The sequence below is a fragment of the Paenibacillus taichungensis genome (assembly GCF_003287275.1).
Taxonomy (GTDB): domain Bacteria; phylum Bacillota; class Bacilli; order Paenibacillales; family Paenibacillaceae; genus Paenibacillus; species Paenibacillus taichungensis_A.
This window is the reverse complement of sequence record NZ_QEVW01000004.1, coordinates 1-51,918: the sequence shown is the minus strand read 5'-3', so window position 1 is coordinate 51,918 and position 51,918 is coordinate 1. Positions and strand designations below refer to the sequence as shown.

General features: G+C 48.1%; 48 protein-coding genes, 1 pseudogene and 1 riboswitch. Of the genes and pseudogenes, 11 read left to right on the top strand and 38 right to left on the bottom strand.

Features of this window, described 5'->3' with window-relative positions:
• Positions 1 to 36: 36 nt before the first annotated feature.
• The 13 genes from DC345_RS05300 to DC345_RS05235 form a co-directional block, all read right to left on the bottom strand.
• Entirely contained in the window at positions 37 to 1,149 is a 1,113-nt protein-coding gene (locus DC345_RS05300; RefSeq protein ID WP_113052218.1) for a rhamnogalacturonan acetylesterase, read from the bottom strand.
• A gap of 185 nt (positions 1,150 to 1,334) precedes the next feature.
• A complete protein-coding gene (locus DC345_RS05295) occupies positions 1,335 to 2,174 on the bottom strand; it encodes a carbohydrate ABC transporter permease (protein ID WP_113052216.1) in 840 nt (279 codons plus the stop codon).
• Between the two features lie 2 nt (positions 2,175 to 2,176).
• Positions 2,177 to 3,079 carry a carbohydrate ABC transporter permease gene (locus DC345_RS05290; protein WP_024633027.1) on the bottom strand — a complete coding sequence of 301 codons (903 nt, stop codon included), beginning with the start codon at positions 3,077 to 3,079 and terminating at the stop codon, positions 2,177 to 2,179.
• Positions 3,080 to 3,220: 141 nt separating this feature from the next.
• Positions 3,221 to 4,504 (bottom strand): ABC transporter substrate-binding protein, encoded by a 1,284-nt coding sequence (locus DC345_RS05285; RefSeq protein ID WP_113052215.1) that lies wholly within the window; start codon positions 4,502 to 4,504, stop codon positions 3,221 to 3,223.
• 221 nt (positions 4,505 to 4,725) lie between these two features.
• Positions 4,726 to 6,279: a response regulator transcription factor gene (locus DC345_RS05275; RefSeq protein WP_113052214.1), complete on the bottom strand. Its 1,554-nt coding sequence runs from the start codon at positions 6,277 to 6,279 to the stop codon at positions 4,726 to 4,728.
• Positions 6,254 to 8,041 (bottom strand): sensor histidine kinase, encoded by a 1,788-nt coding sequence (locus tag DC345_RS05270; protein ID WP_113052213.1) that lies wholly within the window; start codon positions 8,039 to 8,041, stop codon positions 6,254 to 6,256. Before DC345_RS05270 ends, DC345_RS05275 begins: the two co-directional genes overlap by 26 nt.
• A gap of 261 nt (positions 8,042 to 8,302) precedes the next feature.
• On the bottom strand, positions 8,303 to 9,619 hold the full coding sequence (locus tag DC345_RS05265) for an SGNH/GDSL hydrolase family protein (RefSeq protein ID WP_113052212.1): 1,317 nt from the start codon (positions 9,617 to 9,619) through the stop codon (positions 8,303 to 8,305).
• Between the two features lie 207 nt (positions 9,620 to 9,826).
• On the bottom strand, positions 9,827 to 10,117 hold the full coding sequence (locus DC345_RS05260; RefSeq protein WP_113052211.1) for a hypothetical protein: 291 nt from the start codon (positions 10,115 to 10,117) through the stop codon (positions 9,827 to 9,829).
• Positions 10,118 to 10,142: 25 nt separating this feature from the next.
• Positions 10,143 to 11,006, bottom strand: a complete 864-nt coding sequence (locus tag DC345_RS05255; protein WP_397333632.1) for an inositol monophosphatase family protein — start codon at positions 11,004 to 11,006, stop codon at positions 10,143 to 10,145.
• Between the two features lie 107 nt (positions 11,007 to 11,113).
• Positions 11,114 to 12,115 (bottom strand): UV DNA damage repair endonuclease UvsE, encoded by a 1,002-nt coding sequence (uvsE, locus tag DC345_RS05250; protein ID WP_113052209.1) that lies wholly within the window; start codon positions 12,113 to 12,115, stop codon positions 11,114 to 11,116.
• 158 nt (positions 12,116 to 12,273) lie between these two features.
• The gene (locus DC345_RS05245) at positions 12,274 to 12,597 is read right to left on the bottom strand and encodes a hypothetical protein (RefSeq protein ID WP_053779624.1); all 324 of its coding nucleotides are present in this window, start codon (positions 12,595 to 12,597) and stop codon (positions 12,274 to 12,276) included.
• 31 nt (positions 12,598 to 12,628) lie between these two features.
• Positions 12,629 to 13,729, bottom strand: a complete 1,101-nt coding sequence (locus DC345_RS05240) for a D-alanine--D-alanine ligase (protein WP_113052208.1) — start codon at positions 13,727 to 13,729, stop codon at positions 12,629 to 12,631.
• A gap of 133 nt (positions 13,730 to 13,862) precedes the next feature.
• Positions 13,863 to 14,882 carry an amidase domain-containing protein gene (locus tag DC345_RS05235; RefSeq protein ID WP_113052207.1) on the bottom strand — a complete coding sequence of 340 codons (1,020 nt, stop codon included), beginning with the start codon at positions 14,880 to 14,882 and terminating at the stop codon, positions 13,863 to 13,865.
• A 360-nt stretch (positions 14,883 to 15,242) separates the two neighbouring features.
• Here DC345_RS05235 and acnA point away from each other — a divergent pair, with 360 nt between their 5' ends.
• Positions 15,243 to 17,957, top strand: coding sequence for an aconitate hydratase AcnA (acnA, locus tag DC345_RS05230; protein WP_113052206.1), 2,715 nt, complete (start codon positions 15,243 to 15,245; stop codon positions 17,955 to 17,957).
• A gap of 112 nt (positions 17,958 to 18,069) precedes the next feature.
• Here the strand turns inward: acnA and DC345_RS05225 are convergent, their stop codons facing one another.
• The 6 genes and pseudogenes from DC345_RS05225 to DC345_RS05200 all read right to left on the bottom strand — a co-directional run bounded on the left by DC345_RS05225 (position 18,070) and on the right by DC345_RS05200 (position 22,404).
• A complete protein-coding gene (locus DC345_RS05225; RefSeq protein WP_113052205.1) occupies positions 18,070 to 18,384 on the bottom strand; it encodes a hypothetical protein in 315 nt (104 codons plus the stop codon).
• 34 nt (positions 18,385 to 18,418) lie between these two features.
• On the bottom strand, positions 18,419 to 18,817 hold the full coding sequence (locus DC345_RS05220) for a hypothetical protein (protein WP_113052204.1): 399 nt from the start codon (positions 18,815 to 18,817) through the stop codon (positions 18,419 to 18,421).
• A gap of 268 nt (positions 18,818 to 19,085) precedes the next feature.
• Entirely contained in the window at positions 19,086 to 19,637 is a 552-nt protein-coding gene (locus DC345_RS05215) for a VanZ family protein (protein ID WP_113052203.1), read from the bottom strand.
• Positions 19,638 to 19,868: 231 nt separating this feature from the next.
• A pseudogene (locus tag DC345_RS32410) lies at positions 19,869 to 20,196 on the bottom strand (M15 family metallopeptidase); the annotation flags it as partial.
• Between the two features lie 431 nt (positions 20,197 to 20,627).
• Positions 20,628 to 21,716, bottom strand: coding sequence for a HAMP domain-containing sensor histidine kinase (locus DC345_RS05205; protein WP_113052201.1), 1,089 nt, complete (start codon positions 21,714 to 21,716; stop codon positions 20,628 to 20,630).
• The gene (locus tag DC345_RS05200; protein ID WP_113052200.1) at positions 21,709 to 22,404 is read right to left on the bottom strand and encodes a response regulator transcription factor; all 696 of its coding nucleotides are present in this window, start codon (positions 22,402 to 22,404) and stop codon (positions 21,709 to 21,711) included. The genes DC345_RS05205 and DC345_RS05200 overlap by 8 nt, the downstream gene beginning before the upstream one ends.
• An 83-nt stretch (positions 22,405 to 22,487) precedes the next feature.
• On the opposite strand from DC345_RS05200, the gene DC345_RS05195 reads away from it, so the two are divergent.
• The 5 genes from DC345_RS05195 to DC345_RS31655 all read left to right on the top strand — a co-directional run bounded on the left by DC345_RS05195 (position 22,488) and on the right by DC345_RS31655 (position 26,157).
• The gene (locus tag DC345_RS05195; protein ID WP_113052199.1) at positions 22,488 to 23,438 is read left to right on the top strand and encodes a helix-turn-helix transcriptional regulator; all 951 of its coding nucleotides are present in this window, start codon (positions 22,488 to 22,490) and stop codon (positions 23,436 to 23,438) included.
• Between the two features lie 72 nt (positions 23,439 to 23,510).
• A complete protein-coding gene (locus DC345_RS05190; RefSeq protein ID WP_181586491.1) occupies positions 23,511 to 24,329 on the top strand; it encodes a zinc ribbon domain-containing protein in 819 nt (272 codons plus the stop codon).
• A gap of 533 nt (positions 24,330 to 24,862) precedes the next feature.
• Positions 24,863 to 25,030, top strand: a complete 168-nt coding sequence (locus DC345_RS31660) for a hypothetical protein (RefSeq protein ID WP_161490662.1) — start codon at positions 24,863 to 24,865, stop codon at positions 25,028 to 25,030.
• Positions 25,031 to 25,235: 205 nt separating this feature from the next.
• A complete protein-coding gene (locus DC345_RS05185) occupies positions 25,236 to 25,925 on the top strand; it encodes a hypothetical protein (protein WP_113052197.1) in 690 nt (229 codons plus the stop codon).
• A gap of 64 nt (positions 25,926 to 25,989) precedes the next feature.
• Positions 25,990 to 26,157: a hypothetical protein gene (locus DC345_RS31655; protein ID WP_181586490.1), complete on the top strand. Its 168-nt coding sequence runs from the start codon at positions 25,990 to 25,992 to the stop codon at positions 26,155 to 26,157.
• Positions 26,158 to 26,276: 119 nt separating this feature from the next.
• On the opposite strand, the gene thiC is transcribed toward DC345_RS31655, so the two are convergent.
• Together thiC and DC345_RS05175 are read right to left on the bottom strand one after the other, a co-directional pair.
• Positions 26,277 to 28,064 (bottom strand): phosphomethylpyrimidine synthase ThiC, encoded by a 1,788-nt coding sequence (gene thiC, locus DC345_RS05180; RefSeq protein WP_113052217.1) that lies wholly within the window; start codon positions 28,062 to 28,064, stop codon positions 26,277 to 26,279.
• A 359-nt stretch (positions 28,065 to 28,423) separates the two neighbouring features.
• Positions 28,424 to 28,537, bottom strand: a riboswitch (TPP riboswitch).
• 119 nt (positions 28,538 to 28,656) lie between these two features.
• A complete protein-coding gene (locus DC345_RS05175) occupies positions 28,657 to 29,400 on the bottom strand; it encodes an IclR family transcriptional regulator (RefSeq protein WP_063568040.1) in 744 nt (247 codons plus the stop codon).
• A gap of 358 nt (positions 29,401 to 29,758) precedes the next feature.
• Between DC345_RS05175 and DC345_RS05170 the strand changes: the two genes are divergently transcribed.
• Both DC345_RS05170 and DC345_RS05165 read left to right on the top strand, forming a co-directional pair.
• Positions 29,759 to 30,787 (top strand): alpha/beta hydrolase, encoded by a 1,029-nt coding sequence (locus DC345_RS05170; RefSeq protein WP_113052196.1) that lies wholly within the window; start codon positions 29,759 to 29,761, stop codon positions 30,785 to 30,787.
• Between the two features lie 200 nt (positions 30,788 to 30,987).
• The gene (locus DC345_RS05165; RefSeq protein WP_113052195.1) at positions 30,988 to 32,307 is read left to right on the top strand and encodes a Fe-Mn family superoxide dismutase; all 1,320 of its coding nucleotides are present in this window, start codon (positions 30,988 to 30,990) and stop codon (positions 32,305 to 32,307) included.
• 137 nt (positions 32,308 to 32,444) lie between these two features.
• On the opposite strand, the gene DC345_RS05160 is transcribed toward DC345_RS05165, so the two are convergent.
• From DC345_RS05160 to DC345_RS05125, 8 genes are all read right to left on the bottom strand, one after another.
• Positions 32,445 to 32,669, bottom strand: coding sequence for a hypothetical protein (locus DC345_RS05160; protein ID WP_053779639.1), 225 nt, complete (start codon positions 32,667 to 32,669; stop codon positions 32,445 to 32,447).
• A gap of 70 nt (positions 32,670 to 32,739) precedes the next feature.
• Positions 32,740 to 33,594: a lipoate--protein ligase family protein gene (locus DC345_RS05155; protein ID WP_113052194.1), complete on the bottom strand. Its 855-nt coding sequence runs from the start codon at positions 33,592 to 33,594 to the stop codon at positions 32,740 to 32,742.
• 229 nt (positions 33,595 to 33,823) lie between these two features.
• Complete coding sequence (gene folE / locus DC345_RS05150; RefSeq protein WP_079695742.1) at positions 33,824 to 34,417, bottom strand: GTP cyclohydrolase I FolE; 594 nt, start codon at positions 34,415 to 34,417, stop codon at positions 33,824 to 33,826.
• A gap of 79 nt (positions 34,418 to 34,496) precedes the next feature.
• Complete coding sequence (locus DC345_RS05145) at positions 34,497 to 34,760, bottom strand: YneF family protein (protein WP_113052193.1); 264 nt, start codon at positions 34,758 to 34,760, stop codon at positions 34,497 to 34,499.
• 222 nt (positions 34,761 to 34,982) lie between these two features.
• Positions 34,983 to 36,014 carry an HD-GYP domain-containing protein gene (locus tag DC345_RS05140; RefSeq protein ID WP_113052192.1) on the bottom strand — a complete coding sequence of 344 codons (1,032 nt, stop codon included), beginning with the start codon at positions 36,012 to 36,014 and terminating at the stop codon, positions 34,983 to 34,985.
• 15 nt (positions 36,015 to 36,029) lie between these two features.
• Positions 36,030 to 37,871, bottom strand: a complete 1,842-nt coding sequence (queG, locus tag DC345_RS05135; RefSeq protein ID WP_113052191.1) for a tRNA epoxyqueuosine(34) reductase QueG — start codon at positions 37,869 to 37,871, stop codon at positions 36,030 to 36,032.
• Positions 37,872 to 38,048: 177 nt separating this feature from the next.
• A complete protein-coding gene (lepB, locus tag DC345_RS05130) occupies positions 38,049 to 38,654 on the bottom strand; it encodes a signal peptidase I (RefSeq protein ID WP_113052190.1) in 606 nt (201 codons plus the stop codon).
• Between the two features lie 422 nt (positions 38,655 to 39,076).
• Positions 39,077 to 39,502 (bottom strand): GNAT family N-acetyltransferase, encoded by a 426-nt coding sequence (locus DC345_RS05125; protein WP_024632996.1) that lies wholly within the window; start codon positions 39,500 to 39,502, stop codon positions 39,077 to 39,079.
• A gap of 536 nt (positions 39,503 to 40,038) precedes the next feature.
• Here DC345_RS05125 and DC345_RS05120 point away from each other — a divergent pair.
• Positions 40,039 to 40,650 (top strand): superoxide dismutase, encoded by a 612-nt coding sequence (locus tag DC345_RS05120; protein ID WP_024632995.1) that lies wholly within the window; start codon positions 40,039 to 40,041, stop codon positions 40,648 to 40,650.
• 116 nt (positions 40,651 to 40,766) lie between these two features.
• Here the strand turns inward: DC345_RS05120 and mutY are convergent, their stop codons facing one another.
• Together mutY and acpS are read right to left on the bottom strand one after the other, a co-directional pair.
• The gene (mutY, locus tag DC345_RS05115) at positions 40,767 to 42,125 is read right to left on the bottom strand and encodes an A/G-specific adenine glycosylase (RefSeq protein WP_113052189.1); all 1,359 of its coding nucleotides are present in this window, start codon (positions 42,123 to 42,125) and stop codon (positions 40,767 to 40,769) included.
• A 58-nt stretch (positions 42,126 to 42,183) separates the two neighbouring features.
• A complete protein-coding gene (gene acpS / locus DC345_RS05110) occupies positions 42,184 to 42,600 on the bottom strand; it encodes a holo-ACP synthase (RefSeq protein ID WP_113052188.1) in 417 nt (138 codons plus the stop codon).
• A gap of 186 nt (positions 42,601 to 42,786) precedes the next feature.
• Here acpS and DC345_RS05105 point away from each other — a divergent pair, with 186 nt between their 5' ends.
• The gene (locus tag DC345_RS05105; RefSeq protein ID WP_113052187.1) at positions 42,787 to 43,602 is read left to right on the top strand and encodes an alpha/beta hydrolase family protein; all 816 of its coding nucleotides are present in this window, start codon (positions 42,787 to 42,789) and stop codon (positions 43,600 to 43,602) included.
• 143 nt (positions 43,603 to 43,745) lie between these two features.
• Here DC345_RS05105 and nadE read toward each other — a convergent pair whose 3' ends face one another.
• The 3 genes from nadE to DC345_RS05090 all read right to left on the bottom strand — a co-directional run bounded on the left by nadE (position 43,746) and on the right by DC345_RS05090 (position 46,990).
• On the bottom strand, positions 43,746 to 44,555 hold the full coding sequence (gene nadE, locus DC345_RS05100) for an ammonia-dependent NAD(+) synthetase (RefSeq protein WP_063567821.1): 810 nt from the start codon (positions 44,553 to 44,555) through the stop codon (positions 43,746 to 43,748).
• 137 nt (positions 44,556 to 44,692) lie between these two features.
• Positions 44,693 to 45,127 (bottom strand): BrxA/BrxB family bacilliredoxin, encoded by a 435-nt coding sequence (locus tag DC345_RS05095; protein WP_053779648.1) that lies wholly within the window; start codon positions 45,125 to 45,127, stop codon positions 44,693 to 44,695.
• A gap of 168 nt (positions 45,128 to 45,295) precedes the next feature.
• Entirely contained in the window at positions 45,296 to 46,990 is a 1,695-nt protein-coding gene (locus DC345_RS05090) for a two-component system sensor histidine kinase NtrB (RefSeq protein ID WP_181586489.1), read from the bottom strand.
• A 197-nt stretch (positions 46,991 to 47,187) separates the two neighbouring features.
• On the opposite strand from DC345_RS05090, the gene DC345_RS05085 reads away from it, so the two are divergent.
• Complete coding sequence (locus tag DC345_RS05085; protein WP_113052185.1) at positions 47,188 to 48,456, top strand: BaiN/RdsA family NAD(P)/FAD-dependent oxidoreductase; 1,269 nt, start codon at positions 47,188 to 47,190, stop codon at positions 48,454 to 48,456.
• 175 nt (positions 48,457 to 48,631) lie between these two features.
• Here the strand turns inward: DC345_RS05085 and DC345_RS05080 are convergent, their stop codons facing one another.
• The 4 genes from DC345_RS05080 to DC345_RS31650 all read right to left on the bottom strand — a co-directional run.
• Positions 48,632 to 49,015, bottom strand: a complete 384-nt coding sequence (locus DC345_RS05080; protein ID WP_113052184.1) for a hypothetical protein — start codon at positions 49,013 to 49,015, stop codon at positions 48,632 to 48,634.
• Between the two features lie 114 nt (positions 49,016 to 49,129).
• Positions 49,130 to 50,380 (bottom strand): ABC transporter permease, encoded by a 1,251-nt coding sequence (locus DC345_RS05075; RefSeq protein ID WP_113052183.1) that lies wholly within the window; start codon positions 50,378 to 50,380, stop codon positions 49,130 to 49,132.
• Positions 50,381 to 50,399: 19 nt separating this feature from the next.
• A complete protein-coding gene (locus DC345_RS05070; RefSeq protein WP_113052182.1) occupies positions 50,400 to 51,125 on the bottom strand; it encodes an ABC transporter ATP-binding protein in 726 nt (241 codons plus the stop codon).
• A 303-nt stretch (positions 51,126 to 51,428) separates the two neighbouring features.
• Positions 51,429 to 51,918: hypothetical protein (locus DC345_RS31650; RefSeq protein ID WP_181586488.1), on the bottom strand; the 490-nt coding region annotated here is incomplete at its 5' end.

The window sequence follows — 51,918 nt, the reverse complement described above, 5'->3', positions numbered from 1 at the left end:
GCTCCCTCTTGCTCCGATTCCACCCTTCTTGCTCCCTTACCTCAAATACATCTGCAGTGGCTGCAGTCGCAGCTCGCGGATGGCTTCCGCCACCTGCATGGCGAGGCGACGAGCACCGCGTTCCTGAAAGTGGGTGTTATCCTCCACGCCTGCTGGGAAGTTCACATACTCACCCGGCAGCACCCACATGAAATCCTCCTTGCTGCCTTCAATGCCGGCTTGCTCGAACAGGATACGGCTTCGCTCAGCCAGATCGATCAGCGGCACACTTTCCTCTTCCGCCAGCTCACGCACGGCCACGATATAATCGCCATGGGTGTCGGTCAATGTTCCGTCATCAGCGAAATAGCGCCGATGCACCGGTGTCACGAGCACCGGACGAGCCTTAGCTTCGCGGGCGGCATCGATATACTTTTTCAGGTATTCCTTATATGTTGTGAAAGGCTCCGTTCCCCGGTCAGGGTCCGGCTTCTCATCGTTATGTCCAAATTGAATAAACAGAAAATCTTCGGGCTTAATCCTCTCCAGAATAGCATCCAATCTGCCTTCATTGATAAAACTCCGCGAGCTGCGCCCAGACTGGGCATGGTTATCGACAGCAACATCATGCTTGAATTGTGCGGGTAACAGCTGGCCCCAGCCACAGTATGGATATCCACTTTCCGGCTGATCTGTCACGGTAGAATCACCAGCGAGAAATACTGTCATCGTCTGATTGGCAAGCGTGATCTCCAATGCATTCATCCGTGGCGCGGGACCGGAGAAGGATAGTCGGAGCTTCCCGCCACGAACCACAACCGAGAATCGAACCTCTGCACATTGCCCAGGGAGTGTACGAATGGTTGGCAGCATCAGTCTGCCCTCTCCGGCTTTGATACGGGTGACCGTCTCTGCCAATTCATCCCCTGCAATCAACAAGACTTGATAGGTTCCATCAGGTACATTAACGATGAAAGATGCCTTGAGGGGAATACAGAAGCTTGAACGCAATCGGGCAGACACATTGGCCTGCCCTTGTTTGCCACTGTTTGCTCTACTGATATCCGATAATTCGTCTTCAGATATCCGTTGCTTCTCATACACAAGGGAACCAGATTCAAAACCGTATTCTCCCTGTTCTTCATATGAGGTGCTGGCAGACACTTTCAAATAACCCTCAAGCTCACCTGCACTGCTAGTGTCCGGTCCAAAATTGAACTTCCAGTGGGTAACGGCCTCTTTACCGCCCTCTACCGTTACCTCCTTGGCAACGGCTTGACTACCCTCGGCCTTATTCAATAAGAACACCCTCCTTGTTCAATATGCTAATCCAGGTTTGATTCAGTGAGTATCGTTTATCCTTTCAGACCACTGGTGCTCATGCCCTGTACAATTTGTTTCTGGAAAATAAAGAACACGGCTACAACGGGTACAAGACTCACAATGGACATCGCGAACATCGCTCCCCAGTTGGATGCAGACTCACTGTCCAGGAACATTTTCAGTGCCATCGAGACAGTATATTTATCCGGCGAATTCAAGTACAGTACTGGACCGAGCAGATCCTCCCATCTCCAGTAGAAGGAGAAGATCGCAGCCGTTGCGAGTGATGACTTGATAAGCGGCATAATAATCTGCACATACAATCTGAACTTGTTACATCCATCAATGGTAGCCGCCTCATCCAGTTCTTTCGGAATCGTACGAATGAACTGAACCATCAGGAAGATAAAGAACGGCATCCCGAAGAACGTAGGTACAACAATCGGTAGAATGGTATTTAACCAACCAAGCTTTGTGAAGATAATATATTGCGGTACGAGTACAACGTCATGCGGCAACATCAGGGTCAACATCATCAGAGAGAACCAAAAGTTACGTCCTTTGAAGTTGAGTCTGGCAAAACCAAAGGCGATCAGCGATGAGGATAACACAGCACCAATCGTAGAGATGACTACAATAACGAGCGAGTTGGTGATGTAATCCATAAATGGTCTTCCGCCTGCGCCTTTCCAGCCATCCGCGTAATTACTCCAGATCCATTCCGTAGGGAACAAGGACTCGGCAGTTACGAAAATGGTACGACTTTCTTTGAATGAGCTGAAAAGCATCCATAACACTGGATAGAGCATCAGGAGGGCCAAAGCTGCAACGAGCAGGTGATAGATGGGCCATTTCACATTTCTCCAAACCATCGTTACTTCCCTCCTTCGGATTCATAAAACACCCAGAACTTGGATGTCAGGAACACTGCGACTGTGAGTATCCCGATCATAATAAGCATGATCCAGGCCATGGCCGAAGCATAACCCATGTTGTTAAACATAAACGCCTGGCGGAACAGATACAGCGAGTAAAGCATCGTACCGTCCATGGGACCACCCTCGCCTTTAGAGATGATATATGCAGGTACGAAGGTCATAAATGCACCGATCGTTTGCATAATCAGGTTGAAGAGTATGATTGGACTGAGCAGTGGCAATGTGATACCAAAGAATTTGCGTACTGGGTTCGCCCCATCCACACCTGCTGCTTCGTACATCTCGGGAGAGATATTTTTCAGACCGGCGAGGAAAATGAGCATGGAAGATCCAAACTGCCAAACGGATAGCGAAATCAACATAACGAGAGACGCGTTCGGATCACCAAACCAGCTGATTGGCCCGATGCCGATTGCCGTTAATGCACTGTTGATGACACCCTCATTACTGAAAAGGTTACGCCACATAATGGATACGGCCACACTACCACCGATAATGGATGGCAGGTAGTACAAGGTACGATACGTTCCAACCATACGAGAACCCGTATTCAGAATCATGGCTACAAAAAGCGCGAAGACCAGCCTTAGAGGGACACCAATGAACACATACAGGAACGTTACTTTAACCGAATTCCAGTACTTCGGATCATCAAAGAACATTTTGGTATAGTTGTCCATCCCGATCCACCGTGGGGAGGTAAACAGGTTATAACTCGTAAACGACATGTAGAGGGATACAAACATCGGAATAAGCGTAAAGCCCAGAAATCCAATGATAAAAGGACTAATAAAAGCATACCCGGTTAGGTTTCTGCGCAACGACGAATATTGCCTCAACGGAACGAACCTCCTTTATTGATCTGCTTGCTTCCCACAGCCTTACTTCGGGTTACTGGACGGGGAAAGGCCCTCGCGTTATGCGAGTAGCCCTGTTCCCGTCCATCCCGTTAATGGGATGAACAAGCAATCATTCAACTGTTATTTATTGTTGGCAAGAACCGCCTCGGCATTTTTGCGGAATGTCGCTGCTGCTTGTTCCGGTGTAACCTTACCAAAGTTCAGTTCCTCTACGACATCCGCAAGAGATGCGATAACTTCAGGTGAACCTACTGGTGGTGGCGGACTCATTGGTGAAGCCTTAGGCTCCATGGCCGCTACGAATTCAAATACCTGCTTCGTTGCATCACTCAGCTCAGGAGCGATAGCTTCCTTGATTTTGCCCGAGATCGGCACACCGCGCTCGCCTTTGATCAGTTTGTTAGCTTCCACATCATTCACCCAGAAGTCAATGAATTTGGTTGCTTCTTCCTTCACTTTTGAGTTCGATGTTACAGCCCAGTACATACTTGGCTGCATATAAAGTCCTTTTTCCATGTCAGGTCCAGGCATTGGTGCAATCTCTAACGGACGGTTGGCAACTTGCTGCAAGGCCACAAACTGGTTGGACCATTGCCATACGCCAATTCCTTTTTCCTTGACCAAATCGGATTCCTCGATAATACCTTTCGTCTGGTTAGCCAGATCCGGGGAAGGCGCTGCGCCCTGCTCGATCATCCGGCGCATGAGTCCGAAGAACTCAACAAATAGTTTGTCGTCATCATAGCCAAGACCCGTTCCTTCAGCATTGTAGAGGGACAATCCTTTGGTACGCAGGAAATAATGGAAGAAGATATCCGGCGCTACACCCCCATCCAAAAAGAGCCCTTTGGCAGCCGTTTGTTTGCCAAGCTCTTCATACGATTCCCAAGTCATATTTTCAGGAATGGCATCCACACCCGCTTTTTTGAGCAGAGCTGGATCATACTGGAAACCCAGTACGTTAACACCAGCAGGTACTCCATATTGTTTGCTGTTGATAACGCCTGTGCTGATTACGTTCTCGGATACATCGTCCACTTTAATCTGGTTTCCAATGTACGGGGACAGATCTTCGAGCTGTCCATTCTGTGCATATTGGCTGATGTAGGAAATATCCATCTGAACAATGTCCGGCAGTTGATTCGCTGCAGCTTGTGGAGCGAGCTTTTTCCAGTAGTCATCGAACGAAGCATATTCCACGTCAATTTTGACGTTCGGGTTTTTCTCTTTGTACAAGTCAATGACCTTCTGTGTATATTCGTGACGTGCATCCGATCCCCACCATGCGATACGAAGTGTTACTGAACCATCCCCAGATGATTCGCCCGATCCTCCGCTGCTGCTGCATGCCGTTGTTAATACCAGCAATGCCGCCATCATCAGGAATATCGCCTTTTTCACCATGCCAATCTCCCCTTTTATGTTGAAATGGTTGTGTGAACGAGTTATCTTCTACTTTCTGATAACGCTTTCACGAACTTTATATTGTCATTTTCGCAAATGTCGGACCATAGTTGAATACACAAAACCGTCTTGTTGGTTCAAAAAACAGAGGAGGACAACTGCACCTCTATCGGCACTGTTAGTCCCCCTCATATATCGAATACATGATCGTCAGTCAATTGTTATAAGCCAGTTCTGCGGAATTCGGTAGGTGTCATGCCGGTCCACTTCTTGAACACCTGACTGAAATATTGTGAGTTCCCCCCAAAGCCAAACAATTCGGCAAGCTCAAAAACCTTCACATCCCCACCTCTGCGAATATGGTCGCAGGCACGCTCAATGCGCAACCGATTCACATAATTGGAGAAGTTTTCTCCCGTCACTTTTTTGAAAATTTTGCCGAGATAATCCGGATTCATATATAACATCTGATGGGCGACCCCGTTAAGTGATAGATCAGCTTCTCCATAATGGCGATCCACAATATCCATCATCTTCTCTACGGCAGAAGATTGACGACTAATATGATTTTTGTAATAACCGGAGGTTAGCCGGGCTGCGCTGCTGGCAACAAAAGATTTTAAGCCAGACAATGTGTCGATATGGGGAAGCTCTGCCATCTGCTGGGTAAATTCCGTCGCCTCCTCAGGAGGACAGACATGAATCATTGCTGAGTACAACTGCACCACATACGAACGAGTAATCCCGATTTCAAGCTGCTGACCAGACAAAAGGTCGAACAGGCGATCCACTTCAGCTGCTGCTTCTTCGGTATTGCCTGACTTAATCAACTGGCACAACTGCTCGGCATCTTGTTCAACATGTACACCATCACATTCCCCGGCCAGCTCCAGATCACTATTGGTAATCAGCTTGCCTTCACCGATAAAGAAGCGGTGATTCAGGCATTGCAGTGCCTCACGGAACAGACGTCGGGACTGGATCATCCGATCTGCTTCACTTAAGGCAGCCGTAACTTCCAATTTATATAATCTGGTGAAAGCAGCCCGCACTTCCTCAATGCTTTCCTTCAGACCAACCGGATCCGCAGAGTCTCCCAGTAATATTAACAGTTTGCCTTCAATGGTTGTGCTTAGCAGAACATGGGGCAGCAGATCACTGGCAATATTTTTGATCGCAAATAAATGACTATAATCATGTTCATCTGCAATCCGGAACAGCAGCAGTCGAACTGCGTTATCCTCCAGTTCCAGATCAAACAGCTCCTGATAATACTCCAAATCGACCGGACCATAGGTTTGGTTCGTCATAAACTCCAGCAGGAACTGCTCCTTCACATGGGGCAGGACCCGCTGCAGCCGCTGTTTCATCTCTCCGGCGACATGTTCCTTTACCTGGGCATCCTGGTGTTCCTGAAGCAACTCGGACAAAGCATCGTGAATCTGGTTCTCGTTACACGGTTTAAGCAGATAATGTTTCACTCCATACTGCATGGCCCGTCGAGCGTATTCGAACTCTTTGTAGCCAGACAACATGATAAAGCGAAGTCCAGGGTAAGCTTCGGAAGCTTTTTCAATGAGTCCAAGACCATCCAGGCCCGGCATTGAAATATCCGTAATGATAATATCCGGTCTGGAATGACCGATTTTATCCAGCGCTTCAATTCCGTTTCTCGCGGTATCCACCAGTTCCGTTCCCGCTGCAGCCCAATCCACGACTTGCGAAATCCCCTCCAGAATGACACGTTCATCATCTACGAGCATCACTTTGTACATCGTCATCGTCCTCTCTAATCCAAGGTATTCTGATCGATACTACGGTCCCTGATCCGGGATTGCTGCTCATGATCATCTCGCCCTCTTCGCCGAAGGTCAATCTGATCCGCTCTTTGATGTTCGACAGTCCGATCCCCTGTCCCCTCGTCTGTACCCGTCCCTCTTGCAATTGCTCCAGAAATTCGGGAGTCATGCCCGGACCATCGTCCTCCACCTCAATTACAACGTTGTCTCCATCTGCTCTCGCTCTAATCCGAATACGGCAAGGTTCTATGCTTGGCTCCAATGCATAATGAATGGCGTTCTCCACCAATGGTTGCAATGTCAGCTTTGGAATACGTGCAGTTCCCACTTCAGGCGCAATGTCCATGTCAAAATCAAGTCTTTCCTCGAATCGCGTGTGCTGGATCGTCACATAACTGCGAACAATCTCCAGTTCCCTTTCCAAAGTGATCCACTTCTCGGACATGTTCACCGAGCTTCGTAGCAGAAATCCAAGAGCCTCAACCATTTCGGAGATTTGATGCTGCTTCTGTACTTTGGCAAGCCAGTTGATGGATTCCAGTGTGTTATATAGAAAATGTGGATTAATCTGAGCCTGAAGCGCTTTCAATTCAGTCTCTCGGATCACGAGTTGCTTGGCATAATTCTCGTCAATGAGTTCGCGTATACGCTGTACCATCATCTTGAACGTGCGATGCAACAATCCCACCTCGTTCTGTGAAGATGCCGGGACATTGCCTAGCGCTGCTTCCTCCAACTTATCCAAGTCGCCCTTTTCGATATTGCGCATTTTCTTGATCAACTGGGCGATGGGCTGTGTAATGCTGCGGGAAAACTTGGCTCCGAATATAAGCGCCGCCAGGAATATCATGATAAAAATGACGGTCACCAGCTGTTTGACAAACTGGATCTGCTTAAACATTTGGTCAAAGGGCGTCATGTACAGATACACCCAATTGGTATAAGGAGAATTCGCACGGGCGACGAAATTCCTCCCCTGCTCAAACATGGCTATCCCATAAGGCTGAGTGCGCTTCAGTTCAGACTCGATTTCAGATTTACTGACAGTCGACTCTGTTGGGTAGATTACTTCGCGACCATCTGTAATTAATAGCTGTGAATCCTCTGCCGGGTGCTGCATCTGGTCCTGAACTATTCGATCCAGTCGTACACGAATAACGAGAGTGCCCAACTTCTCCAGCGTGAACGCTCCACCGGTAAAAGACTTTACCTGTCTAACCGAAAGCAGTCTCGCTTGTTGATCGCCGCCCGTGTACCAGGCATTGGAGCCAGAATATTGTTGTCCCAAAGCAACCAATTCGCTTTGCTTCTTCTCCGAGATCCCCTCCCGGTTTCCAGCCGCCATAACATTATTATCATTATCGATAAAGATCATGGAATAGACGTATTTCTCTGAACCTGCATATGCCACCAGTCTATTGGTAATTTTTTTGCGCAATCCATTTTGCTCATACCCTGATTCAGCCTTATCCAACTGAAGTAGATATTGCTGAAGAGGCTCGTCAGACATGACCTTGAAGGATAGATTGGAGATCTCGCGCAGTTGGTTCTCGATGCCCACCGAAGACATATTAAGCACCTGCGAAGATTTCTCATAGATCTGTCGGTCATAAATGCCGAACACATACCCCAAGACAGATACATAGAACGTGAAGCTGATCATCATCAGTAATCCAATGAGGAGAATGGTTTTATGATGAATTGGTAATTTCGTGAAAGCGTTTTTAATTCTACTCATCCAAAGCGCTCCTTTGGCTCGCGAAGGGTGCTGTCATTCGAAACTGTTTTCGATCTACTGTAAGTTATTTTCATATTTACACATCCATGGTCAGATGACAAGTCATATTTATGCAACATTTCAGGTCATTTCCGAAGGTTGGGCTCCTTGGTTTGGAATGAACATCGACAGAAAAACAGCCAGATTCCCTGAAAAGATCAAGGAATCTGGCTGCTCGATATACATGCGATAGTGTATTGTATTAGAGTGCTACTTATTACATTAAGGATTCACAAAAACGGTTTTTAACTTGGCTACATACTGCACGTCAAAGCCAAGACCCTCGGCAACCATGGCAAGAGGGACATACGTTTTCGATTCAGTACCCACCTTGTTCAGGAATGCAGGTGTATCCACGGCTATGGATGCACCATTCACCTGAACAGCCGTTGCACCAATCTTCACGGCAACCTTCCGATCTCCATATGTAATCGTTGCGGTTGAGGTTTTGTTATCCCATACCGTGGTTGCGCCAACGGCGTTCACGATATCCTGGATCGCCACAAAGTTTTTGCCATTGCGGTTAATTGGTTTGTACGGCGTATCCAGCGTTTTACCACTGACAATGATATTCATCGGTTGGCCTGTAGCAGGAGCCGTCAGCTTGGTGTAATCGCCCCAGATTGTTTCTGCGAATACTTTGGCAATCGCTTCATATCCGAACTGATTCGGGTGGAAATCGCGGTCCTTAATCATGTGAGTCATCGTGCCTTCACCGACAACAAACTCCTTGGCGACATGAGCCACTTTTACATCAATCCCTTTAGCGGAAAATTCAGTCGCAATTCCATCAATGGTCGCAGTAAACCCTTGGGAAGCTTCCATCAGTTTCGCATAGAGCGCTTTGCCAGCTACTTCAGGCATGGGTTGGTACTGGTCAGCAATTACAATTTTGGAATTCGGATTAATCTCATGAATATCATTGATAACTGCACTAACATTGACTGTATAAGAAGTTAGCAATTCCTTCACTTTGGCTTCCAGTTCCGCGTCACTCAGCTTATCTGCTGAACCAAGCAACTCGGATACATCGTTCCCTCCAATTGTGACGGCAACGAGATTGGCTCCTGCTACACTCTCCCGGATGGCAGCAATATTGGCTCCAACTTGTGCCGCTCTTGGATCAGGAAGGCTCGGCTGAATAGCTTCGGAAGTGAGCGCTTTCCCTTCTTTAATCGCATCTGCAAAGTTTTTCAAACCACTGCTCTTCAATCCGGCAATACCATAGTTGTCCACCTGAGTACGTCCGTGAAGCAGACCTTGTTCCTGCAACCGCTCTACATAACCATATGGCAGTTCTTTGAGGTTCGGCTCATACCCTACGGTGATGGAATCCCCCAATGTGACGAGGCGGAATTCCTTGGTTACCGCTACCGCATCTTTCTGTACAGGCAATGATGATGTTACGCTTCCAGCTGGTAACGTATTGCTATCCGCAGCATGAGCAGACTGTGCGGATGATGCCAAAATCAGCATCCCTGCCAGCATACTTGCCGTTAATCCCGCGGCGGTACTTCTCCATATGCGTTTACGCTTCATTCTTAGAACACTCCTTTTTTTCTCGTATCTATAAAATAAAATATAATTACATATTACACTGTTCACTCCAATGACAGAAGTTCGTGTAACTCTATTCTAACATTATTAAAGGGGTGCTGTCGTCTGCACTCCATATCCGCACGAAAAACAGACTCCCCTAATTAGGTAAGTCTGTTATCCGTTGAGTATAAGCAAGATGTCCACTCGTTAAGACTTTGATTTATTCGCGTCTCCAGAATCAGAACCATTCGGGTCGGTATCCGGTTTGTTCCCGGCAGAACGCTCTAGGTATCGATCGTAGCGATCGTCCACCTCACGTGCCATGTCCCGGTACTTCAACGTTTCTTCGACAATCGGGTCCCGTTCTGTCTGAATGCGAACCTCGTACTTGGGAGGAATCAGCTGACGTTCACGTTTGTCAGCATCGCCAGACTCCTCCATGTCCCCTTCAGTCAGCATATCACTCAAACGTCGTTCCAGTTCTTTGGATTCATCCATTGTTGTTCGCTCCTTCAGTAAATTTTCACTCTAAACCAGTTGCATTTGCTTCCTTCAGCACACCCGTCAGTGCATCATGAATCTTGCCATTGCTGGCAACCACATGACTCACGGACAGCTGGTAAGGCGTTCCCACGGTATCAGTAACCTTACCGCCGGATTCCTCAACCAGCAGTGCACCTGCGGCGATATCCCAAGGCTTCAGTCCGACTTCGGTATAAGCGCTCAGACGACCTGCTGCAACATATGCCAAGTGCAGGGCGGCAGAACCACCTGCCCGCAGACTGCGTACTTGCGGTGCAAGAGCCTGAACAGCGGCCATATTGATCGGCAACGCGTAGGTTGTATCCGCGGGGAAGCCAACTGCGATCAGGCTCTGAGCCAGTTCCTGTTCATCCGATACAAGCATCCGGTTTCCGTGCACGTAAGCGCCTTTTCCTTTTTCCGCAACAAACATCTCGTCACGGGAAGGATCGTAGATTACTCCTACAATCACCTCACCGTTATGGGCCAAAGCAATCGATACCGAATAGAACGGAAATCCGTGTACAAAGTTCGTCGTTCCGTCCACCGGGTCCACAATCCAGAGAAACTCTTCTTCCTCTGCTTCTTTCAGTGCCTTCGCTGATGCTTCCGGCCCCGGTTCCACGCCTTCTTCACCCAGAATGACATGATGGGGAAAATGCGTCAGAATCAGGCGGCGGATCATCTGTTCCGCACCTTTATCGACTTCAGTAACGAGATCCTGCGGGGAATACTTGGTTCCGGGCTCCCCCACAGTTCCTAGACGGCTCTTGATCCACTCTCCAGCTTTGGAAGCTGCATTAATGGCGACGGCAGTATAGCTTTTGCTTGTCACGACATAAGGTGTTTTTTCCTTCTCATTCAAAGCGTTCACTCTACTTTCTATATCAATCTACGAAAAATTAAAATACTTGTTAAAAGTATACGCCCCGAGGGTCGTAAAGTTTCTCGTTGCCCAGGCCCCTTTTGGCGCTACGGATGAATGATAACCGTCGACTCGTCCACCCACTCCACACCCTCTTCGTGATAGAATGCTAGTTTCTGCATCAACTGCACCAGAGCTTCATCCTTGCGTTTGGCCTCAATCATCACATCAAGAGCGGGCGTATCTGCTGCAATATGACGTAAAAAGGCGAGCAATGGTTCCACCTCAACACCATCCGCATGTCCTCGCAGGTCCTTCTCACTCTTTGGACTGGAGACATGAATTTTGGGCGGCAAAGGCTTGTCTGCCGGTGAATCCGCCTGAGCAAGCGGGGACTCCCACGTTTTCAATATATCCGGCCAGAGATCCCACGGCTGTTCGCCTTCATTGTTCACCCATTGATGGTGGATATCCAGCACCATGGGCAGTCCCATTCGCTGACATACCGAGAGGGTCTCGGGAGCATTGAACGTTTTATCATCATTTTCAAGCGTCATCCGTTCCTGAATATCCCGATCCAGCTTCAGAAAATTTTCTTCAAAACGCAGCGCTGCACTAGGCTTGTCTCCGTATGCACCACCAATATGTATATTGTTCTTGGCAGTAGCATTCAGCCCCATGGCATCCAGCATGCGCACATGATGACGAAGGTCGCGCATGGAGTTGCGCAGCACTTCCTCCCGAGGCGTGCTGAGTACCGTAAAATGGTCCGGGTGGAAAGATACACGCATCTCGTTCTCCTTCACAAAATCGCCAATCGCGGCAAAATCCTGCTTAAGTGCGGGAAATGGATCCCAATCACTGAGATCTTCATGCGTTGCTAGCGGAATTAGTTTGGAAGAGAAACGATATACATGAATATGACTTCCTTTGTTGTGTCTGAGCAAACGTAATGTATTATGCAAATTCTCGGCCGCAATCCGTTCAAGCTTGCGAATTGCCGCTTCCCTATCATCAATTTTCTTAAAGCTGGACATGGTCATCGTCCGCGAAGGTGAAGCATTCTCCACAAGCACGGACATCGCCACATAGCCAAAACGTACGAGCATGAATTTCTTCCTCTCTATTAGGGCAGGATTCCTTCCCGGCATATATTGAAGCCGGCAGTCTTCCCTTCACTTTATATAACCAAGTTTTACCCTAAAAGAGTGACCATAATCGTGTTTGGACAAATCCGTCCATGCGCTTCCGGTCCACATGTAGCAAACTACCCCTGTGCCTGTTCACCAAAGAACATCTCGTCCGCGAGAGCCGTCTGAATACGTGATTCTTCCTCGTTCAGTTTACGGATCAATTGCATCTCCACTTCGGTCACTTCTTGACCCTGGAAGTTAATCTCAGCAATGGAGACTACGATTTTTACGATGGCTACGGCCACGTTATCCGGTGTGTAAGCAATGACTTTCTGTCCGGTAGGAAATACGCGAAAACCTTGTTTGACCATTTTGCCACGGCCGTATTCAAGCAATTCAAACAGCTCTTGTTCATTCTTGAACTTGCACACGGAATTGAATTCGGTCTGAAATCCCATTCATACCCCTCCTTATAATGTCGTCCTTAGGCTACGCCTGTACGCCATTCTCGTAGTTCAACGCCTGCTTGCGGTTGTAGCGTTCCAAAGCCAGCTCAATCATGCGATCCAGCAGTTCGGCATACGATACGCCCGTCTCACGCCACAAGAGCGGGTACATGCTGTATGGTGTGAAACCAGGCATGGTGTTTACTTCATTAATAAGCAATGCCCCATCCGATTTGCGAATGAAGAAGTCTGCACGGGAAATGCCATTGCCTTCAATCGCACGGAATGCCTGCAATGCGGCCTCACGGATACGATCTGCGGCTTCCGGGTCTAGCGGAGCAGGGATCAGCATCTGAGACTGTCCATCGATGTATTTGGCTGCATAGTCATAATATTCACCGGAAGATACGATTTCTCCTGGTACGGAAGCCATCGGTTCGTCATTACCAAGCACACTGACTTCAACTTCTCGCGCCTCTACAAACTCCTCAATGACTACCTTTGTATCGTAACGGAGAGCGAACTCCACGGCTTTCTTCAGTTCATCCCGGTTACGCGCCTTCGAGATTCCTACACTGGAACCGAGATTGGCCGGCTTAATGAAGCACGGATATCCAAGTTGATCTTCCACCTGCAAGATCATTTCATGTTCAGTCTGCTTCCATTGGGATGCGTTAAAATACGTAAAGGCACATTGGTCGATTCCGGCCTGCGCGAACAGTTTCTTCATGACCACTTTGTCCATGCCACCAGCCGAAGCGAGTACACCTGCACCAACATAAGGCATATCCGCCATCTCGAACATCCCTTGAATCGTACCATCCTCACCAAACGTACCGTGCAGCAGCGGGAACATGACGTCCATCGCCTCTTCTCCGCCATATAAACGGCCGAACAGCGCGTTCAGCGCTTCCTGAGTTCCGCCCGCCGCCTGCTCCAGCTTCAAATCTTCAATCTGCGCAAATGGCGCGTGCATGACAGATCCTTTTTTCCACGTACCCTGCTTGGAGATATAAAAAGGAACCAGTTCATACTTCTCATAATCAAATGCGTTCGTTACAGCAAACGCCGTTTGCAGCGACACCTCATGCTCGCCTGACTTTCCGCCGTAAACGACGCCTACTGTTAATTTATCCATACTCATGCGTAACCTCCGATTATCTGTGCAATGATGCTGCTATGTCTGCATGTTCAGCACCACTTTTATTCTGTTATCTAGACTTATTTTACACGGAACCGGATGTCCACGTCACCGAATCCCGTAAAATCTTTGACCCTCAAAACTCATCTGCAATGTGAAAAAGCCGGTACACCGTCCGCTCGTTCCAAGCGTAAGAATCCCGGTAATCCCAAAAACGGTGGCGACTGCTGACCGTATGTGCGTTCACAAGCGGCATGCCCCCCGCATCGAAAGCGGTCACGACGGTACTATGCTGAAACCTTCCGTCCCCGTCCCAGTCGTAAAGAATTACGTCTCCGAGCATTAACTGCTCCGGGCGCTCCACTTCGGTCGCTGACAATCCCCAACTGCTGCCGGATAAATAACGCTCCAGACTGTTAGACACGGCCCAGCTGTAACTCCACATTTCAGAGCCATTTACATAGCCTTTGTACCACCATCCTGCTTCTCTTTTACCAGTATAGTGGATGGGCGCTCCCCCTGCAAAGAGACATTGGGACACGTAATTGGTGCAATCTACTTCGAATTCCTCAAATGCCGGGTTTCCCGCATTCCACCACCGATCCGCATAAGCGACAGCCAGATCCCTGCGATACAACTGCTGCCTCGATCTTCTACCCTGTCCCAGCACTTCTCGGTTAAGCAGCGGCCTATTCATCGCCTGTACAAAATCGGCCTGTTGAAAAGGACGGCCCTCTCCTATCGGGCGACGCTCCGGCACTTCACGTTCTACACGTGCAATGGTCCAAACTCCACCTTGCCTAAGAAAGGTCAGGCGTTCCCGCTCAATCCGGTCTTCCCGATGGGTCAAACCATTCTTCTCATAGAACAGCCTGCTGTACAATTGCACATCCACCACCGATTCATCTGCCCCATCCATAAGTGTCCGCACAAGCTTGGCGCTGGTCTCACTGCGAAGAGGCACGGCCCGCCGCTTGCGGTACCATTGGTCCAGTCTGGCCATCCGCTCCCCCCGCTCCAGCACAAATTCCGGATCGGTGACAATCCGTTCGCTTGTCTGTGGACGGTAGTCGATCTCACAGCGATTATACTGGTTCACGTAGGTATATAAGGCACTCTTCCATTCGCGTTCCAAGCCTGTGTCCCCCTTTGGCATGAGTTCTGTCCGGAATGATCCATTGCATGAAAACTCTTTTTTATTTATATGAGGGAATTTCGGTTGTATGTGTCTGGTTCTGTTTTGAAGCCTTATTATGGGGGATAATGCGTACGGAAGAGAGCACGTCCATCTCCTTCACTTGAGAACGCATTCAATCTCTCAATGGCTTGGCTGGACAGGCAAAAAGCCCTTTACGTACGGAGCTGAAAACGGTATACTTAAAACTAAAGTTACGATTATGAAATTACGTTTCACCTAATGAAACTAACGAACAAGGACACGGAACGATGAAGGCCTGTTCTTCACCTAAATGAACGTTTTCTTCATCTCACCGACACATTTTAAGGAGGTACATGTATGTCAGCCAAGAATCATTTCTCCGCGGCCCGCAGTCTTGAGGTCGGAGGCAAGTCTTATCGCTACTACAGTTTAGATGCTCTTCAGGAAGGCGGCTACGGCGACCTTTCCAAGCTTCCTTTCTCCATTAAAGTGCTGCTCGAAGCAGCTATTCGTCAATTCGACGGACGTGCTATTACCGAAGAACATGTAAAACAACTGACCGGCTGGGCAGAAGGCCGTGACAATAACAAAGAAATTCCATTTATCCCTGCACGTATCGTTCTGCAGGATTTCACTGGTGTACCCGTTGTCGTTGACCTTGCAGCAATGCGCGATACCGTGAAAAAAGCAGGCGGCGATCCGAAACAGATCAACCCTCTCGTACCCGTTGATCTCGTTATCGACCACTCCGTTATGGTTGATGCATTCGGAACGAACGATGCACTCGACTACAACATCAAGGTTGAGTTCGAGCGTAACGAAGAGCGTTATCGTTTCTTGCGCTGGGCGCAAACGGCATTCAACAACTTCCGTGCAGTTCCACCATCCACAGGGATTGTTCACCAAGTTAACTTGGAATACCTGGCTTCTGTGGCTGCAACCAAAACCATTGACGGTGAAACGGTTGTATTCCCGGATTCCCTCGTAGGAACGGACTCCCACACCACCATGATCAACGGACTCGGCGTTGTTGGTTGGGGTGTTGGCGGAATCGAGGCTGAAGCAGGTATGCTCGGCCAACCGCTTTATTTTGTTACACCGGACGTTATCGGTTTCAAATTGACAGGCAGCCTGAGTGAAGGCGCAACAGCAACGGATCTGGCACTCACAGTTACCCAAATGCTGCGTAAAAAAGGCGTTGTCGGTAAATTTGTCGAGTTCTACGGACCGGGTCTTGGCAACATCAGCCTGGCTGACCGTGCAACAGTAGCCAACATGGCACCAGAGTACGGCGCAACAATTGGTTTCTTCCCTGTAGACAGCGAAACACTGAACTATATGCGTAATACCGGCCGTACCGACGAGCAAGTGGATCTGGTTGAGGCTTATTACAAAGCTCAAAACATGTTCCGTACTGCTGATACGGTTGATCCTGAGTTTACCGACGTGATCGAACTGGATCTGGCATCCGTTGTTCCAAGTCTCGCCGGACCAAAACGTCCACAGGATCGCATCGAGTTGACTCAAATGAAAGAAGGCTTCAACAGCATTATTCGCACGCCAATCGACAAAGGCGGATATGGGCTGAGCGACGAGAAAATCGCTGAGAAAGTGCCTGTGAAACACCCTGACGGTTCCACTAGCGAACTGACTGCTGGTGCTGTCGTTATCGCGGCAATCACAAGCTGCACCAACACATCCAACCCTAGCGTTATGGTCGGAGCGGGTCTGCTTGCCAAAAAAGCTGTTGAACGTGGTCTGACTAAGCCTGGCTACGTGAAAAGCAGCTTGACTCCAGGTTCCCTCGTTGTTACCGAGTATCTGGAAAAAGCAGGTCTGATTGAATACCTCGACAAACTCGGATTCAACGTTGCCGGCTATGGTTGCGCAACTTGCATCGGTAACTCTGGCCCACTGCCAGACGAAGTAAGCGAAGCAATCGCCGAGAACGATATGACGGTAGCGGCTGTATTGTCCGGTAACCGTAACTTTGAAGGTCGTGTGCACGCGCAGGTCAAAGCCAACTATCTGGCTTCACCGCCACTCGTTGTGGCGTACGCTCTCGCGGGTACCGTTAATATTGATTTTGCAACCGATCCAATCGGTTATGATACCAACAATGAACCTGTATTCCTGAAAGACCTCTGGCCTAGCTCCGAGGAAATCAAGGATACCATCGCTAGCTCGCTGAATGCACAGATGTTCCGCAACAAATACGAGAACGTATTTACAGCTAACGAACGTTGGAATACGATTCCAGTACCGGAAGGCGAATTGTATGAGTGGGATCCAAACTCCACATACATTCAGAATCCACCATTCTTCCAGGAGCTTGGCGACAAGTTGACTGATATCGCAGATATTCGTTCCGCACGTGTTATGGCATTGCTTGCTGACTCCGTAACAACGGATCACATCTCGCCAGCGGGTAATATCGCACCATCCAGTCCGGCTGGACTGTACCTGAAAGAACATGGCGTAGAACGCAAAGACTTCAACTCTTACGGCTCCCGTCGTGGTAACCATGAAGTTATGATGCGTGGTACGTTTGCCAACATTCGTATTCGTAACCAAGTGGCTCCAGGAACTGAGGGTGGTATTACGAAATACCTGCCAACGGACGAAGAGATGTCCATCTACGATGCTTCCATGAAGTATCAGGATGAAGGACAGAACCTGATCGTTATCGCTGGTAAAGAGTATGGTACAGGAAGCTCGCGTGACTGGGCGGCCAAAGGAACATTCCTGCTTGGCGTCAAAGCCGTTATCGCAGAAAGCTTCGAGCGTATTCACCGCAGTAACCTGGTGGGCATGGGCGTAATGCCATTGCAATTCCAGGAAGGCCATGGCTGGTCCAGCCTCGGTCTGAACGGTCGTGAAACGTATGACATCACAGGTCTGAGCAATGATGTGAAACCAGGACAAGAACTGACGGTTACCGTAACTCGTGAGGACGGCACCAAGTTCGACTTCCCTGTTATCGCTCGTCTGGACAGCATGGTTGACGTGGACTACTACCATAACGGTGGTATCCTGCAAACCGTATTGCGTCAAATGATGAAAAAATCTTAATCGCATTTATATTTAATGCAGTTAAGTTATACAGAAAAGCTCCCCGTCACGTGCGCTCTGCACGGTGACGGGGAGCTTTTTTTTGATTTTGCTTTTAATAATCGATATACGTTTAAAAATCTATCCTCAATCCAACTTCCGAATCATCAGGTGGCGAAGGAATGCGATATACACCTCTGCAGTTTAATTTCTCCACGTTAATCCAGTCTGCAAAATCATCCCCACCATAGCAACGCACAAAAACACCATATTCTTTCTTACCCTCATGATCAATATATTCGGTATATTGGGTGAAAGGATGTTTCCCTTCTATACTCTGCAAAAAATCAGAAAACTCCCCTCTCCACTCATTTATCTGCTCTGCATATTGATCGGGGACATAATAATAGAAACCATCTGGCGTATAGTATGAAATCTTCATTATCATCTAGCAGACCTCCTAGATCCAATTTAATAGCAGTTTAGAGTTTTAAGATTTCCATACCTTCTTTTAGAAATGACGAGACGAGTGTATGATATTCAATTCCATCTGCTAGTTCTTGTTTTGTTTTATGTACCAGAAAGTGAGAGTATTTCTTCATCAGTTCATGCTCATTCAACTCAATGGGTAGGTAAATAAGCTCAACGTCACTTGAGTCAAAATAGTGTCGATAACCTCTCTCCGATTGCCCTACCTCCATCACGGTTGTTACGACCAGTAACTCATAACGTGTAAAGGTTTTTATCAAGTCTGATCTTTTCTGTTCTAAATCACGTACAAATTCTTCACCTTGCTGATTACGCTCAGCTTCAGCAATTTCACTTTCAATCTCCATGATCGCTTTCATTCTTCCTGCGAGTTGTTTAGCCAATGAATACAATATATGTCCTCCTTGTAAGGATGTGGGTTGATAAATGTATCATCTCTACTCTACCTCATTAGCGATTCAGCTCGCAAACGAAGTCATTATCTGTTTACAATTACTCCACCTTATCTGGCAGATATAAAAGCTCCCCATAACGTACTCAGCACGTTATGGGGAGCTTCTCATATTAATATGACAAAGGCTGTGTAACGCATCTACACTTCCTTTTAATGTCCAATGTAATCTGATGCTTTATCCAGAGATTGCATGTGCATTCCCCTCCTTACACCCGACTCTGATTGGAATTATACTCTTTTTTCGCAGTGCTTGCTGTTCCTCCCACAATCATACGTTTCAGACCGATAAGCATGGTATATAGAACATAACCAACCATTCCACCAACAGTGTTCAACATAAGATCATCCACGTCGAATATGCCCATGCCCGTCAATAGCTGTGTCGCTTCAAAGGCAAAACTTAAGAGTAAGGAAAGTACGAGTACCTTTGCCCCTGACAAAAGCTTGTTCCCCATCAGCACTGGAATGAAAATACCCAGTGGGATAAAGGCCATGACGTTGCCCAGCAGATGAATTGCGGTACCCGGACGATGTAACGACAGGCTATTCCAGTCTCTTGAGATTTCCTGAAATGGCGTCAGGTTAACGGTTCGCGTATGAATCAGATCCGGTTGCTGCGCGATCGCAATAAGTTGAACCCTCACGATGCCCCAATCCACAGCATGACCCTTGAATAATATAAGCTTGGTTAGCAGATACAGATAGACGATCAATGCCGCGACCCATATCATCTTCATGTTGAACTCCTTAGGTTTCATAAACGAACCTCCATGTATTTCTAGTTGTTTATTCCTCCACCGTCACGACAACTCCCTTCATGTTGTCTCCCGATATCTCATATTGACCGTGCTCAGGTATATTTATGGTCTCATCTTTGGATGCATCGTAATAGCGTATAAAATAATGCTCTCCCCCGACTTCGGCAGAAATGCTCTTTTTCTGCTGCAGCAGCTCCAAATATTGCTCCAGCACCAGATGATTATGATACATGATGGCGCTGTGCGGCAATCCCACATACCGGAAATGCCATGGTTCAAATTGGATGCCGGTGATGTCGACTTTATCCTTCGGGTAACGCAAGACGAATCCGAATTTCCATGCATTCTTTTCCAGCCAGGCTCCTTCTGGTGCTTCACTCATAGCAGCCAGCGTAGAGCCGATATCCATGGACAAGCCCAGGTTATGTTCACTATGTCCTGCGGGGAGCGCATAGTCCGATCCCTTTTCCTCATAAAGCTGCTCCTGCTTCGTAAAGTCCCTATAGCCACTGCTGATGATAAAATATCGCACGTCATCTTTCCCAGCAGCTTCAACCATCTTCTGGAACGCTTGCGCTACGTACTTTGACAACATAATTTTCTGATCCATCAATCCGTATCCCCGGACCAATTCATGTTGTTCAGCCAGATTGACAATGTCGGTTCTAACACCTTCCGCATGAACGGGATACTCCGAATTGACGAGCAATAAATTCCCCTTATGTACTTGATTCTGCATATCCACGTGAATTGTTTTGGTATAACCTGCACGAATTTCACCCGTATCCTGAACTTCCAGATTCGCCTCTTCCTTCTGCTCAAACAGTGCGGGTGACTTGGAAAAGATATATCCCAGTACAATGATACATATCAAAAATCCCCACTTTTTCATTCCATGCTCCTCCTTTACCTCGTAATTCAAGGATAGAGAAAACTAGTTAAAAAAAAGCAGGGCAATTCTAAAGTTTTTCTTAAATTCAGCCTTTTACTTCATTCTAATGCAGGCAACCGCACTTCAAACACGGTCCGTACGATATCACTTTGAGCCGAAATGGACCCATCATGCTGCTCCACAATATTTTTGGCAATAAACAGGCCCAGGCCTGTTCCACCTTCCTGAGGTGTCCGCGCACGATCTCCGGTATAGTACATATCGAAAATATGAGGCAGATCATCCGGATGAATATGTCCCCCATAGTTCATGATCTGAATGATCACCTGTCCTGCTTCACGATGCCCATGGATATCCACGTAGAGACCATCTGTACCATGACGTGCTGCATTGATCAACAGGTTCTCAAACACGCGTGCAAGCACCTCACCATCGCCGGAGATGGTTAACTCGGAATCGATATGCAGTCGGGTGACCAGGTGGTTCTTTTCAAAAACAGGGTACAGCTCTTCGTTCATCTGCCGTAGCAGTTCACTAAGATCAAGTCTCTTTTTCTCAATCGACAACATACCATAATTCATTCGTGTAATCTCAAACAAATCATCAATCAGTTTCTCGAGACGTTGAGACTTGGTAAAAGCAATCGCTGTAAAGTGCCTAACCTGCTCCTCCGTCAGCTGATCATCCTTCATCAACAGATCCAAATAACCCAATACTGATGTTAAAGGGGTACGCAAATCATGCGCCAGGTTTACAACCAGCTGGTCCTTGCTGCTCTCCGCAAAATCTCCCCGTTCTACCGCTTCCCTCAGTTTCAGACTTGCCAGATTGATATCCTCAGCAATCGCGCCCAGCTCGTCCTTCGTCGAAATTTGCACACGGTGCTGGAAATCACCACTTGCGAGCTGGCGGATACCTGTGGAGATATTTTTGAAGTAGGTAACATACGGCTTGGTAAACCAGAAGAAAAAAAGGGTGGCAAGCGGTATGAACAAGATGAGGAAAAAGTAAATATCCCCTATACTTCTCATAAAGTGACGATATTCCGCTAACTGATCTTCCGCACGCACACCGGTGTAATAGTATTGCATCACTTTATATACCCCAAAGGTAATCGCTCCAGATGCCAACATGCTTAAACCAAGCAACAGAATCATGGTCGTTCGAAAACTTCTGCGTTTATTCATTAAACGTATACCCCACACCCCAGATCGTTTTGATAAACTTGTTCTTGCCCACATCTTCGCCAAGCTTCTTGCGCAGGGTCCGAATATGAACCATTACGGTATTGCCGCTCTCATAATAAGCCTCTCCCCACACTTGCTCAAAGATGCTCTCCGCACTGAACACCTGTTTGGGATGACTCGCTAGCAGATACAGGATGTCAAACTCCTTCGGTGTTAACTCTACTGGCTTGCCGTATAAGGTTACGCTATGTTGATCTGGCGAGATAATGAGCCCTCCCTTCTCCAGAATGGAGCGCTGAATTGGTACAGACTGGCTGAATTGAAGTGAACGGCGCAGCTGGGAGTTGACCCGCGCAACCAGTTCCATCGGGTTAAATGGTTTCGTCATGTAATCGTCTGCGCCCATCACGAGTCCGGTGATCTTATCCATATCTGAAGTTTTGGCGCTCAGAAAAATGATAGGCAGGTGATACTGCTCCCGAATTTTGCGGGTCACCTCATATCCGTCCATACCCGGCATCATAATATCCAAAATGGCCAAATCTATTGCTTGTGTCTGAATGGCTTGAACCGCCGCTTTCCCATCAAATGCCTTGATGATGTGATATCCTTCTTTTTGCAAGTGCAATGCAACCAGATCAGCGATCTCAACTTCATCATCTGCGATCAAAATCGTAATACGCTTCATTGCTTATTCCACTCCTATATGTGATGCTCAACAATATAACATATCTGAATCCAACTTATAAATGATTGAAGGGAATCCAATATATGAAACTCGACCGTTTATTAGCCATTGTTGTGCTGTTAATCAATCGTGGCCGGGTGCAGGCCAAGGATCTGGCCGATACGTTTGAAGTATCCATCCGCACCATCTACAGGGATATAGACACGCTGGGTCAGGCCGGTATTCCTGTCGTCACCTATCAGGGTGCAAGCGGTGGTATTGGCCTGGCAGAGGGCTACCGGCTTGACCGAAATGTATTGACCGACAAGGATCTCGCCTCCATTGTCACTGCGCTGCGCAGTGTCTCCACCTCCCATACGAATGTTGCACGGGATCTATTAATGGAGAAACTCAGCAGCATCGTGCCTGAAGCCAAAAATGAGGATTTCCAAGCCAATACCAGCCGCTTCATTGTGGATTATTCGATGTGGACGCATCCCGAAGCGCTGCAAATGAAACTTCAACTCATTGAACAGGGCATGGATCAACTGCGGCCCATTACATTTACCTATTGTAGTGCAGAAGGTACTCAAACTCATAGAACGACCGATCCGCATACCCTTGTGCTCAAAAAACATTCCTGGTATCTCTATGCGTTCTGTCACGAACGCAACGATTTCCGCATGTTCAAGCTGGTCCGTATGCGAGATGTCGCCCTTGCCCAAGGAAACTTCGAACGAAGGCCGATCAACCTGCAGGACAGGCCCTGGCAGCAAGAATGGGCAACTCCGGATAATAAAGTGGCCCTGAGCCTGAGATTCCATGCTTGTATCCGTCACATCGCAGAGGAATGGTTTGGCATAGAGAACGTCGTTTCGGATGGTGAGGGGTATTATATCAGCCAAGTCGCATTCCCGGAGGACAACTGGTTATATGGGTTCATTCTTGGATTTGGCGCGGATGTCGAAGTGCTGGAGCCTCTGCATATTCGGGAGGAGATTCGTAGAATTGCTGAACAAATTGTACAAAATTATAAAACCCCACCCTTAACCTGACAGACAGGTGTCCAGTTCCTACCGTTATACTTCTATTATATTCAAGCTGTACATAACAAGGAGGAATTGATGATGAACGTCACAGTATGCCAAAGCTGCGGAATGCCACTTACTACCCCTGCTCAATTCGGAACAGATATAGATGGCAATACAACCCGCGAATACTGTATCTATTGTTATAAAGAAGGCAAGTTCGAGCAACCCGATATTACGCTGGAGGGCATGATTGAAATGTGCACCGCCATACTGGACCAGGAAGGTATGGACGAGGAATCTGCAAGGGCGATGCTGCGTAACCAGCTTCCTTTTTTGAAAAGATGGAATGCCTCCGGCTCAGAACGGAACGTGACATTTGGGGCAGAAAATTCGGATGATTCCGTTGAATTTAATCAAGGAACTCGCGACAATCGGCTTTCCACAGAGCCCATTCGGTACGTCACACTGCCAGGAAAGCGCCTTGCAGGTGTGTCCGCCAGAACAACCAATGCCATTGAGATGAGTGGCAAAGGCTGTATTCAGGGACTCTGGAACAGCTACTTCGCCTCAGATCATCAGCCTGCCCCTGAAGCCAACCGCTATGGCTGTTACGCTAATTATACAGATGGCATAAATGGAGAATACACCATACTGGTGGGTCATGAGGTGGGTCTGGATGAAGCTTTGCCTGAGGGAGTGAGTTCCGTTAACCTGCCGCCTGCAACATATGCGGTGTTCACCTCCAGAAAGGGCCCGATGGCCGAGGTCGTAGGTGAGGCCTGGGGTGCGGTGTGGGCCTGGAACAATCAAGGGGATCGCACGTTTACCGGAGATTTCGAATTGTATGATGAGCGCAGTCTCGATCCTGAGAACGTACAAGTGGACTTGTATATCGCTGTTCGCCAAGAAAAATAAGAAAAAGTGATTATGGTCATTTTATTTCGAATTGGACCGTTGCGATCTATATCTCAATAGCATACCGCTCACGGATTTATGCAAATGTTAGGCTGTCAGGTTTTCCTGACGGCTTTTTGCCTTGTTCCCTTTATCTATCCACCAAAAAAATGCCCTAGTATGCACCCGACAACCGACCATGGTACCAAGTTAGCTAGCTTGCGTCGTACCTATACAACCAGACAATATGTCTTAATTTCGACACAATTGGCATTCCCAAAACTGGGTCTATTCACTTAACAACCGCTTCTATCCTCCCATACGAAACCTCACATATGCGGTCCTTTTCTCCTGAATTTACTTAAAAACGTTTACATCCCCTGAATACGGGGTAAAATCACTACAATCCAATTGGAATTACACCTTAAGTTACCTGTTTCGTCTAACAAGTCACAAATACCTATTTGCGTAACAGAGACGATAACCCGTCAGAATACATAATCTATCAATAATCACATATGCATATTCGAAAATGCATTAAAGGAGGAACCAAGATGATCCGCATGCCTATTCAGCAAATGATCCCGTACCACCATCAATATCCGCGCAACACGGCGACCACTGCTCCCAAAAAGGAGAATGAGAACACTCAAGGTCTATCCTTTCATGAAATTTTGCAACAAAAAATGGCTAAAAAGAATGCTGCCCCTTCTATGCGTTAAATGAAATAACGAGCGAATCGAGAATCGCTTACGTGGTTTGCACCGTTCCTCTGCGAAGTTGTGGATGAACGGTTATTCGCGTTTTCACGATAAATGTTGTGAACTCAGTATTTTAAATATGTACAGTCTATTGTCTCATCCCTATAATGGGTTAAATATCTGCGAAACTTATATGAGACATAATCCATTTCAGGGGGCAAGTATGATGATGACCATTGGCTGTTTTCACGCTCACTATTCCAATATTGCACTGATTGAAGAAGCGCTCGCTCCTTATGAGGTTGAACTTGTACATTATGTCGATCCGGGGCTGGATCGCCTCAAACATGATGCTGATTTCACCGAAGCAGTTATACATGAGAAAGTATCACAAACGCTGCATTGGATCGCACATTGTCATGCCGACGCCATCCTTGTCACCTGTACCCTGTTTGCAGCCGTACTTGAGCAGGAGGTACAACATGTTCCCGTACCCGTGGTTGGTATTGATGATCCCTTACTTCAGGAAATGCAGCAGAATTCTGGCGAGTACATTCTAGCGTTTACCAACCCTGCAACGATTGAAGGAACGATGGCGCGGGTGAATCAGGCTTTGCAGCAAGATGTTGAAGATGAGCAGCGACACGAGGCCGTGACCATAAAGACTGAAGCAGTACTGATCCCGGGCATATTCGAGTTAATTATGCGAGGCGATAAGGAAGGTTATCTTGCAGCAGTGAGCACCGGGTTACAACAACTTGCTGAGCAGTATCCAGATAACACAGTCGTAGCCGCTCAATTGTCCATGGCTCCTGCAGCAGCACGGGTCACAGCAGTTACAGGCATGGCAATCTATAGCCCTTTGGTTTCGCTAGCGGCGTATTTGGAGAAGAAGTTGAGCTTGAAGCGGCGTTAGACTTTGAATCCGAGACGTAAGCCATTCAAACCATCTACGTCTACAATTGACGGGAGGAATAAGCGTGCGTTTTCTTTATGTTGTTATATTATTTGTAGTTGGATTTGCCTGTTCGGCGTTTATATATGGCGGTTCTCCCAGATTGAGTGATGCACTCTTATTTGTTATTGCGGGGATTTTATATAAAATGTGGAACAAGAAAAATCAAGAAACTCATCCTGATGAGAACTGAACGTTTTTCAGATGATGTACACATACAAGAACTCAGAAAAAGGGCCGCTCTTCTCCGCGATCACGGAGAGGAACGGCTTTTTACCATGTCAGGCTGCTCAGATTGCGCTATAACAGCGCCTAAGAGCGTGTCCGGTATTCCTCAGCCTTTTCCAACATGCCCGCTGCCACGGCCTCATTTTCGGACAAACCTTTGTCTGCGGCAAAAGCACGAATATCCTGCGTAATGCGCATGCTGCAAAATTTCGGCCCACACATGGAGCAGAAATGGGCTTCTTTGGCCCCTTCCGCCGGCAACGTCTCATCGTGGTAGGATAGCGCACGTTCCGGATCCAGCGATAGGTTGAACTGATCCCTCCAGCGGAATTCAAAGCGTGCTTTGGACAGCGCATCGTCCCGCCGCTGGGCACGCGGGTGACCTTTCGCCAGATCAGCGGCATGAGCAGCGATCTTGTAGGCAATAACGCCTTCCCGCACATCATCCTTATTGGGCAGGCCCAGATGTTCTTTTGGCGTAACATAACAGAGCATGGACGTACCAAACCAGCCGATCATCGCTGCTCCAATTGCCGAGGTAATATGGTCATATCCCGGTGCAATATCGGTCGTCAGCGGACCCAGCGTATAGAAAGGCGCCTCCTTGCAAATCTCCATTTGCAGATCGACATTCTCCTTAATCTTGTGCATCGGCACATGTCCCGGACCTTCAATCATCACCTGCACATCATGCTTCCAGGCGATTTGTGTTAGTTCACCAAGCGTAGCCAGTTCCGCCATCTGGGCTTCATCATTTGCATCGTAGATACTTCCTGGGCGCAGTCCGTCTCCGAGCGAGAACGCCACGTCATACCTTTTCATAATTTCGCAGATTTCTTCAAAATGGGTGTATAGAAAATTTTCCTGATGATGCGCAAGGCACCATGCTGCCATGATGGACCCGCCCCGTGACACAATACCCGTCATACGTTTGGCGGTCATCGGAATATAACGCAGCAGCACACCTGCATGGATTGTAAAATAGTCCACACCCTGCTCTGCCTGCTCAATGAGCGTATCACGATACAACTCCCAGGTCAGTGCTTCAGCTTCTCCATTGGCCTTCTCCAGCGCCTGATAGAGCGGTACTGTTCCAATCGGCACAGGTGAATTGCGGATGATCCATTCCCGGGTCGTATGAATGTCTTTGCCTGTGGACAGATCCATCACGGTATCCGATCCCCAGCGTACCGCCCAGGTCATCTTCTCCACCTCTTCTTCGATGGAGGAGGATACCGCAGAGTTGCCGATGTTCGCATTGATCTTCACATGAAAATGACGCCCGATCAGCATCGGCTCACTCTCCGGGTGATTGATGTTTGATGGCAGGATGGCCCTGCCACTCGCCAGCTCCTGCCGCACAAACTCAGGTTCCACCCCCTCACGAATGGCGGCGAACTCCATCTCCGGTGTGATCATCCCCTGTCGTGCATAATGCATCTGGGTCACGCTGCGCCCTGCCTGTGCCCGCAATGGTTTGCCACGCAAGCCCGGATACTCCTCGGCTCCTGCTCGCTTTCCTCCCGGTTTCAATCCGTTATCCTCCGGTTTTACCGTTCGTCCCTGGTAGGCTTCAACATCTTCACGCTCCGTAATCCAGCGGGTACGCAGCGCCGGCAACCCTGCCCGGATATCGGCATGAAATCCGGGGTCGGTCATCGGTCCGCTCGTATCGTAGACACGCAGCGGTTCGTTATGCTCCACTCCTTGAGGAGTATTGGTGTCATGAAGGGCAATTTCACGCTCCGGTACAGCAATGTCCGGTCGTGAGCCCTGAATGTACACTTTGCGGCTGCCCGGGAAGGGCTGAACCCGTCCTGCCGCACCTTTTTCCTTTGCCAACTGCTGATCCTGCTTGTCCTGTCCCATCATTCGTTTTCCTGTACTCATCGCTCTTGATCCTCCTCATTGGTGATTGCCTGGATTGAAATGCTTGCACACGGATCCAATCCATCCACAACATAGAAAAAGAAAGAGCAACCATACGACAGAAAACAGGGACATACACTTCAAGTAATACAGACAATCGAGGAAAAATTCATCCCACCCCATACTCGCCAGTGGCTCCCAGCTCTTTATCCAAAAATAGCTCAGACACCGGCTTCCGCCTGTTTACTGTATAAAAAAAGCCGGTTCCCAAGGGAACCGGCTTATGTCCATCACCAATAACGCGCCTCACACAGACTCCTGAGCGGAGCCTATCCATAGGTCACATTATATGGTGTTCGTGGTCGTATCGCCGATTACTTCCCTACGCTGGTATGATCCAGATCAGGTGCAAAGGGTCCAGAATCTCATGCGATTCCGTCTCAGTCCGGACAATTCGGACTCCCCCAGTAACGTTAACAAGTTGCAGCATCTAGGCCGCAGACTCATATTTAATTATACTGACCCCGTTGGGCCGTCCATTACAGAGTAGCGCAACCGAATCATAAAAACAACCTTTAAATTCCAGAAAATATAATCAGGATAACATAAGTCCCATCTGTGTCGCAGCTTCCTTCAGCACAGGTGCGTATTCATGCAACGTCTCCTGTGAGAGGCGACTAACAGGCCCGGATACTGACAAAGCAGCAGCGATGTTTCCTTTCCGATCCATAATGGGTACAGATACTGCGGCGGCTCCCGGTTCACGTTCCTCATAACTTGTTGCGTAGCCATATTCAAGAATGTCTTTCATCTGTGCCAAATATACTTTGGGATCGATAAATACCGGCCATTCCGGTCCATTCATCAGATCTTCGCGGTCCTCTTCGGTGGCAAAAGCCATCAGCACTTTGCTGGACGCTCCCACGGATAACGGAAGTCTGACGCCCACCGGAGCTACACGACGAATCGCCTGATCACTCTGCACGGCCTGAATGCGAATCCGCTCACTGCCATCACGAAGATATAAGCTCACGGTTTCACCCAGTCGATCTCTGAGCCGCTCCATCGCAGGAAGGAGCAAAATGGCAGGATCATCGCTGCGAGACATATGGGCAGACAGTTCCCAGATGCGTATGCCGAGTCGATACTTCTCAGTTGCAGCATCCCGGATCACGAACCCTTTGTCCTCCAAAGTAGCCATCAGACGATGGACTGTACTCTTGTGCAGACCGATCTGGCTGGCAATTTCCGTGAGTCCCAGATCACTGCGGGTTGTAAAACACAATAATATATCCAGCGCCCGTTCTACAGCCCGGACGGTTAACTTTCGGTCTTCCATGGCAAGTTGCCCTCCTCATGTTTCATCACATGAAACTTGGTTACATAAATTATATGAGAAACGGTCTCATCTGTAAACCAAAAAGCGCCATTTGGAATAGGGGTATTTGTAAATATTTTCTTTTTATAAATTAGAATCCCCTGCATTTTGCACCCTAAGGAAATGTTACCCATATATCTTCAGAACTATATAACAATTGCGTAACAAATGGCCTCAATCAATTGACTTTGACTATATTGGAACATACGATAAAGATATATTAAATTAAGATTTTGCTTCATAAGTAGTCAGAAAAATCATTTATCCGCTCTGTTCGTCTCGTTGTTATCTTCATTTGATTTTTAAAGGAGGGGCAATCATGTATCCGACATCCCAGAGCGAAGCCCCGCTGCAAACGAAAGTATCAGATCTGCCTTCTTCGTTATCACCGAGGCTGATCCGGTTCAAACATATTGTCGTGGCGTTGTTGCTCTCCGTTGTATTTTTTCTGCTCTTTTGTTTCATTGCACTACACGGTTATATTGCTTGGGTATTATCCAATCCAACTGTAGCGCCTGTATTCTCCAATCCCATGCAGGCGAAGAACATGAAGTATCAAGACATTACGTTCCCGGCAGCAGACGGCAGTCGAACGATGCAGGGTTGGTATATTCCGGCTGATGATAATGCAAACAAAACCATCATATTCAGCCATGGATATGGTGCGAATCGTGAAGAGACCTGGGTACCGATGTATGACTTGGCCCATTATGCTCACCAACTCGGCTTCAATGTGGTGATGTTCGATTACGGTTTCGCTTCACAGGTGAACAAAGCTGTCGCCACAGGCGGCAAAGCCGAGTCCCAGCAGCTGCTTGGTGCTATCCAGTTTGCGAAGCAGCGCGGAGCTCAGGAGCTTGTCGTATGGGGATTCTCCATGGGTGCAGGTACAGCCCTGCAGACTGGGCTGATTACCAAGGATGTGGATGCTATGATTCTGGACAGCACCTTCCTGCTTGAGCCGGATACGCTGTATCACAACATCCATAATCAGATTGATCTTCCGCGGCAGCCTACACTGGAGATTATGAACCTGCTGTTCCCGATTCTGAACGGAACCGGATTACAGCAAATTCCGTATCAGGAAGTGAAAAAAGAAGATTATCCTTTCCCGATTTTCTTCATCCATGGTACAGAGGATGAGAAAGCTCCTTACCCCATTGCAGAGCTGCTTGCCAGCAACCAAACCAATCCAAAATCCGATGAATGGATTGTGGATGGTGCGCACCATGAGCTGATCTTCCGGGAGCATCCGAAGGAATATCTGCGCCGTGTCTCCACATTCCTAAGTCATGTGACAAAGACGAGCAGCGATGATGTGGAAAATACCAATACCGGAGAATCGTGAAGATTCGGTATTTCAAGAGCCCCTATGGGGCTCTTTTTTGTTTATACATAGGACAACATGCTTGGAGAATATACTTTTGGGACGTAATTAAAGACAGCTCTCTAGCTTGTACATTACAAAATTGAGCGAACGGGGAGATTCAATTTTATAACTGCTGCTGGATGTGAATTTGAATTCATCTGAACGGAGGTTTACCGCTTATGAATTGGTATGGATATGGGCATCTGCTGCCTCTGCGGGTACTCGAAGAAGTCCGTTTCTGGAAAGAGCAAGAGAAGGAACATACGATTGTCATTCGTGCATTGGTTCCTGATCTTGAACCCTCTTATGTCAATTGGCTTGCGGAGTGGGAAGCAATCTTTGAGAATAGTGAACGAGTCGCGAATCAGCTGTTGAAGCAAATACTGCCGGGAACCCAGCCGCCTGCTCCCTACATCATCCGCTGCATCGAACAGCTCGTAGCGGCTGCCTGCACACAATCGCGAGAGTTCATTAGACAGTTGTACGTCCTGTTGGAAAGTAATGCTGTTCAGCATGTGCCGATTGCCAAAATAGTTATCCTGCATTTCATTCGTGAATCGGAGTATTTCCTGGGGGTACTTGAAACGCTGAAACAATCTGGATCTTTGCGAGATTTGGTGTCTGATCCCTCTTTTTCACTGAAATCTATTCTTCAAACCTCGGGACAACCGACTGATCCCAACGTACAAGTTGCTTCAACGCCCGCGTCTGAACAACCCTATCGTGAAGCTGTAGAAGAATCGTCCAATACCGCAGGAAAAGTCAACAACCCCACTCCATCGGTACAGGCACAATCTTCAGCGGCTGTCCATTCTCCAAATGCAAGCGCAGAGGGCACAACCGACTCTTCAGCAGCGCCAGTCAAAGAAAAACCTGTACCTATTGGTGGACACACACTGCCACCCCTGCCCTATGCCTACAATGCGCTGGAACCGCATATTGACGAGATGACGATGCGTATACACCATGACAAACACCATCAGTCCTACGTGGACGGACTGAACACCGCGGAGAAAAAGCTGGCAGAATCGCGGAAAAAGAATAATTTTGAACTCGTCAAACATTGGGAACGTGAACTCGCGTTTAATGGTGCAGGTCATTACCTGCATACGATCTTCTGGACGATCATGAACCCCAAAGGTGGAGGCAAGCCTTCCGGTATGCTCGCAGAGCAGATCAAGCGGGATTTTGGCAGCTATGAAGCGTTCAAGAATCAATTCACCGAAGCCGCCAACAAAGTGGAAGGCAGCGGTTGGGCCATGCTGGTATGGAGCCCGCGGGCGCATAGATTGGAAATTTTGCAGGCGGAGAAACACCAGAACTTATCTCAGTCCGACATTGTGCCTCTCCTGCCGCTTGATGTATGGGAACACGCCTACTATCTGAAACACCAGAATGAACGCAAAAAATATATCGAGGATTGGTGGAAGGTTGTTTACTGGCCAGCTGTGGCGGAACGTTACGAAACTGCGCGCAAGCTGTTATGGCCGCCTTATTGAAATTAGGGTTGGAGTTATGCGAAAAAGAGATATCTCCAGCTTATAGACTGAAAGATCTCTCTTTTTCGCAAAAAAAAGCAAGCCTCCTGATTCAAGAAGACTTGCTTGTAATAGGATAATCTATGGACCCCAAGCCTTTAAGAGGCGCAACCCTCACAGGCAACATAATTGTCGCCAACCTGTTTGCTAATCGCGATCAGATCGCCCAGCTTGATATCTTCTTCACCTGTAAATTCAAGATCAGCGATACGTGCAACGATCAGGGCAGCAGCTTCTTCCTTGCTTGTAGCCATTTGGCTGAATTCAGACTTTTCGCCTGTGGAAATGACCTCATATAAGTACGTATATCTTAAAGTTTCCATGTAGACACTCTCCTTCCGAAATCACATCATATCATCTCTATTACCCAATTCCAAGTCCAAGCTTCCGAACCTAATCGTAACGCAGTTTCATCTGCTCAGCCGTCCGTCTAACGGCTTCCCGATCCACGCTCAACACACGGCTTGTCTCCGCCAAGGGAAAACGCTGACGCAGTGTGCGTACCAACGAGGCTGTATACGCCGCAGCAGAAGGGACACCTGCCAGTTCATACAAACTTGCCATCGTTCCGGGCCGAACATCCGGGTATCCTTCGCTGGAACCGTCTGCTGCATCCTGATAGAACTCACGCACGTCTGCTGCCAATTGGTCCCCTTGTCCTTCCACGATGATAAAGGCCGTAATGATATAAGCCTTGGCCTGTCTGCGCTGGGCAATACCACAGAATTTCAGTCCACCCACACTGACATCATAATCGCCAGGACAGAAGGCGCCTTCGATCTCCCCCGTACGTGCCTGACTCGACCACGGTGTTAGCGAATCAGCAATCAGTGAGGACATCTCCCGAAAATCATCGTGAATATTGATGGCACGTCCAGGGTTGGGTAAAATTAAAGATACGTTAACCACCCCTGGATTCAGGGGAACTGCCGCACCACCGGATGGACGAACGCAGACCGCCGTTCCCCGGCTTCTCATGCGTTCCATCGCTTCTACCGCCTGAGGCAGCCTCCGATCCCTCAGTCCCGCCACAAAGGCATCTGGATGCCGCCAAATATGAGCAACGGGCAAGTGACCTTCTCCCACCTGGCGGCACATGACTTCTTCCCAAGCAAATGCTTCAAGTACACTGCTCCTGTGGCGCAGCAGCGGTGTCTCCCAAATTTGCAGAGGCAATGAATGATCAAGCTGCATCTGCTGCTTTGCTCCCGGCGATCCGGGTTGATCTGAATTGGACGGTACACTCATATAAGATAGCCTCCGACTAAACTAATCTGGATGAATTGTGTGAATGCAAAAGTAATATGTAAATAAGCCGGTTCCCCAGGGAACACGGCTTATTTATGAAAGCTTCCATAGGCACAAGCATCTATACTGCCATTTCAGACTAGCAAATTGCCGACTGATATGGAAACAACATGATAGTGCCACAGGATCCTATGCTTCTGGCTTGTCCAACGAGTGGAATGAGCCGATCTTAATCTTTCATGAGCGATAGGAACTCGGCACGCTGTGCCGGATTTTCACGGAAAGAACCACGCACAGCAGACGTTACCGTCTTGCTGCCTGGCTTCTTCACGCCGCGGGAACACATGCACAAGTGCTCGCCTTCCACGACAACCATGACACCGTTGGGCTCTACCGCTTCAGTCAGAATATCGGCAATCTGTGAGGTAATGCGCTCCTGAACCTGCAGGCGGCGGGTAACTGCCTCCACCAGACGGGCCATTTTGCTCAGTCCCACAATCTTGCCGCTCGGTACATATCCAATGTGCACCTTGCCGAAGAAAGGCGCCATATGGTGTTCACATTGGCTGTAATAGACAATGTCCTTCACAATGACCAGTTCTTCGTGATTCTCGTCAAACGTCACACCAAGTACATCGCGCGGGTCCACTTCATACCCACCAAAAATCTCTTCATACATCCGGGTTACGCGTGCAGGCGTTTCTAACAGCCCTTCCCGCGTACTATCCTCACCGATCAATTGCAAGATCTGCTCAATGTGATACTCGATCTTCTCCCGATTGTCGGATACTTTTGAATTCAAATAATCTTTAACGCCAGCCACTGCCGAACGCCTCCTTTCGAACCACATGCTGTAAGCAGCTATTCACTTTAGCATTATGCAAAATGCTCGCTCACAGCTATTATTTTCGGCGGCCCGAGTTTTTACGCGCAGGATGTTGTTGCGGCTGAGGCATCTTCGCGCCAGGCTGCTGGTTCTTCATCATCTGCTGGGCGCGCTGCATTTGCTTGCCATTCAGGTTATAACCCATTTGCTTCGCCATCTTCTGGAGCATGTCGGGATCGCTTTGCATTTTCTCAAGCTGTTTCCGCAAGTAGTACACCCCAATGAAAAATCCTCCGACCAGACCAACAATCAATGTAATAATCGGTATTGCTATTGCCATCTCTTAGACACCTCTGTATGCAATCTAAAAAGCCTGATGATCCGTGTCAGCACATGATGTTATACGTTCACAATGCAAACATGACACGCACCGGATTTCCTGAAAGTTATCATAGCATTTCCGCACGCCTTGAGCAAACGGATTTTCCAGCTAAGTAATGAATTTAACATCCAGAAAACAGATCAAAAACATTCAATAAATCTCTCAGGAACTTCGTATACGTTACATCAATACCGCCTCTATGAAAACGGTTGTATGCTGAGCCAGATCCACTTCAATCACATCCAGATCATAACGTGTACTGCCACGTGCCACCCGAATGACAGGCCTGCCGGGCAAACCCCGATGCTGACGTACAATGACTCCGGTCTCTTTGGTAGACAAACGAACTGCTGTTCCATTTGGATACACGGACACACTTCGGTTGAATTCGATCAGAATGTCACGATCCAGCTTCGTGCCAGACATCGCCATCATCTCTTCACAGGCTTCGTGTGGCAGCATAATTCTACCAGAAAGGCCATTAATCAGATTATCATACGTGTTAGCTGCACTGACGATTTTAGCGAACAGATGAATGTCTTTTCCCTTGATGCCCCTCGGCAGTCCCGTACCATCCACATGCTCATGATGCTGCAGAGCCGTATGCGCCACAAGCAGATTGAACTCTCGTTTGGACTTGATCAATTCGAACCCTCTCCACGTGTGATGCAAGGAAGAGTTTGCTGCTGAACCGCTCCCCGGTGGCTCCCCCACTTTGCCGATGTCATGCAATAGAGCTCCGACGGCCAGATCCTTGAGCTGCACATAGTTAAGCCCCAGATTCAGACCAATGACAGAAGACAGCAAACATACATTCATGGCGTGAACATACTGTGCGTTATCTTTGGTCCGAATATCTGTGAGCTGGACAAGCAGTTCACGCCCGTTCAGAACATCGTTCAACAATTTATCTATGCTGATGGCAACCTTCTTCGGGCTCCAGTCTTTCCCGGAACGGATAGAATCGAGTGTAACACTCATTTCATTAATGACTGCCTTTTTCGTGGCTTCATCCAGAATGTCTTCTGTATCCACATCTTTATACGCTTCATCCTGGATGTACAGCATGGTCACACCAATACGCTTGAGCGTATTAACCATAAATACGGTGAGCTGGACTCCGGCAGACAACAATACCGTGCCGTTGCCGGAATATATGGTTTTACCCAGAAGCTCCCCCGCCTCCACGCTCTCCACGTTAACATACTTCATGAACGTCCCCCGCTCTTACGATTGCTGCTCCAATGTGAGTAATTGCTCTTTGGTTTGCAGCCCGCCTACATAACCCACCAGGGTTCCGTCTTTACCGCTGATGCGGTGACAGGGAATAATAATCGGAATCGGATTTTTACTAATGGCGTCCAGAACTGCTCGAACAGCTTTGGGCCTGCCGATGATTTCCGCAACCTGTTGGTGTGTTGAGGCCTCTCCATAAGATATATCGGACAGGACTTGCCATACTTGTAGCTGGAATGGTGTTCCAAACAAATCAAGCTTCAGTTCAAACGCTTTTCGTTCTCCTGCAAAATACTGCTTTATCTGCTGTGCAGCTTCGCTCAGCTTCTCTTCATTTTTCTCATATCGATATTCGCCGATCCATGTACGGGCCCATTGTTGCAGATGCGCCTCGCGCACATGGAATGCACCAAAATCAATGTGACACAAGCCCTTATCCGTGGCACAGAGCGTAAGTGTACCGATCGGTGTCAGTACCTCATCGTAATATACCGGTGTACCACTCAGGCCTGTTACGGCTGACGGTTTCCATGCTGCAGCTTCCGGCTTGGTTTGCTCTGTCTTCTGCCCGTTTTCCTGTTCGGATGTCATATTCAGTTCCTTCTGTTGCTCAGGCTTATTGTTGCTATTCGGCTCTGCCTGAGGCTTATCGGGTAAGGCCTGGGACGAACTCAGTCGTTCCTTGGCCTTCTGCAGCATGCTTAGCACGTTCCCATCTTGTTCGTTAGCGGCAGCTTCCCCAATGGCTCTCATTGCGTCTTCTCCTCCAATTCTGCTCAGCGCCCAAGCTGCGGTTCCCCGCAGCTCGGGACGCGGATCACGCTTCAGTACCTCTGTTAGTTTCGGCACAGCGCTTTTGTCTTTGAAATTGCCGAGGGCAATTACGGCGTTGCGCTGGATTGGCTTTTTGCCCCGCCAAGCGGCAGAGCTTTGGCCAAAGCGCTCTTTGAATTCACGGTTACCGATGTCAAGCAGCGGTATCAGCAAAGGTTTTACAATCTCCGGATCAGGATGAAACTCGGGATGGTGATCCCAGTTTTTACCCCGATTCTTCGGACAGACAATCTGACAGGTATCACAACCGTACAGACGATTGCCGATTTTCAGCATAAACTCTTCATCCACGAAGCCTTTCGTCTGGGTCACAAACGAAATGCAGCGCTGTGCATTCAGTTGTCCCGGCCCAACCAGTGCTCCTGTTGGACAAGCATCAATACACTTCGTACATTCACCACAATCCTCGGTCACCGGGTTATCTGGCTGAAACGGGATATTCGTGACCAGTTCGCCGAGAAAAATCCATGAACCGAATTTGGGCGATATAATGGCACAGTTTTTGGCACTGAATCCAATTCCCGCACGCTGGGATACTGCACGGTCCACCAACGCCCCCGTGTCTACCATACTTTCAATCATGGCTTCAGGTACGCGTTCACGTATAAAATGAACCAGCTTGTCCATTGCTGCACGCAGGACTTGGTGATAATCCTGCCCCCAGGCGGAACGAGCCAGAATACCACGGTATGCACCCGGCTCCGACTTCGGCGGATTGACCATCTTCGATGGATAAGCCACGGCAATGGCAATGAGCGAAGCAGGCTCGCCATCTTTCAACTCTGGACGTATCCTTTTCTCAATATCAGGCTCCTCAAATCCGGACTCGAACCCTTTCGCCCGATGCTGCTCCAGAATGGATTTCAATGTCACGAATGGTTCTGCCGAAGCAAATCCTATATCATCAATACCCATCTCGGGAGCAGCTGCCTTAATCTCTTGTTTTAACTTCTCCCATACAGCTGCTGCCTTTGCTGCTCCGGTCTGTACACTCGTCATATCTATTCCCTCTTTTCTTCCACGCTAATTCCGCAAATAGTGAACGCCCGCCTCAGGTGGGAGGACAGGCGCTGATTTCGATATACAAGTCGGACATACCGGAGCAAAAAGAAACCGAGTCTATATCGTTTAACGCAAAATGCAGCGTGAAGTTGTTGTCCTTGTCCTGCTAACATTTTACAGTTTTTTAATTTCTGAGAACGGCCAAAAAATAAACTCCGCTCTACCTACAATTTCACTGGATGTAACGCTGCCAAACACACGGCTATCCTTGCTTTTGCCTTCATGACGGTTATCTCCCATCACAAAGTAATGATCCGCTTCCAGCGTAATTGGTCCAAAATCAGGGTCCTGAACCTCCGTATCCGTGTACGTTTCCGCTTGCTGCTCCCCATTCACGAACAGATGATGATCCCGTACCTCAACCGTATCACCGGGAAGCCCAACAATCCGTTTGACCAGAAAATCTTTTTTCTCCACACCTTCGCTTGGATCACGAAGCACAATAACATCTGATCGGGATGGCGTTCCAAAATCATATACAATTTTATTTACAAACAGACGATCCCGCTCAACCAGCGTAGGCTGCATCGATTGACCTTTGACCATTGAAAGATTAAATACAAACAGGTTCAACAGCATCATGATTACAAATGCAATCACTATCGTTTTCACCCAGTCCCAAAGCTCTGCACCCCAGGATTTCCCCGGTTGATCAGGCACTCCCGGACCATTTTGTTCCTTGGAAGCCACATGCTCCGTTGAAAGATTATTGGAGTTCAAAGAGACACCTCATTTATCCATTTTGTGAAGAAAAACGTAAATCGACGTACTTTCAAGGAAGACATAACGCGTATAGTGACCGTTTTTCTTAAAATATCAGGAAGCTGGCGTTCTACGTTTATATGTTCTGATATTACCAAAATCGAATGATCATAATCCTTTTAATTCTACTTCATTTGCAAAGGTGAAACAATTGGTTATGAGCACCAACACAACTAAAAGGGTGAATAACAACGAGATTAAAACAGTTAAAATAGGGATTTAGTTAAATATAATGGGGTTCAGAAGTGGCGAAAAAAGGGGAATAATTGGTGAATGACACCCATATAAATAGAAAGGCGTATCCCTCACGTTTTTACACGCTGAAAGATACGCCTAATATGAAATGAAAATCTGTTATATTTCTTTTTTAACCATACAAACTAAGCTTTGGACAAAATACTGAGTTTCTGGAAAGCGCTCATAATCTGATTGGCACCGTAACCCATTGCTTCATATAGAGGCATGGCTACTTTGTTGTGCTCATCACCCGCCACCCATATTTGACTGACTTTACGCTGCTGGAACCTTTGTTCCATGGCCTCGACAAGTTTTTTGCCGACTCCGCGGCGACGATAGTCTGGATGGACCGCAATACGATAGATGCATCCCTGGTTGTGGTCAATCGTACCGATCAAAGCGCCGACGAGGTCTCCCTCTTCTTCCGCAACCATGATCAGGTCAGAATCCCATGACAATTGACGGGCAAACGGGCCCATCGTGTTCTCATAACACTCTTCCGATAGTGCAACCTGGAGAAGCTCTGTCATCTGGCTTGCATCACTCAACTGAAAGGAACGAACGTGCATGTCTTAAATCTCCCTTTTCGTTAGCTTAGATGAGGTTTTACAAAAAGGGGCTCCCCTTTTTACCAAAAACCCAATGTTCATATAATGACAAAAAACGAGAAAATACCGCTTCTTCGTCAATTAAACCATACTTTACGCCATAAAACACGCATTTTCTTTTGAAAGCGCTTAATTGTAACCGTTTACATCCGAATATTAAACTTTCCCTCTATTTAAACACCTAAAATCACATAAATAGTTTCATAATGGGTAAAATATGTTTGTTATCTCTGACCCATGAATGGATTAACGTCTGGGGGGACTTAATAAACAAAAATGTTGCTTAATTAGCCCGAATGCGGTTTAATATTAGTGACAAGGGTATTATTACATAGGTACCTGGGCAATTTGCATAAATCCTGTGAGCGTCTTTCACTCAGCAAGATATAGATCGAAGTGAACCTATTCGTCTAGAACTTGTCCGGAAGCGATTCGAAATGAATTATGCAAAATGCTGACCTTAACAAAAATTCAAAAATCTCAGGAGGTATTTCACTATGACTTTTCAATTACCAGCACTTCCTTACGCTAACGACGCACTGGAACCACATATTGATGCGCAAACGATGGAAATCCACCACGATCGCCATCACAATACTTACGTAACGAACTTGAACGCAGCTCTGGAAAGCGCTCCTGAATTGCAAGGTAAAAGCTTGGAAGATCTGATTGCTAACCTTGACAGCGTACCTGAAGGTATCCGCACAGCGGTTCGCAACAATGGTGGCGGACACGCTAACCACAGCCTGTTCTGGGAAATTATCGGACCTAACGGCGGCGGCGCTCCTACTGGTGACATCGCAGCAGCAATCGATAGCGAACTGGGTGGCTTTGACAAATTCAAAGAAGATTTTGCAAAAGCAGCTACAACTCGTTTCGGTTCCGGTTGGGCTTGGCTCGTCGTTGGTAAAGATGGCAAATTGTCCATCACTAGTACACCTAACCAAGACAGCCCTCTCTTCGAAGGTCTGACTCCGGTTCTGGGTCTGGATGTATGGGAGCACGCTTACTACCTGAAATATCAAAACAAACGCCCTGACTACATCGGTGCTTTCTGGAATGTAATCAACTGGGACGAAGTAAACAAACGTTACGCTGCAGCGAAATAAGACTGCCAGCATAATTGAAGAGCCTGATTCGGTCAACGCGACCGGATCAGGCTCTTTTTTGTGTGCTTTTGCTTGCTGCACGTTGGTTGATTTAATATTGGTATGGCAAGGGCCCATTACTCACTAACATCGTCATATACCCCTGCAAAATAACTGCTGATGAGCTTCAGGAATATATTTGGAAATGCCATGGTGTCCATATCTTCTGGACCAATCCAGCGATAGATCAGGCCATCGCTTTTGCCACTCATTACATCATGCGCCGGGTTACTTGCGGCAAATGCTGACAACGGCTCGCCCTGCTCTTCAAGCGAGCCTGAGATGTTGGCTGCATCGGTGATGCCTGGCTCCGATGCTTGTGTTTGTGCCGCGGGAGAACCGGATGCGGCTGGCGCAGGGGTTTCCTTGGCAGCCGCCTGTGCATCGTAGGCGGCTCTGGCTTCCGCAGCGATCAGCGGAAGCTCGTTACTCTGGTCCTGCTCGGTGCACTTGTACACCTGCAGGCTCCAGACAATGTGGCTGAACACATGCTCCGCATGGGTAGCCAGCCCTTCCGGGCGGGCAGCGAAGCCTTCCGCCCACAGACTGCCGGCCAGCAAAGCCATGGCTGGCTCATCTGCCAGCGGCCCCGCCTTCTTGCCGGCTGTGGCGGGCGCCGCCAGCACATGCGGCAGCTCCCACATGCGGGCCAACAGGCCCGTAGCTGGGCGCTGCCGCACAAGCACACGGCCGCGATGAGCACCGCGGCCCTCCACAATGGCGACCAGCCGCTGCTCAGGGCGCGGCGGCTTCGCCTTGGTCTTGACCGGCAGTGTGAGCTCCCGTCCGGCGATGCGGCCGGAACATTGCTCCATGACTGGGCAAGTCAGGCAGTGCGGCGCTTTGGGTGTGCATACCAGCGCGCCAAGTTCCATCAGCGCCTGATTGAAATCACGCGCACGCCCTTCCGGAATGAGCTCTCCCGCTAGCTCTTCCATCAACACCCGGGTGCTGCCCTTCATAATGTCCTCATCAATGAGGAAGTATCGGGACAGGACCCGCATCACATTGCCATCCACCGCTGGCTGCGGCTGGTTGAAGGCAATGCTGAGAATGGCCCCGGCTGTATACGGGCCCACCCCTTTTAACGCAAAGACTGCCTGCTTGTCCTGCGGCATCTCCCCACCGTGCAGCTCCATGACTTGTCTGGCAGCTGCCTGAAGATTGCGGGCACGCGAATAATATCCGAGTCCCTCCCAATTTTTCAAGACCTCTTCTTCCGGTGCTTCAGCCAGAGCCTGTACGGTCGGAAAATTCCCGATAAAACGGTTGAAATACGGAATCACCGTATCCACCCGAGTCTGTTGCAGCATAATTTCCGATACCCATGTGAAATAAGGATTGTTATGGCGACGCCACGGCAAATCCCGTCGGTTGATCATATACCAATCCAGCAAATTCACGCTGAAATGTCGTTTCTGTTCCATTAAACCCATATTTCCGTCCTCTCCTATTGCCAAGCTTACGTTCTTCACACGTTCTCCCACATTGTTACTATTCAGATTCAGGCAATGCCTTCCCCATCTGCTCTACAATAGCAAAGGCCGCAGCCAGCTCCGTCTGGTGCGTAATGCTCAAATGAATATCATACTGTTTGCCATATGGCAGTTGCAGTCGTTCCCATGCTTCATCAGAAAGTGTGGCAACGGGGCGTCCTTTCGCATCAGGCAGCACTTCAATGTCGGTAAAACTCATCATGCTTCCAATGCCGCAGCCAAACGCCTTGGACACCGCTTCCTTCGCTGCGAATCGGCCGGATACAAACTCGACCATCCGTTTTCCCCGATGATCCGCAATTTCTCGCTCTGCATGCGTTAAAATCCGCTTCATAAACGCTTCGGCGTGTTGACCTGACAACAGCCTGCGCATACGCCCAATCTCCAGTACGTCGTTTCCAATGCCATATATCATCAACGCTTCACCCGCTTAACCTTTTATGCTGTAAACGATCTCCATTCGGTCAACTGATCCGTAACTTATCCGAACACGTATTCTATTGTAGCAGGAGGCGCGCACGGATGCGAGTACCATCGTCCTCATTACCAATTATGTTAAAATATGAATCAGCAATAGATGAAACTTTAGGAGGAATAAGATATGTCCACAGCATTTGAACTGCCTGCAGGCGAAGATGCCGTCATTCGCGGAAATATATTTACTGCACGGCAACCCGCTCAAGGAATCATTATCCTGGCTCACGGTTACAAAGGCTTCAAAGACTGGGGCATGTTCCCCTACGCTGCATCCCAGCTAAGCGAGAACTATCACGTCCTGACCTTCAATTTCTCTCACAACGGAGTTGGAGAAGATCTGGAGCAATTTTCTGAACTTGAGAAGTTTGCAGTCAATACGTACAGCCGGGAGCTTGCCGACTTGGCAACGCTGCTTGATTATGTGTCCATACAGCCAGAACTTAACCAACTGCCGGTATTCCTACTTGGACATAGCCGCGGTGCAGGCGTAAGCCTCGTGTACGCACTGGATCATCCCGAACAGATTGCAGGCGTACTCTCCTGGAACGGCGTAACCAACTTGGATCTCTTTACCTCTGAGCAAAAAGAAGAAATGCGTACACATGGCCGCAGCCATGTCACGAACGGGCGAACCGGCCAGCAGATGCCTCTGGACGTGTCCATTCTGGAGGACCTGGACACGCATAAGGATCGTTACGCCATCATTGATCGCTTGGCTTCTTCCCCTCTGCGTGTGGCACTTATTCAGGGAACAGAGGACGGCACACGGCTGCGGGACGGCTCGGCCGCACTGGTCCAGGTTCGCCCGGATATCCCTTGGCACCAGATTCCTGGAGGAAATCATACCTTTAATACTGTGCATCCATTCAAGGAATCGACGCCGCAGCTCGAGCAGGCGATTACCGAAACACTGCGCCAGATCGATATTTGGAATATCTAGTCCCGTCTTCTTCTCGACTAGCTCTCTTGTTCTTACTGCAAATAAAATAATCAGCATAACAAAAAGAGTCGCTGCCTGATGCAGTGACTCTTTGCTGTTCAGATGCTTGCATTGTCCATATCATGGCATGCTTGCGATCCATATTAGATGCCAGGAATGGCATTACGTTTGTGATGGGTACGCGTGTAGAATGCTTCAAGGCGTTCCTGTGCAGCCGGATCAATCTGTTTGCCTTCCAGATAGTCACTGTTCGCTTCATACGAAATGCCCAGCTCATCTTCATCGGTCTGACCTTCCCAGAGTCCTGCAGATGGAGCCTTGTCCAAAATGGCCTGTGGCACGTTCAAATACGCAGCCAGCTGACGCACTTGACGTTTGTTCAGGCTGCTCAGTGGTGTAATGTCCACGGCGCCGTCGCCCCACTTGGTGTAAAAGCCCGTGATGGCTTCAGAAGCATGGTCTGTTCCGACAACCAACAGGTTCTCCTCAAAGGAAAGAGCGTATTGCATCACCATACGGGTTCTCGCTTTTACGTTCCCTTTGCCTTGGTGAGTCATATGACGCGGGCTGCCCATGGATTTGAAACCTTGCTCCACTTCCAGTGCAATCTCGTTAACTGCATCTTCGATGTTGGTTTCCACAACATGCTTCAGGTCATAGGCTTTGGCCACAGCATAGCTATGGTCGATGTCCGATTGCTCACCGTAAGGCTGGAATACGCCCAGCGTTTTGTATTCCTTATTCTCTTCTGCTGTAAGCTCGTCCGTTGCTTTTTTGCAAAGCGCCGTAGCTACAGCACTGTCAATTCCGCCACTGATTGCGATTAGCAATCCTTTGGAATTGGCATTTTTCACATAGGTTTTGAGAAAGTCAACGCGCTTGCGCACTTCCTCTTCTTCATTAATGCTTGGTTTAACCTTCAATTCAGCGATGATCTGTTGTTGCAAACTCATCGTTCACACACCCCGTTTCTAAATTAATGAAATTTGATGTCCATTTTGAAAGGTCCGAATGGTTCAATAACCCTATTTGCTCAAAATGAAACGCCCCGGCATCGGTCATCCGAAAGGCGGGGCGTTGCTTGAGCTAATTAACGGCAGTAACGGTCAAACACACTTGTGAGCTCAGCCGCAATTTCCTCCGCAGAACGATCTTCCACTTGATGACGCTCAATAAAGTGAACGAGTTCTCCGTCTTTCATCAGAGCGATGGAAGGTGAAGATGGTGGATACGGTGCAAAGTATTCACGTGCTTTTGCTGTAGCTTCTTTGTCCTGACCAGCAAATACCGTGTACAGGTGGTCTGGTGTAATATCATGCTGAAGTGCTTGGGATACACCTGGGCGGCATTGACCTGCGGCACATCCGCAGACCGAGTTAATAACAACCAGAGCGGTACCTTTGGCATCCGGCAAACTTGCTTCAACTTCTTCTGGAGTACGCAACTCCTGAATTCCCAAACGAGTCAGATCATCCCGCATCGGTTGAACCATATCTTTCATGTATTGATCAAATGACATAGACATTCGGTTTCACTCCTTAAACATGTGAGTTCTATTATTTAAAAAATTAAATGCTTTTGTGCTATTCCTATTATACATCCCTAATCAATGAAAGCAAGGTTCAAACACCGCCTGCGGAAAGGCTTCTCCTTCAATATTATGTCTCATTCCTTGGCAAAACATGCTTGAAGTTCACCGTTGAAATGCAACCTTGAAAGTTGTACCCTGCCCTTCCTCTGATTCGATGGTAATAGTTCCGTTATGCCGTTCGACAATGCTCAGACACATGGATAACCCCAGTCCGGTTCCTTTGGCCTTGGTCGTAAAAAAAGGTTCGAACAGCTTCTCCTGCTTCACTCTAGGTATTCCCGGGCCTGTATCTCGCACACACAGCTCTACAGTGTCATCCACCAACCGAGTCTCAAGTGTAAGTACCCCTTTTTCATTCATGGCTTCCATCCCATTACGAGCCAGATTAAGTACCACTTGTTTAATTTCCTTTGAATTCAGATGCAGCTTCGGCACATTGTGAGCCAGCATAAATTCAATACTCTGACCTCGCAGATTGGCATCAGCCCATAACAAAGGACTTAGTTCATGGATGATATCATGCAGCTGGGATTCTTCCTTCTCGGCAATTCGATTCTGAGCCAATGACAGAAAATCATTAATAATGCTGTTCGCCCGATCAAGCTCCTCCAGAACGATCCGGTAATAGTGATCCAGGGACTCCGGACTCTTTTCCTGCATTAATTGAAGAAAACCACGCACAACCGCCATCGGGTTTCTGACCTCATGGGTAATACTTGCGGCCATTTGCCCTACAAGACTAAGGCGATCCACATTATCGAGCTCACTTCGCAGCAGTTCAAGCTCAGTAATATCCTGAATGATTAACATGGCTCCGATAGCTTCTCTTGGCAGTTCTGCTGAGTACGCGTAGATGGGAACGGTCCTGGATTGGAATACGTTTGAACCGTAACGCACCGTTAGTCCACTCACTTCTCCATGAACAATGGCTTTACGTATACTGCTCTCCATCTTGTCTGCCTGGGCTTGTTCGACAAACTGACTCGCAGGTTGCCCAATCAAATCCGGTGTTGTAGTGCAAGGCAGTTGATCCCGCGCCGTTTGCTCCATCGTATCGTTGACGAACTGCACGGTCCCCTCTTTATCTACGGTTGCGATGGATAAAGGAACAGCATTCAGAATTTGGTTAAGCTTTTCCGTTTCGGCTATGTATCTGTGATGAACTTCTGACAAATGTTGCTCAAGCCCCCGGTGATGTTGTATCTGTTCAATCCAGAGCATACTAAGACTTCCAGCAAGAACTGCACCGATTGTATATCCCAGCGCTAGTAATACCCACTCTACTATTGAGAATGTTGGTTGGCTTTCCATCAATGGAATATACAATACATTGGACACAACCAGCTCGGCCGTTATTAAGGCGGTAACTGTTCCCATTTTGCGTGAACGTGTATAATGCTTGAATCGTTTGGCTGACAACCATACAATAGGATAGAGAAGGATGCCCGTTTGAAGTAGAAATTCGTACAGATTATAGGGATGCGCAAAGAGAAAATAGAAGAGTATCTGGAGAAGAGACAGCGTTAGGCCTATGCGAGGCCTGCAATACAATATGACGAGCGTCAGGGGCACAATGCCCAAGGAGATAGGGACTGATACCGGGTTCCCATAGTGGGCAAAAAGCAGACATAACAACATGCTCGCCACACTGGTCGCGGCAAAACTGGTCTGTACCATCCTATGATATCCTGCCTTGGCGACTGCTTGCCTGGAGAGCCCCAAATGCAATAATGGAATCAGAAATACCGCAGCTCCTGCAAGCAGTATTTGTAAAAGAATGTCCTTTAAAGCAACCACAATGCCATCTCCCTCCTCTGCCCTGCACATTCCCTCATGTATTTCTGATTAAAACATAGGCGACAGTATATTACAATATATCCCTTAAGACAGCATAATAGAACTGCTAATACATTTGTATTGTTTCATAAACAGGCAGGAGTAGACAGGGTTTTCGGAAAACAGACAAAATCAATGAAAAAAGAGGGTAATAACGCATGTATGATGTCATTGTAATTGGTGGTGGGTCTGCGGGCCTCATGGCCTGTGTTGCCGCTGCCGAGCATGGAGCCTCAGTGCTTCTGCTGGATAAAGGAGACCAACTCGGCCGTAAACTCGGGATCTCTGGCGGCGGTCGCTGCAATGTGACCAATGCCAAGGAGACGGATGAACTAATCCGGCATATCCCGGGCAATGGACGCTTTTTATATAGTTCATTTCAGAATCTGGACAATCAGGGAATTATGCGTTTTTTTGAAAATCTCGGTATTGCCCTGAAAGAGGAGGATAACGGGAGAATGTTCCCGGTAACCGATAAAGCCAAAACGGTCGTTGATGCGTTGGTAGGCAAAATTGTTTCCCTTGGGGTAGAGATTCGCACCAAACAACCGGTTAAAGAATTAATTCAGAACGGTCAACACGTGCAGGGTGTGAAGTTAGCTTCTGGCACAACAGTACTTGCACGCTCTGTTATTATCGCCACCGGGGGCAAGTCAGTCCCTCAAACCGGATCAACCGGGGATGGCTACCCTTGGGCTGAAGCGGCTGGACATACGATTACAGAGCTATATCCGACGGAAGTGCCCATTGTGTCTGGTGAGAGCTGGATTCAATCCAAAGAACTGCAAGGCTTGTCCTTGCGGGATGTCGGGTTATCTGTGCTAGATGCCAAAGGCAAAACGGTTATCTCCCATCGTGGAGATATGATCTTCACCCATTTCGGTGTATCAGGACCGATCGCGCTTCGTTGCAGCCAGTTCATTCGCAAGGTGCAAATGAAATCTGGGAACCCTCAGGTCACGATGAGTATTGATCTGTTCCCGGATCTGTCCCCCGGTGCTTTGGAAGCCCAGGTACAGCAGGTGCTGGAGCAAGAATCCCGAAAGGCTGTCAAAAACATACTCAAAACATGGGTTCCTGAGCGTATGATTCCATTGATGATGAAGCGTGCAGAGATCAGCGAAGATCTCACTTTCCACCATTTCCCCAAAGGTATGTTAAATACATTAGTGGGGTTAATGAAGGACTTTACCTTCCGCGTAGATGGAACTCGTTCTCTCAAAGAAGCTTTTGTTACTGGCGGGGGAATCCACTTAAAGGAAATATACCCCAAAACAATGGAATCCAAGCTGCTGCCAGGACTATTCTTTTGCGGTGAAGTGTTGGATATTCACGGCTACACGGGAGGCTATAATATTACCGCTGCCTTCTCTACAGGGTACACGGCTGGCATGCATGCAGCAGAGTATAAAAACGCTCGCTCATGACTTGAACATAGGTTGTTCATGAACCAATTCACGTTCAGTATCACGTAAGGTTATTAAAAGCATGAAAAAACCTCGACATCCCGCTATAGCGGGGGTGTCGAGGTTTTTTTGAGATGTATGCAATACAGAATCAATGTCACCAACTAGGCAAGCAGCATCGTTGCCCCTGTTGTATTTACGCCTTCACACTGCCCGAGAAACCATCCACTGAATCATCAAATGTCGGATCTTCATCCCGGTTAGACATCTCCTGTTCAGGATTGCTCTCCTGAATTCCGCTCGCATAACCTTCATTCCAATCTTCATTTACGAGATGAGCCGGAATGGATATATTCTGAAACTGATCCAATCCATCTGTTTCGGAGAGAAATACCGCACTTCCTCCGTGTGACTGTACGATTTCCACAGCAGATTGCGTATCCTGGCGATCTGTAGGAATGTACAATTCAAGCGGTCCTGACTGGTATGGCTTATACCCCAGTTCCTCCAGTGTTGCCTGCGCCGCCAGCAGTGCTGCATTGTCTGCGAAGTGCACCTGAAGTTCACTATCGTCCATCATGATTTTTTCCTCCTTGCGAGAGCTGATCCCTTACCTTCAAAATCATAAGATCCGTCTCCTATAGCATGGTCAGTTACTTCATCTGATATGCTACTGTACAAGGAAGAATATCAACTAAGCGGATCGGAAGTACCGAATCCAGCCCGTTATTGACAGGACGAACAGTCCGAATGCCACGACAGCCGTAGCCGTGACGATACCTTCCAGCCAGCCTAGCCAAGCTGCTCCCAGTGAAAACCCCATTAAAATCCCCAACGGAACAAACAACATCCGTACCATGGTCAGACCTGCACGATTTAACGCCTCTGAATCATAGGATACGAGCTGAACGTACTCCGAGGTTGCAAATACCTCCCAGGAGCGATAAAAAAGTACACTCAACATGATGACCAACAAGCCACACACGATTACATTGACCGGGAAAGGTGGTAAAGCAACGGCAACGATCGAAAGGCCGCCAAGCTGCAAGTACAATTTCATGGTCGAGGAGTTACGAAAGAATGCTTTGAATGCCGTCTCAGCTGTCCGATTAGAGATGGTTCGATGACGCAGCAACTTGCGCTGCTTGCGGAATATGATCGTCCGGGTGCGCGGCGCTTTCGGCTTGTTCACAGATCGACTCAGTAAAAGGGCTGTGAACTTGAGCCTTTCTCGTAAATCTTCACGTACATCGCCCTCAAAGGTTCCCTTCATCTCCAGCCTCATTCGGCCAACCGTAATTAGAAGAAGGATTGCGGCCACAATACCTGCAAGCAGTGTCCAGATGTGTTCATGCATCCATGATGTTACCCCAATCGTGATAGTGCCCATTACAACTGCTAAAGGAATCATACGAATCCAGCGTCTCCATCCGGTATAACGTACTTTCGTCATATGTAGAATAATGACCTGGAATGAAGCTACTGCGCCAAACCAAATCGCTATTAGTGCGATATGGATAAACGACATGTCATACACACGAGACCATAGTGGTGAGGTCAACGCCGTAATTGCAATCATTTTGCCCAGATGCATCAAGCAAGCCCGGTAGATCCCCTGTCTCATCAATGTACGCATCCACAGCGACCTTGATTTCAGGAACAGCACATCCGCTTCCTCTACAAATATAAGAATTCCACCTGTAAGCATAATGATGTCGATCAGTCCTGTCAGTGTAGGCAGCGTTAATCCGGTCGCCCATGTTGGCAGTGGTTTGGACCATAAAGTCACGTACCATCCGCTGAAATACAGCACACCCGGAATAAGGAGGTATACCCATACCGTCCAGTCTACTACCAGTTTCAGGTTTTTCAATTGTTCATTGAAGTGCTCCTTGCGTCTGCGTCTATATAAACCAAGTGGCTTGGATGCTCGAGAGGTCTCCATCTTTCCCCCCCCTTCCCGATTAGGATGTCAGAGTGTCAAAACAATCAAACAACGAGGCATCCGGCAAATCTGCGGCTGCTCGTATTTCGTCCAGTGTTCCTTCAGCAGCTGAGCGCCCGGAATGGATGAGTATAAACCGATCACAGATTCGCTCAGCGGTATCCAGTACATGCGTTGACATAAGAACACCCGCACCACGGCGGCGCTCATCGTCCAGCAACTTTAGAAAATCCTTGGTTGCTCTCGGGTCCAGCCCGATGAAAGGCTCGTCCACAATATATACATCCGGCGAGGACAGGAAGCCGATCATCAGCATCATTTTCTGCCGCATTCCCTTGGAGAAACTGGCCGGAAGATCATTACGAACGTGGTCCATGCCGAAACGAACCAACATCTCCTCCGCCCTGGCAACAAAGACCTCTTCCTCCATTTCATAGGCGGCAGCTGCCAGATCGAGATGTTCCCACAGGGTCATATATTCGTAAAAAACAGGTTGTTCCGGGATATAGGCATAACGTCCGTCTCCCCCAATGGTTACTTCATACTTTGCATGTTCAAGCAGACCAAGTAATGTTTTGATAGTAGTGCTTTTGCCAGCACCATTCGGTCCGATAATACCCACCAGTTCCCCCGGCGCCACCTGTAATCGGATGTTCCTAATCGTGGATTGCCCCGCCTCATATCCTGCTTCCGTAATATGTACGTCCAATATGGACTCCTGTGCGGATGTATCTTCGTTTTCCATATCATTCACTCCCTGTACTGTCAGGTGCTTGTTCGGATCTTTAATGATATTGTAATCGAGTTCGTGAGGAATTGTTTGATCATTTTAAAGCCAGAACAATCTTCCGATTGCTGTTATCTCCAGATTTTTTTCATTCTCTTTTTCAAAGAAGAAAATCCAAGGATAAAGGCATAGCTATACTAACACTTTATCCTCTCTACATAAATTCGAAATTTGAAAAATTTATGTTGCTTGTTCCAGTAAAATGAAAAAAGCAGGGGTTCCGGAACCCCTGCTTCTTTATGTTACAATGAAAATCTCATACTACCGATTTGACTCCACCACAGTTGAAGTTTCGCTTTCTGCATCTGCATTTACATTCAGACCCAGATCCAGTGCCCCGCGGCTTTCGCTCGCATAGCTGCTGCTCTCGGTTCGATCACGATCACCTTTCACGCTGTTGTTGCGCTCAGTTTGAGTCCATGTTGCACTCTCACCTTCCGCTTTCGCGTTCAGGCCCAGATCCAGCGCGCCACGGCTTTCGCTCGCATAGCTGCTGCTCTCGGTACGATCACGATCACCCTTCACGCTGTTGTTGTGTTCAGTTTGAGCCATTGCTGCACTCTCACCTTCCGCTTTAGCGTTCAGACCCAGATCTAGCGCGCCACGGCTTTCACTTGCATAGCTGCTGCTCTCCGTACGATCACGATCACCCTTCACGCTGTTGTTGCGTTCAGTTTGAGCCATTGCTGCACTCTCACCTTCCGCTTTAGCGTTCAGACCCAGATCTAGCGCGCCACGGCTTTCGCTCGCA

Bases quoted from the DNA above. Each gene is read 5' to 3' on its own strand.
- DC345_RS05170 (WP_113052196.1), top strand. From the start codon at position 29,759: ATGTATCCGACATCCCAGAGCGAAGCCCCGCTGCAAACGAAAGTATCA.
- DC345_RS05075 (WP_113052183.1), bottom strand. From the start codon at position 50,380: ATGGAGACCTCTCGAGCATCCAAGCCACTTGGTTTATATAGACGCAGA.
- DC345_RS05080 (WP_113052184.1), bottom strand. From the start codon at position 49,015: ATGATGGACGATAGTGAACTTCAGGTGCACTTCGCAGACAATGCAGCA.
- DC345_RS05155 (WP_113052194.1), bottom strand. From the start codon at position 33,594: ATGAGTGTACCGTCCAATTCAGATCAACCCGGATCGCCGGGAGCAAAG.
- DC345_RS05095 (WP_053779648.1), bottom strand. From the start codon at position 45,127: ATGTCTATGTCATTTGATCAATACATGAAAGATATGGTTCAACCGATG.
- DC345_RS05265 (WP_113052212.1), bottom strand. From the start codon at position 9,619: ATGAAGCGTAAACGCATATGGAGAAGTACCGCCGCGGGATTAACGGCA.
- DC345_RS05295 (WP_113052216.1), bottom strand. From the start codon at position 2,174: ATGGTTTGGAGAAATGTGAAATGGCCCATCTATCACCTGCTCGTTGCA.
- DC345_RS05120 (WP_024632995.1), top strand. From the start codon at position 40,039: ATGACTTTTCAATTACCAGCACTTCCTTACGCTAACGACGCACTGGAA.
- uvsE (WP_113052209.1), bottom strand. From the start codon at position 12,115: ATGCTCGTACGTTTTGGCTATGTGGCGATGTCCGTGCTTGTGGAGAAT.
- DC345_RS05140 (WP_113052192.1), bottom strand. From the start codon at position 36,014: ATGAAGTATGTTAACGTGGAGAGCGTGGAGGCGGGGGAGCTTCTGGGT.
- DC345_RS05205 (WP_113052201.1), bottom strand. From the start codon at position 21,716: ATGAATAAACGCAGAAGTTTTCGAACGACCATGATTCTGTTGCTTGGT.
- mutY (WP_113052189.1), bottom strand. From the start codon at position 42,125: ATGGGTTTAATGGAACAGAAACGACATTTCAGCGTGAATTTGCTGGAT.
- DC345_RS05160 (WP_053779639.1), bottom strand. From the start codon at position 32,669: ATGGAAACTTTAAGATATACGTACTTATATGAGGTCATTTCCACAGGC.
- DC345_RS05175 (WP_063568040.1), bottom strand. From the start codon at position 29,400: ATGGAAGACCGAAAGTTAACCGTCCGGGCTGTAGAACGGGCGCTGGAT.
- DC345_RS05145 (WP_113052193.1), bottom strand. From the start codon at position 34,760: ATGGCAATAGCAATACCGATTATTACATTGATTGTTGGTCTGGTCGGA.
- DC345_RS05195 (WP_113052199.1), top strand. From the start codon at position 22,488: ATGAAACTCGACCGTTTATTAGCCATTGTTGTGCTGTTAATCAATCGT.
- DC345_RS05185 (WP_113052197.1), top strand. From the start codon at position 25,236: ATGATGACCATTGGCTGTTTTCACGCTCACTATTCCAATATTGCACTG.
- DC345_RS05200 (WP_113052200.1), bottom strand. From the start codon at position 22,404: ATGAAGCGTATTACGATTTTGATCGCAGATGATGAAGTTGAGATCGCT.
- acnA (WP_113052206.1), top strand. From the start codon at position 15,243: ATGTCAGCCAAGAATCATTTCTCCGCGGCCCGCAGTCTTGAGGTCGGA.
- DC345_RS05105 (WP_113052187.1), top strand. From the start codon at position 42,787: ATGTCCACAGCATTTGAACTGCCTGCAGGCGAAGATGCCGTCATTCGC.
- DC345_RS05235 (WP_113052207.1), bottom strand. From the start codon at position 14,882: ATGCCAAAGGGGGACACAGGCTTGGAACGCGAATGGAAGAGTGCCTTA.
- DC345_RS05190 (WP_181586491.1), top strand. From the start codon at position 23,511: ATGAACGTCACAGTATGCCAAAGCTGCGGAATGCCACTTACTACCCCT.
- acpS (WP_113052188.1), bottom strand. From the start codon at position 42,600: ATGATATATGGCATTGGAAACGACGTACTGGAGATTGGGCGTATGCGC.
- DC345_RS05125 (WP_024632996.1), bottom strand. From the start codon at position 39,502: ATGCACGTTCGTTCCTTTCAGTTGAGTGATGCAAGCCAGATGACAGAG.
- DC345_RS31660 (WP_161490662.1), top strand. From the start codon at position 24,863: ATGATCCGCATGCCTATTCAGCAAATGATCCCGTACCACCATCAATAT.
- DC345_RS05240 (WP_113052208.1), bottom strand. From the start codon at position 13,729: ATGAGTATGGATAAATTAACAGTAGGCGTCGTTTACGGCGGAAAGTCA.
- queG (WP_113052191.1), bottom strand. From the start codon at position 37,871: ATGACGAGTGTACAGACCGGAGCAGCAAAGGCAGCAGCTGTATGGGAG.
- DC345_RS05245 (WP_053779624.1), bottom strand. From the start codon at position 12,597: ATGGGATTTCAGACCGAATTCAATTCCGTGTGCAAGTTCAAGAATGAA.
- DC345_RS05275 (WP_113052214.1), bottom strand. From the start codon at position 6,279: ATGTACAAAGTGATGCTCGTAGATGATGAACGTGTCATTCTGGAGGGG.
- DC345_RS05260 (WP_113052211.1), bottom strand. From the start codon at position 10,117: ATGGATGAATCCAAAGAACTGGAACGACGTTTGAGTGATATGCTGACT.
- nadE (WP_063567821.1), bottom strand. From the start codon at position 44,555: ATGAGTTTGCAACAACAGATCATCGCTGAATTGAAGGTTAAACCAAGC.
- DC345_RS05165 (WP_113052195.1), top strand. From the start codon at position 30,988: ATGAATTGGTATGGATATGGGCATCTGCTGCCTCTGCGGGTACTCGAA.
- DC345_RS05270 (WP_113052213.1), bottom strand. From the start codon at position 8,041: ATGAGTAGAATTAAAAACGCTTTCACGAAATTACCAATTCATCATAAA.
- DC345_RS05285 (WP_113052215.1), bottom strand. From the start codon at position 4,504: ATGGTGAAAAAGGCGATATTCCTGATGATGGCGGCATTGCTGGTATTA.
- DC345_RS05085 (WP_113052185.1), top strand. From the start codon at position 47,188: ATGTATGATGTCATTGTAATTGGTGGTGGGTCTGCGGGCCTCATGGCC.
- DC345_RS05070 (WP_113052182.1), bottom strand. From the start codon at position 51,125: ATGGAAAACGAAGATACATCCGCACAGGAGTCCATATTGGACGTACAT.
- DC345_RS05215 (WP_113052203.1), bottom strand. From the start codon at position 19,637: ATGAAACCTAAGGAGTTCAACATGAAGATGATATGGGTCGCGGCATTG.
- DC345_RS05225 (WP_113052205.1), bottom strand. From the start codon at position 18,384: ATGATAATGAAGATTTCATACTATACGCCAGATGGTTTCTATTATTAT.
- thiC (WP_113052217.1), bottom strand. From the start codon at position 28,064: ATGATGGGACAGGACAAGCAGGATCAGCAGTTGGCAAAGGAAAAAGGT.